The organism is Streptomyces sp. NPDC046939 (genome assembly GCF_040644575.1).
Lineage (GTDB): Bacteria > Actinomycetota > Actinomycetes > Streptomycetales > Streptomycetaceae > Streptomyces.
This window is the reverse complement of the sequence record NZ_JBEYWV010000034.1, coordinates 1-57,671: the sequence shown is the minus strand read 5'-3', so window position 1 is coordinate 57,671 and position 57,671 is coordinate 1. Positions and strand designations below refer to the sequence as shown.

Below are 57,671 nucleotides of genomic sequence, written 5' to 3'. Positions count from 1 at the left end.
CGGGACCAGGTCGCGGACCAGGTCGGGCACCGTGCCGTCGGAGGCGCGCAGGGCGGCCGGGTCGAGGTCGACGGGCGCGTACCAGGGTTCCGGGGCGCGCAGCGCGGCGTCGAGCAGGGCGAGCGCGTGGCCGGTCTCCATGGGGCGCAGTCCGCTGCGGGCGATGCGGCGCAGGTCGGCGTCGTCGAGCTTGCCGGTCATGCCGCTGCGTTCGGCCCACAGGCCCCAGGCGAGCGACCGGATCCTGCGCCGCGGGGTGTCGTGGCGGGCGGCGAAGGCGTCGAGGAAGGCGTTGGCGGCCGAGTAGTTGGCCTGGCCGACACCGCCGAAGGTGCCTGCCACCGAGGAGAACAGGACGAGTTCGGCGCCGGTGGCGCGGGTGAGTTCTTCGAGGAGGACGGTGGCGTCGGCCTTGGCGCGCAGCACGGTGTCGACGCGTTCGGGCGTCAGGGACTGCACGATGCCGTCGTCGAGGACGCCCGCGGTGTGCACGACGGTGGTCAGCGGACGGTCGGCGGGCACCGTGTCGAGCAGCGCCGTCAGGGCGTCGCGGTCGGCGACGTCGCAGGCGGCGACGGTGACGTGGGCGCCGAGCCCGGTGAGTTCCTCGCGGAGTTCGGGCATCCCGTCGGCTGCCTCGCCGCGCCGCCCGGCGAGGACGAGCGACCGGACGCCGTGGGCGGTGACGAGGTGGCGGGCGATCCGTCGGCCCAGGACGCCACCGGCTCCGGTGACCAGGACGGTGCCGGGGGCGCTCTCCGCCGGGCCGGTGGGTGTGTCCACGGCTTCGGCGCGGGTGAGACGCGGGGTCAGGGCGGCACCGTCGCGCAGGGCGAACTCGCTCTCCTCCAGGACCGGCAGGGCGGCGAGGAGAGCCAGGGAGGCGGCGCTGCCGTCGTGGTCGACGAGGACGAAGCGCCCCGGGTTCTCGGCGCGTGCCGCGCGGACCAGGCCCCATACGGCGGCCTGGGCGGGGTCGGTGCGCGGCGCGTCGTCGGCGCCGGTGGCGACGGCGTTCCGGGTGAGCACCACGAGCCGGGAGCCGGCCAGGGCGTCCTCGGCGAGCCATTCGGTGACGAGGCGCAGGGCGTGCCCGGTGGCGCGGCGGGTGGCGGCGCCGAGGTCGTCGTCCTCGTACGTCTCCGGGACGGCGGCGAACACGGCGTCGGGTACGCCGGTCGCGGCGGTGGCGGTGGCCAGTGCGGCGGGGCCGGTGTGCCGGACGGCGCCGGTGAGCGAGGGTGCCGCGTCGCCGAGGAGGTGCGGGGCGCCCGCCGGGGCCGTGCCGGGCGCGGCGGGTGTCCAGCGGATGCGGTGCAGCGCTCCCCGGCCGGGAACGGCCGGGAGGCTGCTGGTGTCGACGGGGCGCAGTGTCAGGGCGCCGATGGCGGCGACCGGCTGCCCGGCGCCGTCGAGGAGCGTCACCCGGTAGGTGTGCTCCGGCTCCCCCACCGGGGTGAGGCGGACGCGCAGGGCGCTCGGCCCGGCGCGGTCCACGGTGACGTCGGAGAACGTGAACGGGACGACCGTGCCGCCCTCCTGCTCGTCGGCGGTGAGGGCCACCGTGTGCAGGGCCGCGTCGAGCAGGGCGGGGTGGACGCGGAACCGGTCGGTGCCCTGGAGGTGTGCGCCGTCCTCGGGGGCGATCTCCGCGTACACGGTGTCGCCGTCGCGCCAGGCGGCGCGCAGTCCGCGGAAGGCGGGGCCGTAGGCGAAGCCTCCGGCGGCGATGCGCTCGTACAGCCCGCTCACCGGCACCTCGGTCGCGCCCGGCGGCGGCCACGCGGCGGGAAGGGACTCGGACGCCGTGTCGGCGGGGTTGTCGCTGAGGGTGCCCTCGGCGTGCCGGGTCCAGGCGCCGGAGGCGTCGGCGGGCCGGGAGTGCACGGTGAGGGTGCGGTCGCCGTTGTCGTCGGCGGCGCCGACGGCGACCTGGAGCCGGACGGCGCCGTTCTCGGGCAGGACGAGCGGTGTCCGCAGGGTCAGGTCCGCGACGCGGGCGGCTCCGGTGTGGGCGCACGCCTCCATGGCGAGGTCGAGGAAGGCGGTGCCGGGGAAGAGGATGCGCCCGTCGAGTGCGTGGTCGGCGAGCCAGGGCCTGCCGTCGACGGAGACGGTGCCGGTCAGGACGGTCCCGGAGCTGTCGGCGAGCGGGACGGCCGCCGTCAGCAGGGGGTGGTGCACGGCGTCGAGGTCGTCGCGGCCGGTGTCGGGCCCTGTCGCCTCCAGCCAGTAGCCGCGCCGCTGGAAGGGGTAGGTCGGCAGGTCGGTGCGGCGGGCGCCGGTGGGGGCGAACCAGGCGTCCCAGTCGACGCGGTGACCGTGGCTGTGCAGCCGCGCGAGGGCGGAGGTCAGGGAGGTCTCCTCCTCGGTGTCGCGGCGCAGGGTCGGCACGAGGGTGGCGTCGCCGTCGACGCAGTCACCGGCCAGGGCCGTCAGGACGCCGCCGGGCCCGATCTCGACGTACGTGGTGACGCCCTGCTCCTCCAGGGCGCGGATGCCGTCGTGGAAGCGGACGCCGTCACGGACCTGGCGCACCCAGTAGCCGCCGTCGAACGGTTCGCCGGCGGTGACGGGGCGGCCGGTGACGGTGGAGACGACCGGCAGCGCGGCCTCGCCGTGCTGGAGTCGGCCCGTGTGGGCGGCGAACGCGTCGAGCATGGCGTCCATGTGGTGCGAGTGGAAGGCGTGGCTGACGTTGAGGCGGTGCGTCTTGCGTCCCTGGGCGGCCAGTTCGGCGGCGACGGCGGCGACCGCGTCCTCGTCGCCGGACAGGACGGTGGCCTGCGGACTGTTCAACGCGGCCACGGCCACCCGGCCCTCGTGCGCGGCGAGCAGCGGGGTCACCTCGTCCTCACCGGCCTGTACGGAGATCATGGCGCCGCCCGCCGGAAGCTCACCCATGAGGCGGCCGCGTACGGCGACGAGCGCGCAGGCGTCCTCCAGGGTGAGCACACCCGCGACATGCGCGGCGGCGATCTCACCGACGGAGTGCCCGAGCAGCGCGTCGGGCCGCACGCCCAGGCTCTCCAGAAGCCGGAAGAGGGCGACCTGGATGGCGAAGAGCCCGGCCTGCGTGTAGGCGGTGCGGTCGAGGAGGGCGGCCTCCTCGGTGTCCGGATCGGCGAACAGGACGTCGCGCAACGGCACTTCGAGGTGGGCGTCCAGGTGGGCGCAGACCTCGTCGAGGGCGTCGGCGAAGACCTCGTAGCGCTCGTACAGGACGCGCCCCGTACCGGCCTGCTGGGCGCCCTGTCCGGAGAACAGGAACGCCACCTTGCCGCCGCGCGCCCGGTCCGTGGTGAGCAGCGGGTGCTCGCGGCCGTCGGCGAGGGCGGTGAGCGCGTCGGTCAGGCCGTCCGTCCCGTCGGTGACGACGGCCGCCCGGTCCTCGTGGTGGGCGCGGGTGGTGGCCAGCGACAGGGCGATGTCGGCGGGGGCGGTGTCGGGGTGGCCGGCGAGGTGGTCGAGGAGGCGCCGGGCCTGGGCGCGCAGCGCGGCGGTGCCTCGGGCGGAGAGCAGCCAGGGCAGGACGCGCGGGGTGCGGGCGACCGGCCGGGCCGGCTCCACGGCGGCGGGGGCGTCCGGCTCCTGGAGGATGACGTGCGCGTTGGTGCCGGACACGCCGAACGAGGAGACGCCCGCGCGGCGCGGGGTGTCGCCCGGCTCCCAGCGCTGCTCCTCCCGCAGCAGCCGGACGGCCCCGGAGGACCAGTCGATGTGCGGGGACGGCCGGTCGGCGTGGAGGGTGCGCGGCAGGACGCCCTGACGCATCGCCATCACCATCTTGATGACGCCCGCGACGCCCGAAGCGGCCTGGGTGTGACCGATGTTGGACTTCAGCGCGCCGAGCCACAGGGGCCGGTCGGCGGGCCGGTCCTGGCCGTACGTGGCGAGGAGCGCCTGAGCCTCGATGGGGTCACCGAGGCTCGTGCCGGTGCCGTGCGCCTCGACGGCGTCGACGTCCTGCGGCGAGAGCCCGGCAGAGGCGAGGGCCTGCCGGATGACGCGCTGCTGTGCGGGGCCGCTGGGCGCGGTGAGCCCGTTGGAGGCGCCGTCCTGGTTGACGGCGGAACCGGCGACCATGGCCAGGACGGGGTGGCCGTTGCGGCGGGCGTCGGACAGCCGCTCAAGGAGAAGCAGGCCCACGCCTTCGGCCCAGCCCGCCCCGTCGGCGTCCGCGCCGAACGCCTTGCAGCGGCCGTCGGGCGACAGGGCCCGCTGCCGGCTGAACTCGACGAAGGTGTCCGGCGTCGAGATGACGGTGACACCACCGGCCAGGGCGAGTTCGCACTCCCCCGACCGCAGGGCCTGCACGGCGAGGTGCATGGCTACGAGGGAGGAGGAGCAGGCCGTGTCGACGGTGACCGCGGGCCCTTCCAGGCCGAAGGTGTAGGCGATCCGGCCGGAGGCGACGCTACTCGCGCTGCCGGTGGCGAGGTAACCCTCCAACTCCTCGGGAGCGCGGCGGGCCCGGCTGCCGTAGTCGTTGTAGTTCGAGCCGACGAACACGCCCGCGCGGGCGCCGCGCAGCCGGTCCGGGTCGATCCCGGTGCGCTCGAACGCCTCCCAGGACGTCTCGAGCAGGAGCCGGTGCTGCGGGTCGATGGCGACGGCCTCACGCGGGGCGATGCCGAAGAAGCCCGGGTCGAACTGGTCGGCGTCGTGCAGGAACCCGCCGTGCCGCGCGTACGAGTGCCCGACGCGCTCGGGGTCCGGGTCGTACAGGTTCTCCACGTCCCAGCCCCGGTCGGCGGGGAAGGGGGTGATGGCGTCGGTGCCGTCGGCGACGAGCCGCCACAGCTCCTCCGGCGAGGTCACCCCGCCGGGGAAGCGGCACCCCATGCCGACGATGACGACCGGATCGTCGTCCACGGCGGCCGTGGGCAACTGCGGCAGGGCGTCACCGGCCGTGTCCGCACCGAACAGCTCAGTGTCCAGATGGGCGGCGAGCGCACTCGCGGAAGGGTGGTCGAAGGCGAGCGTGACGGGCAGCCGCAACCCGGTGGCCTCGGCGAACCGGTTGCGCAGCTCGACGGCGGTCAGCGAGTCGAACCCGAGGTCGCGGAAGGCCCGCCCGTCGGGGACGGCGTCGGCGTCGGCATGGCCGAGCACCGCGGCGGCCTGGGCCCTGACCTCGGCGAGCAGCGCGGCACGGCGCTCGGCGGCGGACAGTCCGGCGAGGCGTCGTACGAGCGGCGGCCCGTCGACGACGTCGCTCTCCTTCTTCGCACCACTGTCGGCCTCGACGGCGCGGCGCGCCTCGGGCAGCTCCCGCAGCGCGGCGAACGCGCGGGCGGTGATGAGCTTCCAGTCGACGTCGGCGACGATCAGGAACTCCTCGTCCTCGTCGAGCGCCCGCTGCAGCGAGGCGATGGCCAGCTCGGGGTCCATCGGCGGCACGCCGTCGCGGCGCAGCCGCTCCGCGACCTCCTCCCCGACCATGCCGCCCCCGGCCCAGGTGCCCCAGCCGACGGAGGTGGCGGGCAAGCCCTCGGCCCGGCGGCGCGCGGCCAGGGCGTCGAGGAAGGCGTTGGCGGCGGCGTAGCTGCCCTGGCCCGGCCCGCCGAGCGTGCCGGCCATGGACGAGAACAGCACGAACGCGTCGAGGTCGAGGTGGCGGGTGGCGGCGTCGAGGGCGAGCGCGGCGTCGGCCTTGGGCCGGATGACGCCGTGCGCGCGCTGCGGGGTCAGCGTGTCGATGACACCGTCGTCGATGACGCCCGCCGTGTGCACGACGGCGGTCAGCGTCCCACCGCCGGGCAGCTCGTCGACGAGCCGCCGCACGGCCTCGGCGTCGGCGACGTCACAGGCGACGACGGTCGCGGGAACCCCCAACTCGGCAAGCTCCGCCACGAGTTCATCGGCGCCGGGAGCGTCGGGACCGCGCCGGGAGGCGAGCACCAGGTGTTCGGCGCCGCCGCGGGCGAGCCAGCGGGCGACGTGCCGGCCGAGTCCGCCGGTGCCTCCGGTGACGAGGACCGTGCCCGAAGGCCGCCATGCGCCGTCGGGCCGGGGGCCCTGACCGGCCCTGACAAGCCGACGGGAGAACAGCCCCGAGGGACGCACCGCGAGGTGGTCCTCCTCCAGCACCCCCGACAGCGCGGTGACCAGCCGCCGCGCGGCGCGAGCGTCGAGCGTCTCGGGCAGGTCGATCAGACCGCCCCAGCGCTGCGGGTACTCCAGGGCCGCGATCCGGCCCAGGCCCCAGCTCATCGCCTGCAGCGGGGTACGCAGCGCGTCGCCGCGGTGCACGGACACGGCACCACGGGTCGCACACCAGACGGGCCCGTCGACCCGTACGTCACCGAGCGCCTGGAGCAGCGCGGTGGTCAGGACGAGCCCGGTGGGCATCGCCCCTTCGGCGGACCAGGGCGACTCGTCCAGGGCGAGCAGCGAGAGCACGCCACCGATCTCGACGCCGTCGACGCCCTGGCTCACCAGCTCTGCCATGCGTTCGCGTTCGGCGGCGTCGCGGTCGACGGCCAGGAGCACGGCCCCGGCCGACCTCGCGTCAACCACCTCGTGGACCTGCCGCACCAACGGGTCGTCCTCGTACCCGGCGGGTACGACGACGAGCCAGGTGGCGGAGAGGTCGTCGACGCGGGCGGACCGGTCCGTGCGGGGCTGCCAGGCGACGCGGTAGCGCCAGCCGTCGAGCGTGGAGCGGTTGATCCGCTCACGCCGCCAGGAGGACAGCGCGGGCACGAGCTGGGCGAGGGGGCGCACGTCCTCGATGCCCAGGCTCTCGGCGAGCGAGTCCACGTCCTGGTTGTCCACGCTGGCCCAGAACCCGTCGTCGACCGGGTCGAAGCCGCCGGGAACCACGTCGTCGGCGCCGCCCTGCCGAACGACCGGCTCCAGCCAGTAGTGGCTGCGCTGGAAGGCGTACGTGGGCAACTCGACCCGGCGCGGCGACCGGCCCTCGAAGACGGACGACCAGTCGACGGTGAGCCCCTTCGCCCAGGCCTCACCGAGGGAGAGGTAGAAGCGGTCGAGGCCACCCTCGCCGCGTCGCAGGGAGCCGACGACCGGGGCGTCCGACCCGGCCGCCTCGACGGTCTCCGCGACCGGGACGGTCAGCACCGGATGCGGACTCATCTCCAGGAACGCGCCGTGGCCTTCGGCGAGCAGCTTCGTGACGGCGGGCGCGAGTTGGACGGTCTGGCGCAGGTTGCGGTACCAGTACCGGCCGTCCGTCTGCCCCGGCTCGACCCACTCCCCCGTCACTGTCGACAGGAACGGGACCGACGACTCCAAGGCCGTGACGGGGCTCAGCAGTTCAGCCAGCTCGGTTTCGATGGCCTCCACATGAGCCGAGTGCGAGGCGTAGTCCACTTCGATCCGACGTACGCGGATGCCCTGGCCGTCCGCGTACGCGACCAGCTCGTCCAACGCGTCGGCATCACCCGAGACGACAGTCGACGTCGGCCCATTGACGGCGGCCACGGACACCCGGCCCGGCCAACGCCCGGCCAGCTCCTCAGCCCCTTCCGCAGGCAACGCAACCGACACCATGCCCCCACGCCCGGCCAGAGAGGTGATCGCCCGCGACCGCAATGCCACCACCCGCGCACCGTCACGCACACTCAACGCACCCGCCACCACAGCAGCCGCAATCTCACCTTGCGAGTGACCGACGACAGCGGCGGGCTTCACACCGAACGACTCCCACAGCGCGGCCAGCGACACCATCACCGCCCACAACACCGGCTGTACGACATCCACCCGGTCGAAGCCGGGCGCGCCCTCCACCCCCCGCACCACATCGACAAGTGACCAGTCCACGAACTCGTCCAGCGCGGCGGCGCACTCCGCGAACCGTTCCGCGAACACCGGCGACGAGTCGAGCAGCTCCACCGCCATCCCGATCCACTGCGCGCCCTGTCCCGGGAACACGAAGACGGGTCGTACGGTCTCGCCGTTGTGCGGGGCGGTGCCTCGGGCGAAGGGCGTGTCGGTGGTGCGGGTGGCCAGGGCGCGGAGGCCGTCGAGGAGGGTGGTGCGGTCGGTGCCGACGACGACGGCTCGCTCCTCCAGTGCGGCGCGGCCGGTCAGGAGGGTGTGCGCGACGTCGAGCGGGTCGGTGTCCGCGTCCTCCAACCGGGCCAGCAGTCGCACGGCCTGGTCGCGCAGGGCGGCCTGGGAGCGGGCGGAGACCAGCCAGGGCACGGTCACGGGGTTCTGGTCGGCGGGTGCCGGTGCCGTTTCCTCGGTGGGCTCGGGCTCTTCGAGGATGACGTGGGCGTTGGTGCCGCTGACGCCGAAGGAGGAGACGCCGGCGCGGCGCGGCCGGTCGCCGTCGCGCTCCCAGGGGCGTGGATCGGTGAGGACCCGGACCTGGCCGGCGGACCAGTCGACGAACGGGGTGATCTCGTCCGCGTGGAGGGACTTGGGCAGCGTGCCATGGCGCATGGCCTGCACCATCTTGATGATCCCGGCCATGCCGGAGGCGGCCTGCGTGTGCCCGATGTTGGACTTCACCGAACCCAGCCACAACGGTCGTTCGGCGTCGCGCTCCTGGCCGTAGGTGGCCAGCAGTGCCTGGGCCTCGATCGGGTCGCCGAGCTTCGTGCCCGTGCCGTGGGCCTCGACCGCGTCCACGTCCGTGGCCGACAGGCCCGCGTCCGCCAGCGCGGCGCGGATGACGCGCTGCTGGGAGAGACCGTTGGGGGCGGTGAGGCCGTTCGACGCGCCGTCCTGGTTGATGGCGGAGCCGCGGACGACGGCGAGGATCTGGTGGCCGTTGGCCCGGGCGTCCGACAGGCGCTCCAGGAGCAGGACGCCGACGCCCTCGGCCATGCCCATGCCGTCGGCGCCCGCGCCGAACGCCTTGCAGCGGCCGTCCACGGCGAGGCCGCGCTGGCGGCTGAAGCCGACCAGGCCGATGGGCTCGCCCATGACGGCGGCGCCGCCGGTCAGCGCGAGGGAGCATTCGCCGGAGCGCAGGGAGCGCATGGCCACGTGCATGGCGACGAGTGCGGAGGAGCACCCGGTGTCCATGGTCACGGCCGGGCCTTCGAGACCGAGGGTGTAGGAGATCCGGCCGGACGCGATGCTGGTGACGGTGCCGGTGATCAGGTGGCCTTCAAGGCCCTCGGGGGCTTCGCCCGATGCTCCGTAGCCCTGGTGGGAGACGCCGACGAAGACGCCGGTGTCGCTGCCGCGCAGGCTGTCAGGCGCGATGCCCGCCCGTTCCAGGGTCTCCCAGGCGGTTTCGAGGAGGAGGCGCTGCTGCGGGTCCATCGCGGTGGCCTCGCGCGGCGAGATGCCGAAGAAGGCGGCGTCGAACTCGCCCGCGTCGTGCAGGAACCCGCCGTCGCGTGCGTACGTGGTGCCCGCCCGGTCGGGATCGGGGTCGTACAGGTCCTCCACGTTCCAGCCCCGGTCGGCCGGGAGCGGGGATATCGCGTCCGTCCCGTCGAGGACGAGCCGCCAGAAGTCCTCGGGCGTGTTGGCTCCGCCGGGGAAGCGGCAGCCCATGGAGACGATCGCGATCGGCTCGTCCTCGTGGGCGGGCCGGGCCGCCGGTACGGCGGGGAGCGCGGCGGGCTGCTCGTCGGCGCTGTCGTCGATGAGCAGCCCGCGCAGGTGGCGTACGAGGTCGCGGACGTTGGGGTGGTCGAAGACGACGGTGGCGGGCAGCGCGAGGCCGGTCGCCTCGTTGAGGCGGTTGCGCAGTTCGACGGCGGTGAGGGAGTCGAAGCCGAGTTCGCGGAAGGCGCGGGTGGCGGCGACCTCGTTGCCGTCGGTGTAGCCGAGGACGGCGGCGACCTGGGCGCGGACCACGTCGGTGAGGGCCCGTTCGCGTTCGGCGGCGGGCAGGGCGGCGAGCTGTGCGCGCAGTCCGCCGCGCCGGTCGGCGGCGCGGTCGTCCACGGCGTCGTCGGCCTTCATCGCCGCGGCGACCTCGGGCACCTCGTGGAGCAGCGGCCGGGGGTGCGCCGCCGTGAAGACGGGGACGAACCGCTCCCAGTCGATGTCGGCGACGGCGAGGAACGTCTCGTCGTGGTCGAGCGCCTGCTGAAGCCCCGCGACGGCGAGGTCGGCGTCCATGAACGGGATGCCGCGCCAGCGCAGTTGCTCGCGTACGACGTTGACGGCCATGCCGCCGCCCTCGGGGCTCCAGATGCCCCACGCCAGGGAGGTGCCGGTCAGGCCGCGGGCCCTGCGGTTCTCGGCGAGGGCGTCGACGTAGGCGTTGGAGGCGGAGTAGGCGCCGTGGTCACCGCTGCCCCACGTGCCGGCCACGGACGAGTAGAGCACGAAGGCGTCGAGCCGGTCGTGGTCGAAGAGGGCGTCGAGGTTCGCGGCGCCGAGGAGCTTCGCGCGGGCGCCCTCGGCGAAGAAGTCGAGGTCGGTGTCGGCGAGCGGGGCGAGCATGCCGACGCCCGCGGTGTGGACGACGGTACGGATGGCGGGCCCGTCGGCCTCGACCTGCTCGACGAGGCGGCACAGCGCATCCCGGTCCGCGACGTCGCAGGCGGCGATCGTGACCCGGCAGCCGAGTTCGGTCAGCTCCCGCTCCAGCTCGGCCGCGCCGGGCGCGTCGGGACCGTGCCTGCTGGTCAGTACCAGATGCTCGGCGCCGTTGCGGGCGAGCAGCCGGGCAGTGTGGGCGCCGAGACCCCCGGTGCCGCCCGTGACGAGCGCGGCTCCGCTGGTGCGCCAGGTGCGCGGGGCGCCCCGGCCGGCGAGCGGCGCGCGGACGAGGCGGCGCATGTACGCGTCCCGCCCGCGCAGGGCGACCTGGTCCTCGTCTCCCCGGGCGGCGAGGAGGGCGACCAGTCCGTGCGCGCTGTCGTCGTCCACATCGGCGGGGAGGTCGATCAATCCGCCCCAGCGGCGCGGCTGTTCGAGGGCGACGACGCGGCCCAGGCCCCACAGGGCGCCCTGGACCGGGTGGTCGACGGTGTCGCCCCCGGCGCCGGTGGCGACGGCCCCGCTGGTCAGGAACCACATCTTGGCGTCGATGCCGGCGTCGAGCAGGCCCTGCACGAGCAGCAGCGAGGACACCATGGCCGCCGTCGCGCCAGGATGCTCGGGCGCGGGGCGCTCGTCGAGGGCGAGCAGCGAGACGACGCCCCGTACGGAGTCGGCCCCGGTCTGGGCGACGGCGGCGGTGAGTCGGGCGGCGATCTGCGCGCGGTCGAGGTCGTCGGCGGCGACGACAAGGGTGACGACGGTCGCCCCGGCCCGGCCCATCGCCCCGGCGACACCGCTGACCAGCGACGATCCCAGCTCGTCCGCGGGCACGACGAGCAGCCAGGTGCCGTCGAGCCTGTCGCTCTCGGGCAGTCGGTACGGCCGCCACACCACCTTGTAGCGCCAGGTGTCCAGCCGGGTGCGGTCCCGCCGCCCCCGGTGCCATGCGGAGAGCGCGGGAACGAGATCGCCGAGCCCGTCGGTCGCTTCGAGCCCGAGCGTGCCGGCGAGCGCCTCCAGGTCGTTCTCCTCGACACTGCGCCAGAACTGCTCCTCGGCGGGGTCCGCACTGACCTGCGTCTTGGGCAGGTCGAGCCAGTACCGGCTGCGCTGGAACGCGTACGTCGGCAGATCGACCCGGCGCGGCGACAGCTCCTTGAAGACGGACGACCAGTCGACGGCGAGCCCCTTCGCCCAGGCTTCACCGAGGGAAAGGTAGAAGCGGTCGAGTCCGCCCTCGCCGCGCCGCAGGGACCCGACGACCGGGGCGTCCGAACCGGCCGCCTCCACGGTCTCGGCGACCGGGACGGTCAGCACCGGATGCGGGCTCATCTCCAGGAAGGCGCCGTGGCCTTCGGCGACCAGGGTGGAGATGGCGGGGGCGAGCTGCACGGTCTGGCGCAGGTTGCGGTACCAGTACCGGCCGTCCGTAACAGCGGAGTCGATCCACTCCCCCGTCACCGTGGACAGGAACGGGACCGACGGCTCCAAGGCCGTGACGGGGTTCAGCAGCTCAGCCAGCTCGGCCTCGATGGCCTCCACATGAGCCGAGTGCGAGGCGTAGTCCACTTCGATCCGACGTACGCGGATGCCCTGGCCGTCCGCGTACGCGACCAGCTCATCGAGCGCGTCGGCATCACCCGAGACGACAGTCGACGTCGGCCCATTGACGGCGGCCACGGACACCCGGCCCGGCCAACGCCCGGCCAGCTCCTCAGCCCCTTCCGCAGGCAACGCAACCGACACCATGCCCCCGCGACCGGCAAGCGAGGTGATCGCCCGCGACCGCAACGCCACCACCCGCGCACCGTCACGCACACTCAACGCACCCGCCACCACAGCAGCCGCGATCTCGCCTTGGGAATGGCCGACGACCGCAGCGGGCCGCACACCGAACGACTCCCACAGCGCGGCCAGCGACACCATCACGGCCCACAACACCGGCTGCACCACATCCACCCGGTCCAACCCAGGCGCACCCTCCACCCCCCGCACCACATCAACCAACGACCACTCCACGAACTCGCCCAGCGCGGTGGCACACTCCGCGAACCGTTCCGCGAACACCGGCGACGAGTCGAGCAGCTCCACCGCCATCCCGACCCACTGCGCCCCCTGCCCGGGGAACACGAAGACGGGGTCCAGACGCTCGCTCTCCGCGAGGCCGCGTGCGGCGGTCGCGGGGTGTTCGCCTCGGGACAGGGCGTGGAGGGAGGTGAGGAGGGCGGAGCGGTCGGTGCCGACGAGGACGGCTCGCTCCTCCAGTGCGGCGCGGCCGGTGGCGAGGGTGTGGGCGACGTCCACGGCGGACAGGTCGGCGGACTCGACGCGCTCGGCCAGCCGTCGGGCCTGCTCCCGCAGGGCGGCTTCCGAGCGGGCCGACAGGAGCCAGGGCAGTACGACGTCGGCTGTCCCGGTCTCCTCGACGGGCGTTGCCTCGTCCTCGGCGGGTTCGGGGGCGGGCGCCTCCTCCAGGACGACGTGGGCGTTGGTGCCGCTGCCGCCGAACGAGGAGACGCCCGCGCGGCGCGGCCGTCCGGTCTCGGGCCAGTCGACGGCCTCGGTGAGCAGGCGCAGGGTGCCGGAGGACCAGTCGACGTGCGGTGTGGCCTCGTCGGCGTGGAGCGACTTGGGGGCCACGCCGTGCCGGAGCGACTCGACCATCTTGATGACGCCGGCGACGCCGGAAGCGGCCTGGGTGTGGCCGATGTTGGACTTGAGGGAGCCGATCCACAGCGGGGTGTCGGCGTCGCGTTCCTGCCCGTACGTGGCGAGCAGCGCCTGGGCCTCGATGGGGTCGCCGAGCTTCGTGCCCGTGCCGTGGGCCTCGACGACGTCGACGTCCGCGGCCGTAAGGCCCGCGTCGGACAGGGCCGCGCGGATGACGCGCTGCTGGGAGGGTCCGTTCGGCGCGGTGAGGCCGTTCGACGCGCCGTCCTGGTTGATCGCCGAGCCCCGGATGACCGCGAGGACCTGGTGACCGTTGGCCCGCGCGTCCGACAGGCGCTCCAGGAGCAGGACGCCCACGCCCTCGCCCCAGCCGGTGCCGTCGGCGTCGGCGGCGAAGGGCTTGCAGCGGCCGTCGGCGGCGAGTCCGCGCTGGCGGCTGAACTCGATGAAGTTGCGCATGCTGGCCATGACGGTGACACCGCCCGCGACGGCCATGGAGCACTCGCCGGACCGCAGGGCCCGTACCGCGAGGTGGAGGGCGACCAGCGACGAGGAGCACATGGTGTCGAGGCTGACGGCGGGGCCCTCGAAGCCGAAGGTGTAGGCGATGCGGCCGGAGAGGACGGCGGCGGACCCGCCGGTCAGCAGGTGTCCTTCGATGCCCTCGGGGGCGCGGGTGCCGTCGGGAGCGTAGCCCTGGTTGCTGGCGCCGACGAAGACGCCGGTGGAGCTGCCCCGCAGGGCGGTCGGGTCGATGCCGGCGCGTTCGAACGCCTCCCAGGTGGTCTCCAGGAGGAGCCGCTGCTGCGGGTCCATCGCGGTCGCCTCGCGCGGCGAGATCTCGAAGAAGCCCGCGTCGAACTCGGCCGCGTCGTGGAGGAAGGCGCCCTGGCGGACGTAGCTGGTGCCGACGCGCTCGGGGTCGGGGTCGTACAGCGCGTCGATGTCCCAGCCACGGTCGGACGGCAGGTCCGAGACGGTGTCGACGCCGTCGGCGACGAGCTGCCACAGGTCCTCGGGGGTGCGCACTCCGCCGGGCATGTGGCAGGCGGTGGCCACGATGGCGACGGGCTCGTGCGCCCGCGTCTCCAGGTCGCTCAGCTTGCGGCGGGTCTGCCGCAGGTCCGTGGTGACGCGCTTGAGGTAGTCCCGCAGCTTGTCCTCGGTGTTGTCCGTGTTGGCCATGCCAGTCAGCCCTTCGAGAATCGGGATGTCGTGTCGGGGGACCGCTCAGGAGATCCCGAGTTCCTTGTCGATCAGGTCGAACATGTCCTGGTCGGAGGCGCCGACCAGTTCCTCGTCGACGTCCGCGGGGGGCGTCTCGTCGGTGGACGCGGTCTCGGACGCGGATGCGGATACGGATGCGGATGGGGACGCGGGCGCGGCCCAGGAGTCGAGCAGGTTCCGCAGCGCGTCGGCGAGTCCCTGCCTGCCGGCCGGGTCGGGGTCGGCGCGGTAGGCCGCCTCAATCTCCCTGAGCCGGGGGTCGAGGGCGGGATCGCCTGCTTCGGCCGGGAACAGTTCGGCGCCCAGGTGGTCGGCGAGCGCGTTCGGCGTGGGGTGGTCGAAGACGAGCGTCGCGGAGAGCTTCGTGCCGAGGGCGGCGCCGAGCCTGTTACGCAGTTCCACGGCGGTCAGGGAGTCGAAGCCCATGTCGCGGAACGCCTTGCCGGGCTTGACCGCCTCAGCCGGACCGGTGCCGAGCACCGCTCCGACGTGCGTGCGGATCAGTTCGGCCAGCCGACGCCTGCGCTTGGCCGCGGGCAGCGCGGTCAGCTCGGCGAGCAGTCCGCCCGGCGCCTGGTCCCCGTCCGCCGACTGTGCGGCGTCGTCCTCCGCCCGCTGAGCGGCCAACAACGCCTGAACGTCGGGGATCTCGTCGATGAGCGGACGGTGCCCGTGGGCGCAGTAGGCCGGGACGAAGCGGTCCCAGCGGATGTCCGCCACGACGACGGTCGCGTCGTTCGCCGCCACCGCCTCGCGCAGGGCGCGGACGGCCAGCCGGGGCTCCATCGCGGGCACCCCGCGCCGGAGCAGTCGCTCCCCCACCTCGGCGTCGACCATGCCGCCGCCCGCCCAGGCACCCCACGCCACGGAGGTCGCGGGCAGCCCCGCCGCACGGCGCCGCTCGGCGAGGGCGTCGAGGTGGGCGTTGGCCGCCGCGTACGGGGCCTGGCCGCCGTTGCCCCAGACGCCGGCGCCGGAGGAGAACAGTACGAACGCGTCCAACGGGCGCCCGGCGAACAGCTCGTGCAGGTTCTGCGCGCCGACGACCTTCGCGTGCATCAGCTCGACCGCCTCGCCCGCGTCGACCTCCGTGAGGGGCCGCGCCTGGTCGACGGCGCCCGCGGTGTGCACGACCGCCGTCAGCGCGGGTCCGTCGGAGTCGACCCGCTCGACGAGCCGACGCAGCGCGTCCCGGTCGGCGACGTCGCAGGCGGCGATCGTGACCCGGCAGCCGAGTTCGGTCAGCTCCCGCTCCAGCTCGGCCGCCCCGGGCGCGTCGGGGCCGCGCCGACTGGTCAGTACGAGGTGCTCGGCGCCCTCACGGGCGAGATCCCTGGCGACGTGGGCACCGAGCGCGCCGGTACCGCCGGTGACCAGGACCGTCCCGCGCGGCTTCCACACGGGCGCCCCGGCGGGGTCCGCGCCCCCGAGCGGCGAACGCACCATGCGCCGGACCCGGACGCCCACGGCACCGGCCCGCAGCGCGAACTCGCTCTCCTGCGTCGCGTTCTCGCCGCCTGCGAGGAGCGCGGGCAGATGGGACAGCACGTCAGTGGAACCGTCGTCGCCAGGGAGATCGACCAGGCCGCCCGCTCGCTCCGGGTCGTCAAGCGCGGCGACCCGAAGCAGGCCCCATACGGCGGCCTGACCCGCGTTCGGTGCCTGCCCTTCATCGCCGTCGACGGTCACGGCTCCGCGCGTCAGCGTCCACAACCCGGCCCGGACCCCGACATCGGTGAGGGCCTGACTCAACGCCATGGAGGCCAGCAGCCCCTTGGAGACACCGGGGCTGCGCCCGTCGGGTTCATCATCGAGAGCGAGCAGCGACAGCACTCCCGCCGGTGCGCCTGCCGCGTCCAGCACGGCCTTGTCGAGCAGCTCGGCAAGGACCTCGCGGTCCACCCGTTCGGGTACGAGGACCGGCACGACGCCCGCTCCCGACTCCTCCAGCACACGCCGCGCCCGCACCGTGAGGTCGTCACCGCGTCGGGCCTCCGGCACGACGAGCAGCCAGTCGCCGTCGAGGGCACCGCTGGCGGGAGCGGCGAACGGCCGCCACACCACGCGGTAACGCCAGTCATCGAGCACGTTCCGCTCGCGACGGGCGGTACGCCAGGCGGCCAGGGCCGGGACGACCGCCTCCAGCCCCTCCTCGACACCAAGCGTGCGGGTGAGCTTGTCCAGGTCGCCCGCCTCGACGGCCTGCCAGAACTGCTCGTCCACGGGATCGACGCTGGCCTGCGTCTCCTTCGGCACGTCGAGCCAGTAGCGGGTGCGCTGGAAGGGATAAGTCGGCAAGTCGACCAGGCGCGGGGACAGCCCTTCGAAGGCCGGCGCCCAGTCCACGGGCACGCCACGCGCCCACGCTTCACCGAGGGAGAGGTAGAAACGGTCGAGGCCGCCCTCGCCGCGTCGCAGGGAGCCGACGACCGGGGCGTCCGAACCGGCCGCTTCGACGGTCTCGGCGACCGGGACGGTCAGCACCGGATGCGGACTCATCTCCAGGAACGCGCCGTGGCCTTCGGCGAGCAGTTTCGTGACGGCGGGCGCGAGCTGCACGGTTTGACGCAGGTTGCGGTACCAGTACTGGCCGTCTGTGACAGGGGAGTCGATCCACTCTCCTGTCACTGTCGACAGGAACGGGACCGACGGCTCCAGCGCTGTGACGGAGTTCAGCAGTTCAGCCAGCTCCGCCTCGATAGCCTCCACATGAGCCGAGTGCGAGGCGTAATCGACCTCGATCCGACGCACCCGCACACCTTCACCCTCGGCATACGCCACCAGCTCATCGAGCGCGTCGGCATCACCCGAGACGACAGTCGACGTCGGCCCGTTCACCGCCGCCACGGCCACCCGGCCCGGCCAACGCCCGGCCAGCTCCTCAGCCCCTTCCGCAGGCAACGCAACCGACACCATGCCCCCACGCCCGGCAAGCGAGGTGATCGCACGCGACCGCAACGCCACCACCCGCGCCCCATCCCGCACACTCAACGCACCCGCCACCACAGCAGCCGCGATCTCACCCTGCGAATGACCGACGACCGCAGCAGGCCGCACACCGAACGACTCCCACAACGCGGCCAGCGACACCATCACCGCCCACAACACAGGCTGAACGACATCCACCCGGTCGAACCCGGGCGCACCCTCCACCCCCCGCACCACATCAACCAACGACCACTCCACGAACTCGCCCAGCGCGGTGGCACACTCCGCGAACCGTTCCGCGAACACCGGCGACGAGTCGAGCAGCTCCACCGCCATCCCGACCCACTGCGCCCCCTGCCCCGGGAACACGAACACCGGAGACGACGCCGCACCCACCACCGACCCCGACACCACCGACTCCCCCGCAACAACCACCGACCGGCACTCGAACGCCGACCGCGACCGCCACAACGACCACGCCACATCCACCGACTCCACAGCGGCGGACTCCAGATGGGCGTTCAACTGGCGGATCTGGACGGCCAGTGCTTCTTCGGTCCGGGCGGAGACCAGGAACGGCAGAGCGGGCGCGGACTCACGAACGGGGACGGGCTCCTCGTCCACGTGCTGCGGCGCTTCGAGGATGACGTGCGCGTTGGTCCCGCTGATGCCGAACGACGACACCCCGGCCCGACGCGGACGGTCGTCCGGCTCCGTCCACTCCCGGTTCCGCGCCAGCAGCTCGACCGTGCCCGTGGACCAGTCGACGATCCGGGACGGTTCATCCGCCTTCAGGGACTTGGGCAGGGTTCCGTGCCGCATGGCCTGCACCATCTTGATGACTCCGGCCATGCCGGAAGCCGCCTGCGCGTGCCCGATGTTGGACTTCACCGATCCCAGCCACAGCGGCCGTTCGGCGTCGCGCTCCTGTCCGTAGGTGGCCAGCAGCGCTTGCGCCTCGATCGGATCGCCCAGCTTCGTGCCCGTGCCGTGCGCCTCGACCACGTCGACGTCCGTGGCCGAGAGCCCCGCGTCCGCGAGCGCCGCGCGGATGACGCGCTGTTGGGAAGGGCCGTTGGGCGCGGTGAGGCCGTTCGACGCGCCGTCCTGGTTGATCGCCGAGCCCCGTACGACACCGAGCACCTGGTGCCCGTTGGCCCGCGCGTCGGACAGGCGCTCCAGGAGCAGGACGCCGACGCCCTCGGACAGTGCGAAGCCGTCGGCGTCGGCGGCGAAGGGCTTGCAGCGGCCGTCGGCGGCCAGCGCGCGTTGCCGGCTGAAGGCGACGAACGCGCCGGGTCCGGACATCACCGTGGCGGCGCCCGCCAGCGCGAGGCGGCACTCACCGGCGCGCAGGGCGCGGACGGCGAGGTGCAGGGCGACCAGCGACGACGAGCAGGCCGTGTCGACCGTGACGGCGGGGCCTTCGAGACCCAGGGCGTAGGCGATGCGGCCGGAGGCGACGCTGGCCGCCGCGCCGGTGGCGAGGTACCCCTCGTTGTCGCCGGACGCGGCACGCAACTGGGTGGCGTACTCCTGGTCGGTGAGGCCGACATAGACGCCGGTGGAGCTGCCCCGCAGGCTCTTGGGGTCGATGCCGGCCCGCTCCAGGGTCTCCCAGGAGGTCTCCAGGAGGAGGCGCTGCTGCGGGTCCATCGCGGTCGCCTCACGTGGCGAGATGCCGAAGAAGGCCGCGTCGAACTCGCCCGCGCCGTCGAGGAATCCGCTCTCCCGCACGTAGCTGGTGCCGAGGCGGTCGGGGTCGGGGTCGTAGAGGGCGTCGAGGTCCCAGCCCCGGTCGGTGGGGAGCGGGGTGATGGCGTCGACGCCGTCGAGGACCAGCCGCCACAGGTCCTCCGGGGTGCGTACGCCACCCGGGAAGCGGCAGCCCATCGACACGATGGCGATCGGGTCGTCGTCGCCCGCCCCGCGCGTCGGCTCCTCCGCCGGCCGTGTGTCCTCCTGCCCCTGCCCGCCGAACGCGAGGTCGTCCAGGAAGGCGGCGAGCGCGGAGATGCTGGGGTGGTCGAAGACGACGGTGGTGGGCAGCTTCAGACCGGTGGCGCGGTGCAGCCGGTCGCGCAGGGCGACGGCGGTGAGGGAGTCGAAGCCGAGGTCCTTGAAGGCGGCCTCCGCGCTGACGGCCTCGGCGTCGGCGTGCCCGAGCGCGGCCGCCACATGGGTGCCGACGAGCGTTCGCAGGGCGGCGAGTCGGCGGTCGGGCGTGAGGTCGGCGAGTGCGCGGAGCGCGGCGGCGGTGTCGTCGGCGCCGTCGTCCGTCGTGTCAGCGGGTTCGCGCCGGGCGGTGGGCAGTTCGGTCAGCAGGGCGCTCCCGCGCACCGAGGTGAAGACCTCGGCGAACCGGCGCCAGTCGACATCGGCGACCGCCACGACCGTGTCGTCGTGGTCGAGGGCCTGCTGGAGCCCGGCGACGGCGGCGCTCGGCCGGATGACGGGGACGCCCCTGCGGCGCAGGTCGTCCTGGACGGACTCGGCGATCATGCCGCCGCCCGCCCAGGGCCCCCAGGCCACGGAGAGCACCGGGGCGCCGTCGGCGCGGCGGCGTTCGGCGCGGGCGTCGAGGATCGCGTTGGCCGCGCCGTACGCGGCGTGGTCGGCGACGCCCCACGTGCCGGAGATGGACGAGAAGTACACGACGGCGTCCAGGTCGGCGGTGTCGAGGACCTCGTCGAGGTGGGCGGCGCCGAGGACCTTGCCGGACAGGGTGGCGGCGAGGTCGTCGACACCGGCTTCGTCCATCGGGCCGAGGACGCTCACCCCGGCCGCGTGCACGACGGAACGTACGGGGTCGCCGTCGTCGGCGAGGCCGCCGACCAGGGCGGCCAGGGCGTCGCGGTCGGCCATGTCGCAGGCGGCGACGGTCAGCCGGGTGCCGTGAGCGGCGAGTTCTTCCCGCAGTGCGTCGAGGTGGGCGCCGTCGCCCCGGCGGCCGGTGAGCACGAGGTGTTCCGCTCCCCGCGCGGCCAGCCAACGGGCGACATGCGCACCGAGCGCACCTGTCCCGCCGGTGACGAGCACCGTCCCACGCGGCGTCCAGTCACGGGGTGCCGCCCTGCCACCGGTGACCGCGGGCACGAGCCGACGACCGTACGCCGTGCCACCGCGCAAGGCGACCTGATCCTCCTCCGTGCCCGCCGTGACGGTGTCCAGGAGGAGGTCGACGGCGGGGCCGGCCCCGGACGCCGGAAGGTCCACGAGGCCGCCCCACCGCTTGGGGTGTTCCAGCGCGGCGACCCGGCCGAGCCCCCACACACCGGCCTGCGAAGGCGCGGTCGGCGCATCCTGCGGCCCCGTCCCCACGGCACCCCGCGTCACGCACCACAGTGGCGCGTCGATCCCGGCGTCACCGAGGGCCTGTACGAGGGTGAGCGTCCCGGCCAGACCGAGCGGCACGGCGGGCTGACGCGGGTGCGGGCGTTCATCGAGGGCCAGGAACGACAGCACCCCGGCATAGTCGGCCCCCTCGGCGGAGGGTGCGAGTAGGGCGCCGAGAGCACCGCGCTCCAAGTCCCCGGAGGCGGTCACGACGACTGCCCGGCCGCCGCGTGTCTCCAGCGCGGACACCACCTCGGTGGCGAGTCGCTCGTCCGCCATCTGCTCAGCCACGACGAGCAGCCAGGTTCCGCCGATCGCGGCGGGGGCGGCGACGGGAAGGGGCTTCCACTCCGTCCGGTACCGCCAGCCGTCGACCACACTCTGCTCGCGACGGGCGGTACGCCAGGCGGCCAGAGCCGGGACGACCGCCTCCAGCCCCTCCTGGACACCGAGGGTGCGCGTGAGCGCGTCCAGGTCGCCCTCCTCGACGGCCTGCCAGAACTGCTCGTCCACGGGATCGACGCTGACCTGCGTCTCCTTCGGCACATCCAGCCAGTAGCGGGTGCGCTGGAAGGGATAAGTCGGCAAGTCAACAACGCGCGGCGACAGACCGTCGAAGGCGGGCGTCCAGTCCACGGGCACGCCACGCGCCCAGGCTTCACCGAGGGAAAGGTAGAAGCGATCGAGACCGCCCTCACCACGCCGCAAAGACCCGACGACCGGGGCGTCCGAACCGGCCGCCTCCACGGTCTCGGCGACCGGGACGGTGAGCACGGGGTGCGGACTCATCTCCAGGAAGGCGCCATGGCCTTCGGCGAGCAGCCTCGTAACAGCAGGCGCGAGCTGCACGGTCTGCCGCAGGTTGCGGTACCAGTATCGGCCGTCCGTCTGCCCCGGCTCGACCCACTCCCCCGTCACCGTCGACAAGAACGGCACCGACGGCTCCAACGCCGTGACGGAGTTCAGCAGCTCAGCCAACTCGGTCTCAATGGCCTCCACATGAGCCGAATGCGAGGCGTAATCGACCTCGATCCGACGCACCCGCACACCTTCACCCTCGGCATACGCCACCAGCTCATCGAGCGCGTCGGCATCACCCGAGACCACGGTCGACGTCGGCCCGTTCACCGCCGCCACCGACACCCGACCCGGCCAACGCCCCGCCAACTCCCGGGCCCCGTCAGCCGCCAACGCCACCGACACCATGCCCCCACGCCCGGCCAACGCCGTAATCGCACGCGACCGCAACGCCACCACCCGCGCCCCATCACGCACACTCAACGCACCCGCCACCACAGCAGCCGCAATCTCACCCTGCGAATGACCCACCACCGCCGCAGGCCGCACACCAAACGACTCCCACAACGCAGCCAGCGACACCATCACCGCCCACAACACAGGCTGCACCACATCCACCCGGTCCAACCCAGGCGCACCCTCCACCCCCCGCACCACATCAACCAACGACCACTCCACGAACTCATCCAACGCAGCCGCACACTCCGCAAACCGCCCCGCAAACACCGGCGACGCGTCAAGCAGCCCCACCGCCATCCCCACCCACTGCGCCCCCTGCCCCGGGAACACAAACACCGGAGACGACGCCGCACCCACCACCGACCCCGACACCACCGACTCCCCCGCAACAACCACCGACCGGCACTCGAACGCCGACCGCGACCGCCACAACGACCACGCCACATCCACCGGGTCATGGGTCTCACCGTCAGCGGTGAACGCCACGAGCCGCTTCTCCTGCTCGGCGAGCGCCGCCGGGGTCCGGGCCGAGACGAGCCACGGCAGGGTGATGTCGGCCGTCGTGGGCCTGCCGGTGGGAACGGCGGGCTCGGGTGCGGCTTCGAGGATGACGTGCGCGTTGGTGCCGCTGATGCCGAACGACGACACCCCGGCCCGGCGCGGACGGTCGTCCGGCTCCGTCCACTCCCGGGCCCGGGTCAGCAGCTCCACCGCGCCGGAGCGCCAGTCGACGAGCGGCGAGGGCGCTTCGGCGTGCAGGGACCTCGGCAGGAGCCCCGCTCGCATGGCCTGCACCATCTTGATGACGCCGCCGATCCCGGCCGCGGCCTGGGCGTGCCCGATGTTGGACTTCAACGAGCCGAGCCAGAGGGGCCGTTCGGCATCGCGGCCCTGACCGTAGGTGGCGAGCAGGGCCTGTGCCTCGATCGGGTCGCCCAGCTTCGTGCCCGTGCCGTGCGCCTCGACCGCGTCCACCTCTGCGGCCGGCACGCCCGCATCCGCGAGGGCCGCACGGATCACCCGTTGCTGGGAAAGGCCGTTGGGGGCGGTGAGGCCGTTCGACGCGCCGTCCTGGTTGATCGCCGAGCCCCGTACGACACCGAGCACTTGATGCCCGTTGGCCCGCGCGTCCGACAGGCGCTCCAGGAGCAGCACGCCGACGCCCTCGGCCCAGTTGGTGCCGTCCGCGTCGGCGGCGAAGGGCTTGCAGCGGCCGTCGGCGGCGAGGCCGCGCTGGCGGCCGAACTCGACGAACATGCCCGGCCCCGACATGACGGTGGCGCCCGCGGCGACGGCGAGGGAGCAGTCCCCGGCGCGCAGGGCGCGGACGGCGAGGTGCAGGGCGACCAGCGACGAGGAGCAGGCCGTGTCGACCGTGACGGCGGGGCCTTCGAGACCCAGGGCGTAGGCGATGCGGCCGGAGATGACGCTGGCGGTCGTGCCGGTGAGGACGTGGCCCTCGACGGACTCCCCGGCTTCGTGCAGGCGCGGGCCGTACTCGGGCGCGGTGGCGCCGACGAAGACGCCGGTGGCGCTGGCGTGCAGGGTGCGGGGGTCGATGCCGGCCCGTTCGACGGTCTCCCAGGTGGTCTCCAGGAGCAGTCGCTGCTGCGGGTCCATCGCGGTCGCCTCACGCGGCGAGATGCCGAAGAAGGCCGCGTCGAACTCGCCCGCGCGGTCCAGGAACCCGCCCTCACGGACGTACGTGGTGCCGGTGCGGTCGGGGTCGGGGTCGTAGAGGGCGTCGAGGTCCCAGCCTCGGTCGGTCGGGAAGGCGGAGACGGCGTCGGTCTCGTCGCGGACCAGGCGCCACAGGTCCTCCGGGCTGCTGACGCCGCCGGGGTAGCGGCAGCCCATCGACACGATGGCGATCGGCTCGTCCGGGGCGGTGCGGTCACGCTCCAAGCGGTCCGTGTCGGCGGTCGTGGGGGCGGTCAGGTGCGCGGCGAGGCGTGCGGGGGTCGGGTGTTCGTAGACGGCGGTCGCGGGGAGGTCGGCGCCGGTCAGGGTGTTGATCCGGTCGCGGAGTTCCACGGCGGTGACGGAGTCGACGCCGAGTTCCTTGAAGGTCCGCCGCGGGTCGACCTCGGCGCGGTCGCTGTGGCCGAGGACGACGGCGGCGCAGTCGCGGACGAGGTCGAGTGCGTCGTCGGGGGTGAGGGTGGGGCCGGATGCCATGGCGTCGGTCGGGGCCGGGGCGTTGTCGGTGGGCGCTGAGGCCGTGGCCGTTCGGTGCGGTGCGGCGGGGCCCTGGTCGCCGTCGATCCAGTGGCGGCGGCGCTGGAAGGCGTAGGTGGGCAGCGGGACGCGGCGCGGTGCCAGGTCCGTGAAGGCGGGTGTCCAGTCGGCGTCGGCGCCCCGGGCCCACAGGGTCGCGAGGGAGGTCTGGAAGCGGGCGGGGCCGCCCTGGCCGCGGCGCAGGGTTCCGGTGACGACGGCGTGCCGGGGGCCCGCGGTGTTCTCGACGGTGTCCTGGACCGGGGCGGTCAGTACGGGGTGCGGGCTGACCTCGACGAAGGCGCCGTGGCCCGCGAGGGTGAGGGCGCGGACGGCCGGTTCGAGGAGGACGGGGTCGCGGAGGTTGTCGTACCAGTAGCGGGCGTCGGTGGCCGGGTGGTCGAGCCAGTCGCCGGTGACGGTGGAGAGGAAGGGCACGTCGGGGCGGCGGGGTGCGATGGGGGCGAGAAGGCGGAGCATCTCCTCGCGTACGGGCTCGACGTGCGGGGAGTGGGAGGCGTAGTCGATGCCGACGCGGCGGGCGCGGACGTCCTCGCGTGCGGCGGTGGCGAGGATGTCGGTGACGGTGTCGATGTCGGCGGAGACGACGGTGGAGCGGGGTCCGTTGAGGGCGGCGACGGTGACGCGGTCGCCCCAGCGGGCGACGAAGCTGCGGGCGTCGTCGTGGGTGAGGGCCAGGGAGACCATGCCGCTGCGGCCTTCGAGCGGGACGAGGATCTTGCTGCGCAGGGCGACGACGCGCGCGGCGTCCTCCAGGCTGAGGGCGCCCGCGACGACGGCGGCGGCGATCTCGCCCTGGGAGTGTCCGACGACGGCGGCGGGCTGGATCCCGTAGGACTGCCACAGGGTGGCGAGGGAGACCATGACGGCCCACAGGACGGGCTGGACGACGTCGGAGCGGTCGAGCGGCGGGGCGTCGGGTTCGCCGCGCAGGACGGCGGCGAGGTCCCAGTCGACGTGCGGGGCGAGGGCGTCCGCGCACTCGGCGAGGCGGGCGGCGAACACGGGTGAGGCGGTGAGGAGTTCGGCGGCCATGCCCGGCCACTGGCTGCCCTGGCCGGGGAAGACGAACACCGGACGGTGGATGTCTCCCTCGACCGGTCCGGCCGGGGCGGCGGTGGTGACGCCGTCGAGCAGGGCGGGGGTGTCGGCGCCCACGGCGAAGGCCCGGTGCGGGAGGTGGGCGCGGGTGGTGAGCAGGGACCAGGCGGTGTCGACCGGGTCGGCTCCGCTGTCGCGGACGTGCGCGGTGAGGCGGTCGGTCTGTGCGCGGAGCGCTTCGGGCGTGGCGGCGGACAGCAGCCAGGGCACGGTGGCGGCAGCGGGCCGGGGCTGCCGCTGCGGTGCGGTCGTCGGGGCCTCTTCGAGGACGAGGTGGACGTTGGTGCCGCCCATGCCGAAGGAGGAGACTCCGGCGCGCAGCGGGGTGCCGGGGGCGGCCGGGGTCCAGTCGGTGGTGTCGCGCTGGACGCGCAGGCCGAGGCCGTCCAGGTCGATGGCGGGGTTGGGGTTCTCGTGGTGGAGGCTGGGGACCAGTTTGCGGTGTGCGAGGCACAGCACGGTCTTGATCAGGCCCGCGATGCCGGCGGCGCCTTCGAGGTGTCCGATGTTGGTCTTGACCGAGCCGACGGCGAGCGGTGCGGACCGGCCGTTCGCGGTGCCGAGGACCGCGCCGAGTGCGGCGGCCTCGACGGGGTCGCCGACGCGGGTGCCCGTGCCGTGCAGTTCGACGTAGCCGATGTCCGCCGGGTCGACGCCCGCGCGGTGGCAGGCGGTGCGCAGGACGGCGGCCTGGGCGTCGGCGTCCGGGGTGGTGATGCTGGTGCCGGTGCCGTCGTTGTTGAGGGCGCCGCCGCGGATGACGGCGTGGACGTGGTCGCCGTCGGCGAGGGCGCGGGAGAGCAGTTTGAGTACGACGATGCCGCCGCCCTCGCCTCGTACGTAGCCGTTGGCGCGGGCGTCGAAGGTGTGGCAGGCGCCGTCCGGGGAGAGCGCCCCGAACTGGGCGGCGGCCAGTGTGCTCGCCGGGCTGAGGTTGAGGTGGACGCCGCCCGCGAGGGCGAGTTCGCTGTCGCCGTGGCGCAGGCTGTCGCAGGCGAGCTGGACGGCGGTCAGCGACGAGGACTGCGCGCTGTCGACGGTCATGCTGGGGCCGCCGACACCGAGGACGTAGGACAGCCGGTTGGCGATGAGGGAGCGGTTGAGGCCGGTGAGGGTGTGGTGTCCCGCCCCCTGTCCGGCGTCGCGGACGACGTCGGCGTAGTCGCAGGTGTCCGCGCCGAGGAAGACGGCGGTGGCGTGCGGGGCGGCGGTGGCGGGGATCCCGGCGTGTTCCAGTGCTTCCCAGCCCAGTTCGAGGGCGAGGCGGGCCTGCGGGTCCATGGCGTCGGCCTCGCGGGGCGAGATGCCGAAGAACGCCGCGTCGAAGTCGGCGGGGGCGGACACGTATCCGCCGCGCAGGGGTGCGATGCCGCCGTGCGGGGTGGGCCAGCCGTCGGCGGGCACGCCCGCGCGCCGGTCCTCGGGGGTGTCGGTGACGGCGCCGCGGCCCTCGGTGAGCAGGTGCCAGTACGCGTCCGGGCCGTCGGCGCCCGGGAACCGGCACGCGAGGCCGACCACGGCCACGGGCTCGGGGCCCGGGGTGGTGGTCCGGGGGTCGGTGGGCACCGGCTCGTTCATCGATGGCACTCCAATAACCGGGGGCGTCAGGGCGGGGACGGCTCACACATTCGCACGCGAGTGAGGGCTGTCCGGCGAGGGAGGGAAACGCTCTAGGGGAATCTCTAGGCACGTCGCGGGCTGTGGCGGCGGCGCCGGTCCGGACGTTTCCGGCAGGGGGAGGCCGGGGATGCGGCGGCGGATCGTAGCCAGCGGGAGAAGCCGCCGCAAGGGCGATGTTCTAGGCGAATGCTGGAATTCGAGCGGGCACGCTGGGAGGGCGGAAATCGGCTGTGCGTCCCCGTCCCGAACCGCATTCCCGAATCGCAAGAAGGGCAGACCCATGGCACCGACAACCGCGCCCGCGCCGTCGCGCGGCGAGGAGGCCGGCACCCGGGCGGCGCTGGCCGCTTCGGCGGCGACCGTCGACGGCGGTGTGCTGAGCGATGTGGAGCTCGCCGCATGGCTGGAGGAGCGGCGCCGCGCCCAGCCGCAGCAGGTGGAGCGGGTGCCGTTCGCGGAGCTCGACGGCTGGCGGTTCCAGCCGGAGACCGGCGACCTGCGCCACGCGAGCGGCCGCTTCTTCGCGGTGCACGGGCTGCGGGTCCGCTCCGACTTCGGGCCGGTGACCGCGTGGGAGCAGCCCATCATCGACCAGCCCGAGATCGGGATCCTGGGCATCGCCGTACGGGACTTCGACGGCATCCCGCACCTGCTGATGCAGGCGAAGTCCGAGCCGGGCAACGTGAACGGGATGCAGGTGTCGCCGACCGTCCAGGCGACCAAAAGCAACTACCTGCGGGTGCACGGCGGTTCACCGGTGCGGTACCTGGACTGCTTCCGCCGCCCCGAGCCGGGTTCGGTCGTCGCCGACGTGTTGCAGTCGGAGCAGGGGTCCTGGTTCCTGGGCAAGCGGAACCGCAACATGATCGTCCGGGTCGGTCCCGAGGTGGAGGCCGGCGAGGACTTCGCCTGGCTGACGCTCCGCCAGGTCAACATGTTGCTGCGGCAGGACAACGTCGTGAACATGGACGCCCGTACCGTCCTGTCGTGCCTGCCGGACTGGCGGCCCGACGCCACGGAACCGGCCGCCTCACTGCACACGGACACGGAGGTCCGGAGCTGGATTACCCGGCGGCGCGCCGAGCACGACGTGTGCGCCACTCCGATCGGGCTCGCTGAGACGAGGGACTGGCGGCGTGACCCGTACACCGTGTCGCATGTGAGCGGGCGTCACTTCAGCGTCGTCGCGGTGGACGTCATCTCCGGTCGGCGCGAGGTGGCGGCGTGGTCGCAGCCGCTCATCGAACCGCACGGCATGGGCACGGCGGCGCTGTTCGTGCGGCGGGTGGACGGCGTACCCCACGTGCTGCTGCGCGCCCGCGCCGAGGCCGGGTTCCTGTCCGTGGTCGAGCTGGGTCCGACGGTGCAGTGCACCGAGGAGAACTACACGGGTCTGCCGCCGGACGCCTGGCCGCCCTATCTGGACGAGGTCCGCGAGCGGCGTGGATCGGCCCTGTACGACGTGGTGCTGTCGGAGGAGGGCGGGCGCTTCCTCAACGCCCAGAGCCACTACATGATCATCGAGGTCGAGGACGACCTCCCCCTGGTCTCCGACGAGTTCCGCTGGGTGTCGACGCGCCAGGTCGACGAGCTGCTGCGCTACAGCCACCACCTGAACGTGCAGGCCCGCACCCTGATCGCCGCGCTGAGGTCGCTGTGACGGCGCCCGCGGCGGAGCCGCTGCGCCTGGGCGCGATCGGTACCTCGTCCATCGCCTGGCGACGCGTGCTGCCCACGGTGGCGCGGATGCCGCAGTGGGACCTCGTGGCCGTCGCGGGACGCACGGCCGAGAAGGCGGCCCGGTTCGCGGCACATTTCGGGTGCGCGGCCGAGGAGGACGCGGAGACGCTCCTCGCGCGCTCCGACATCGACGCCGTGTACGTGTCGACGCCGACCGCCCTGCACCGCACGTGGGCGGAGCGCGCGTTGCTCGCGGGCAAGCACGTGCTGGTGGAGAAGCCCATCGGGACCGACGCGGCCGAGGCGCGTGCGCTGTGCGCGCTGGCGGCGGAGCGGGGCCTGACGCTGCGGGAGAACTTCATGTTCCTCCACCATCCGCAGCACGACAGGGTGGGCAAACTGGTGGCGGACGGCCGGCTCGGGCGGCCGGCCTCCTTCCGCGCCGCGTTCTGCATCCCTCCGCTGCCGGACGACGACATCCGCTACGACCCCCGCCTCGGCGGTGGCGCGCTCCTCGACGTCGGCGTGTACCCGCTGCGGGCCGCCGCACTGCTGCTCGGGCCGGGTCTGGAGGTGGCGGGCGCGACGCTGCGCACCCGGGCCTCAGACGGGCTCGACCTGTCGGGTCAGGTGCTCCTCACGTCCCCGTCCGGGGTGCTTGCCGAGCTCGCGTTCGGCTTCGAGCACACCTACGCGTCGACCTACACACTGTGGGGCGACCGGGCGCGGCTGACCGTGACGCGCGCGTTCACCCCGCCGCCCTCCCATCAGCCGACGCTGGTCATCGAGGAACAGGACCGCGAGGAGCGGCTCACGCTGCCCGCCGCCGACCAACTGGCGCTCCTGCTCGCCGAGTTCGCCGACGCGATACGTACGGGCGCGAGCGCCGGACCGCACACGGACGCCGTCGCCGTGATGGAGCTGGTGGACACCGTCCGCACGACGGCGCGACGGGTGCGACTTTAGGAAAAAACCCGATCATGATCCCGCTAATCTGAGGCCATGATGGTCAAGACAGCCAAGACGAACACCCGGACCTTCACGCAGAATGCGCGGCGAGCCCAGATAGTTCAGGCGGCTATCGAAACACTCGCCGAATCCGGTTATGCGAAGACATCATTCACGAGAATCTCCCAGCGGGCCCAGCTCAGCAGCACCGGGATGATCTCGTACCACTTCTCCGGCAAACCCGAGCTGTTCGCGGAAGTCGTCCACACCATCATGGAGAAGGCCGACAGCATAGCGGGCGCGCGGATGAGCGAGGCGAACACGTATCGCGGGAAACTCTCCGCGTACATCACCGCGCAATTCGACTTCGTCGCCCGTTATCCGCTTCACACCCAGGCCCTCACCGAGATCGTTTGGATGATCCGGGACCGGCAGATCACCGGTCTGGAGCACACCGAACGCAGCATCCTGTCGGTGGACCGACTCGTCTCGCTCCTCGAACAGGGGCGTGCCGCCGGGGAGTTCGCCGACTTCGACTGCCTCGCCATGGCCTTGGCCGTGCGCGGCGCCATCACCAGCGTCCTGGGCCACCATCTGTGCGACGTGGCGATGGACCTCGACCGGTGCGCCCGCGAACTGGCAGACATGTTCGACCGCTGTACCCGAGCCGTACCGCGCACGCCATAAGGCCATTCCCCTGGAGCACACGTCATGACCACCCCCACACCCAGCCCCGAACCCACGGCGACTCCCCCCACCGCGCCTGAAACCCGCTCCTCACGCTGGGGTTTCGTGGTCACTGTCGTCTGCGACATCGTGTTGCCCGTCGGGCTCTACTACGTGCTCCGCGAGGCCGGCGCGAGCGAGATCACCGCCCTGCTGCTCAGCGGTTCCGCACCCGCGCTGCACACGCTCCACTCCGCGATACGCCACCGCAAGCTGGACGCCATCGGTGCCTTCACCCTCGCGCTGCTGCTGGTGAGCGCGCTGGCCTCGCTCCTCACCTCGGACCCGCGCATCGCCCTGGCGCGCAACGGCCTGTTCACCGCGCTGGCCGGCGTCTGGCTGCTGGTCACGCTGCTCATGGCGCGCCCCTTCACGTACCAGGCGCTCCGCACCCTCCTGCCCGGACGGGCGGCGCGACTGGAGCACTTGTGGGAGTCGGACGCCGCCTTCCGCCGCGTGTGGCGGGCCCTCACCGTGCTGTGGGGCATCGGCCTGCTGTGCGACGCGCTGCTGCGGCTGATCATGGCGTACACCCTGCCCGTCGACTCCGTGCCCGCCCTCGACGGTGCCCTGTACGCGGCGTCCTGGATCCTCCTCCAAGTGATCACGCAGATCGTCCTGTTCCGGTCGAACACCCTGACCAAGATCTTCGGCGAGCGCAGGCCGCGCCGCGGCGCCTTCGCGGGCGCGACCCAACAGCAGGAGGCCAACGACTGAGAGGCGGCCGTCGCCTCTCACCCGTCGGCCCCGTCCTCAGCGCGTCGGGACGTGGGAGCGACCGGCCGGGGTCTCCGCGATGAGACGGCGATGGCTGTCCAGCAGCCCGTCGGGCAACTCGTCGACGGCGAACCACCTGGCCTCAAGGATCTCGAAGGGGTCGATGCGCAGGGTCCCACCGGTCACGTGCGCCTCGTAGGCCACCTCGACGCGGAGTTTGAAGCCGCTGTTCAGCCGCACCAGGCGGCCGACGGCCACGTCGAGGCCGGTCTCCTCCCGCACCTCCCGCACGACGGTGTCGCCGAACTCCTCGCCCTTGACCGCGAAGCCCGTGGGAAGCCCCCACGGGCGCTTCCTCGACCACATGCGGTGCCGGAGCAGCAGCACGCGCTGCCGCTCGTCCCGCACGACGCCGGTGACACCGACCATGAACTTGGCATGGCTCATCCACAGCACGCGCCACTGGACGCCGCCGCGCAGTCCGTGCCAGATCCATGCGGCGAACCGCGACAACACGCTCCGACTCCCTCCGGGCCATGACCACCGACGCCCCCGCTCACCGCGGCCACCGGGTCACGCCATCTCCCGATTGTGCCGCAGCGGCCGGAGAGCGTGTGTCGTGGGCGGGACCGAGCGGAGTCGGACGCGTCCTGCGGCCCGTCGCCCGGGACGGACGGCGGCGCACGTGTCCCTGCCGTACGACGGGTGCCCCGCTGACGTGCGGGCGGCCACACTGGCCGCATGGACTACGTCAGCCAGGTGCCCGCTCCCCCGCTCGACCGGTTCATCGACGACATCTACTGCCTGACAGGGGTGCCGCACCACCGCCTGATGAACGTCCCGCCCATGCCGTCCGCGCACCTCTTCCTTCACCTGGGTGAACCCGTCCGCCTCTGGGACTCCGACCGTTCGGTGCCGTCGGCGGTGCTGACCGACGGCTGGTTCATGGGCATGTGGACCCGGCGCTTCCTCTTCGAGTACCCCGCCCGGGTGCGGCTCCTCGGGGTGCACTTCAAACCCTGGGGAATGTCGCCCTTCACCCGTGTCCCGGCGACCGAGCTGCGCAACCGGTGGGTGCCGGTCGACGCCGTGTGGCAGCGCTCCGTGGACCGCATCCGGGACGCGGCCGGTGTCGCCGGGTCGGCCGCCGGGGCGTTGCGGATGCTGGAGGAGGAGCTGCGCTCGCGGCTCGCCGAGGCCCCGGCGCGCGGTCTCGACCTCGTACGGCACACGGGCGGGCGCATGGAGACCGCGCACGGGCTCGTCCCGGTGGCCGAACTGGCCGATGCCGCCGGGGTGAGCGGCAATCACCTCGCCCACGTCTTCAAGGACCATGTGGGCGTCACCCCGAAACGGGTGGCCCGCATCTACCGTTTCGCGCGGCTGATCGTGTCCGTGGACGCCCTGCGCCCGGTCGACTGGTCCCGGCTCGCCCAGAGCGCGGGCTACTTCGACCACGCCCACTTCAGCAGGGAGTTCAAGGACTTCACCGGCCACACCCCGACCGCGTACCTGGCCCTGCGACGCCGATATCCGGCCGAGCCGAACGGTCCGCACGACTTCGGCCCCATGCCCGCCGATTGATTTCTTACATGCCCCGGCCCTGCCCCGCACGAGACCATCGCGGTGGACCGGCCGAGCGACTCCAGGAGGCTCCGTGGGCACGGTGATCATGCACAGCGTGGCGTCGGTGGACGGCTTCATCGCCGACGAGAAGGGCGACGTCGGACCGCTCCACGCGTGGTACTTCAACGGCGACGTCCCGATCCCGACCGGCGGCGGCGACGGTTACGCCCCTTCCGGAACCGCGGGCGGCATCAGGGTCGCGCGCGCGTCCGCCGACTACGTCCGGTCCATGTGGGAGTCGATCGGCGTCATCATCATGGGACGGAACCTGTTCGACCAGGTGAACGGCTGGGAGGGCAGGCCGCCCGCCGGTGATCACGTGGTCGTGGTGTCCCACCGGCCCAAACCGGAGGGCTGGCACCCGGAGGCGTCCTACCACTTCGTCGACGACGTGACCGCGGCGATCAGCGTGGCGCAGGAACTCGCCGGAGACCGGATCGTCGCCGTGAACGCCGGGGACGCGGGCGCCCAGATCCTCGCCGCCGGACTCGTGGACGAGGTGGCGATGGACGTCGTCCCGGTGGTGTTCGGCTCGGGCAGGCGCTACTTCGGCGCCATCGCCGGGCAGCATCTGCTGGAGGACCCGCATGTGGTCCTGCGGGGTGAGGGGGTGCTGCACTTGCGGTTCAGGGTGCGGCGTTGAGTCCGACGCCCCGTCGGGGCCCGCTGCTCACTCCCCGATCCGGTACCGCCCCATCGCGATCTTGATCAGCTCGTCGGTGATCTCGTCCACGCTCGCGTCGACCCAGCCGACGACCCAGTCGTGCATCAGGCCATTGACGGCGCCGACGAAAGCGGGCCCGGCGATGCGGTAGTCGTCGGGCGGGAGTTCGCCGCGTGCGAGGGCCTCGTCGACCTGGCGGCCCAGCAGGTCGATCCAGACCGCCCGGCGGTCCAGGCGCTGGCGGTCGAGGCGAGGGCTGACGCCGACGATCTCGACATAGGCGATCCGGGCATGGCGCGGATCCGAGACGGCACCCCTGACGTACGCCCGGAGCATCGACTCGAGCCGCTCGCGCGCCGGTTCGTCCTGGACCCTGGGCAGGATGTCGAGCACGGCCTGCTCGGCCACGTCATTGACGTAGAGGTGCAGCTCGGCCAGCAGGTCCTCCAACGTACGGAACTCTTCGTAGAACTGACGGCTCGACAGCCCCGCGGCCCTGCACAGATCAGCGATCTTGGTGCCCCGGTACCCGTGGACGACCCCGAACATCTCCAGGCCCGCCTCCAGGAAGCGCCGGCGGCGTTCGGCCCGCCGCTCGGACGCGTCCTTGCCTCCGTACCGGCCGCCCGCCGGGGTGATCCTGCCCGCCACTCCGCCTCCAACAGTGCTCAGGAGAATCTTCGCGCACTGGCCTTGCACTGTGCGCCACCCCTCCCTACCATCCAGTAGCCAAAGTCCGAACATGGCGATGTTCAGATTTGCGGAGGATCCCGCGCCTCACGTTTCGTGCGCGCGCGGCCGGACGGCGTGCGCGCCGACGCGGGCCGGGACCGCTTCGCGTTCCTGCCCTTCTGCGGGCCTTCACCGTGGGGAGAAGCAAGCATGCATGCTGCGCGAATCTTTGCCCGAACGGACGCCGCACGGACCAGACCCCGTCACCGGACCAGACCCTGGCAACGGACCGGCCCCCGTCACGGGCACGACCGTCTGCGGAAAATCGCCGGAGCCGCCGTTCTGGCCGCCGGTGTCGTCGTGCCGCTGTCGATGGACTCGGCCGGTGCCGCGCCCGCCCTGCGCGAGGTGATGTTCGTCGGCAACAACTGGGACGGCACCGCCGACGTCATCGAATCCAGCGGCGACTACACCAGGATCGGCCGGATCGACGTCGTCCCCGACAAGGCCCAGCGCCTCGCCGCCATCTACACCAACCCCGTGAACCTGGCCGTCTACCTCGGCATCCGGGCCACCGCGGGCGAGGGCCACGACCAGCTCGTCGACGACCTGTACTCCACCCCCGACGGCAGCTCCCTGGTCGCCTCCCGTCCCAGCTTCGGCGACGTCGTCTCCATCGACCTGCGGACCGGCAAGGTGAACTGGCGGTTCGCGGTCTCGGGGTACCGCTCCGACCACATGGCCGTCTCGCCGGACGGCACCAAGGTCGCGGTCTCGGCGTCGCTCAGCAAGACGGTGCACGTCCTGGACATCAACACGGGCGCGCAACTCGGCAAGTTCAGCACCGGGGACAAGCCGCACGAGAACGTCTGGACCGACGGCGGCAAGTACGTGTGGAACATGTCCATCGGCAACGTGGAGACCGATCTCGACGCCCCGGCCCTCGACTGGACCAAGGGTGACCGGCACATCACCGTCGCCGACACCAGTACGTACAAGGTCGTGAAGACGATCGACATGCGGGCACGCCTGGACGCCGCCGGCCGCAAGGACCTGTCCAACGCGGTCCGGCCCGCCGTCTTCAGCCCCGACTTCTCCAAGCTGTACTTCCAGGTCTCCTACTTCAACGGCTTCCTGGAGTACGACGTCACCGCCGACAAGATCACCCGGATCAAGACGCTGCCCAAGAACCCGGCGACCAGCGACGACCGCACCACCTTCGTCAACGACTCGCGCCATCACGGCATGTCCATGAATCCGGACGGCAGCAAGATGTGCGTAGCGGGCACCATGGACGACTACGCCACCGTCGTGAACCGGTCCACCCTCCAGGAGGGCCCGCTCGTCACCGCGTCCAAGCCGTACTGGGCGACCGTCAGCGGGGACGGCCGTGACTGCGTGATCTCCGAGAGCGGCGCCGACCGGGTCACCGCCATCGACTTCGCCACGGGCCGGAAGGTCACCTCCGTTCCGGTCGGCGACCATCCGCAACGGGTCCGGATCGCCCACATCCCGGCGGACTGGACCGGCCCAGCGACAGGTGCGGTTCGTCACCCCGCCGTGGGGTGACGTCCTCCGGCGTCGTCCGGGGAGGGCGCGTCCACGGGGTGCCAGACGGGGCCGTCGCCGTCCTCGCGGACCCGCCCGAAGACCACGTCGGCGAAGTGGCCGCCGAAGCCGATCGTGCCGGGCTCCCGCAGTTCGGCGACGAGACGCCGGCGGTGGGCCGCGGCTCCGGTGGGGTCGTGGTCGAAGGCGGAGGACCATGCGGGGTGGGCGACCTGGATCGGTGAGTGCAGGGAATCACCGAACGCGATGAGGCGTTCTCCGCCCCCGGCGATGACGTACTCGGCGTGCCCGGCCGTGTGCCCCGCGGATATCCGGACGTGCACGCCCGGGAAGATCTCCTGCCCGTCCGTCACAGGGCGCACCAGCGGAGCCAGCGCCGCGACCTCTGCGCCCATCCCCTCCTCCTCCAAGAGATCGCGCCGGGCCCATTCGGGCGCGGAGACCAGGTGGTCGGCGTGGGCGAACGCGCGCCGGTCGCCACCGGGCACGGGACGCCAGGCCCAGCCCAGGTGATCGGGGTGGAGGTGGGTGAAGGCGACGGCCTCGATCGTCTCCGGCGCACGACCGAGCCTGGCCAGGTTCTCCAGGAGCGCGCCTCCGTGGATGACGCCGCGCGGGCCGTCAGGGGCGGCGGGGAGTCTGTGCGGCCCGAAGCCCGCGTCGATGAGCAGCGCGCGTTCGCCGTGCTCCACCAGCAGCGCGCCGATGCTGGCCACCAGGTGGCCCGAGGCGTCCAGGAGCTCCGGGTGGGCGGCCCACACCTCGTCGGTGGTGTCCGGGAAGAGGGGGCGCGGCCGGAGTCGTACGTCGCCGTCGGGGACGTAGCTGATCTTTGTGTCGCCCAGGCGCAGCGAGCGGATCCTTGCCGGTGTGCGCAGCCGGTCGGCGCGGTCGAGCGCGGAAGTCGTCATGGTGCTCTCCCTCTTGATGCGGCGTCAGGTCATCGCCGTACGGCTCGGCGACCGCCTTCACCTTATGCATCAAGCTAGAATCATTCAAGCTCTAATAATGATGACTTGATGAACTTGGTAGGGTGGGGCCATGACGACGTCTCAGGAACCGCACGCCATCGCCGAGCGGGAGATCTGCGGCCTGGTGGACGCCCTGGCCCGGCAGATCTCCGACCACGTACGGGTGCGTGCCGTCACGCTCGATCTCACCGCCGCCCAGGCCACGGCATTGCGGGAGATGACCGGGCCCATGACCATGCGAGAGCTCGCCGAGCGCATGAGCTGTGAGCCGTCCAACGCCACGTTCGTCATCGACAAGCTGGAGAAGCTCGGCCTGGTGGAGCGCCGCCCCCACCCCACCGACCGTCGCGCCAAGCACCTCGTCCTCACCGACGAGGGGACGGCGCTCCGAGGGCGGCTCCTCGAACTCCTCGCTCAGGAATCACCGCTGGCCGCACTGACCGGTGAACAACAGCGCGCGTTGCAGAAGCTGTTGGAGCAGGCCGTCGTCCGCCCGTGAGACCGGACCGGCTCAGGCCGGCCGACGGCGAGGTGCGCGGGTGACCTCGACTCCCTCGCGGGTGCCCCAGCGGCTCACGCGGTGGCAGGTGGCCATCGCGTAGAAGTACAGCGGGCGCAGGACGAGGGCCCGCCAGAGAGACGTCAGCGGGGCGAGGGTGAACAGGAGCAGGGCCTGGCGCAGGCGCATGTCGGTGCGGTGGACGGTGAACAGGCGCAGAGCCATCAGATAGCTCATGGCGGTGGCGATGACGACGCCGGCCAGGACGAGGGTGCCGGTGTGGGGGCGCAGGTTCGGGTCGGCGAGGATGACGGCGGGGATGGCGATGCCGAGCGCGATGTGGACGTACTCCGCGACCGTGGTCCAGAAGACGATGCCGGTCAGCGGCATGTAGCGCAGCCACCACAGGTGGCGGACGGTGGTGCCGCGCATCCAGCGCATCTGCTGCCGCAGGTAGTGCGACCAGCGTTCGGGCGCGAGGGTGAAGACGAGCGACGAGGGCTGGTGGACGGTGTCCCCGGCCAGGAGCCCGTAGAAGGTGAGCATGGAGTCGTCGTTCATCTGCATCGGGCGGCCGCGGAACGTCTCGTGCTCGTAGGCGCCGGCCGCCTCGCGGACGATGTGGGCCCGGTAGAAGGCGAGCGTCCCGGAGTTGATGGTGACGCGCCCGAGCACGGACTGGGCGGAGCGCAGCCCTCGGGTGAAGGGCAGGTAGAGCAGGTTGATCATGCGGGTCAGGGCGTTGGCGTCATGGTTGAGGACGACGACCTGACCGGCGACCGAGGTGACCTCGGCGTCCGCGAACGGCTTCAGCCCCTCGGCGATCGCCTCCGGGTCGAGAACGGAGTCGCTGTCGAGGGTGACGAAGACGTCCGCGTCGTCCGTCGCCAGGACGTGCATCTGGGCGTGGCGCTTGCCCCGGTTGGGGGTGCGGTCCCAGGTGACCTCGACACCGCGGGCGCCGGCGCGTTCGAACAGTTCGGCGCGGACGTCGTCGTAGGTCATCGGGGTGCCGTCCGCGTGGACGGAGCCGTCATCGACCACCCGGATCCTGTCCACGGGCCGGGTCTGCACGAGCAGGGAGTGCAGGCAACTGCGCAGGGCCGCGGGGTCCTCGTTGTAGACGGGGATCTGCACCGTCACCCTCAGCCGGTCCAGCTCGGCCTGTGCGTCGGGTGAGGCGGTGCGGGGCCGCTCCAGCCAGGACAGCGGCACCCACCACAGCAGCAGGAAGGAGACCAGCCACGGCACTACGGCGTCGTGGCCGCCGCCCGCGAGCGCCGCGATCGTGCTGTAGACGTGGGCCACGCCCCAGGCCAGGAACACCGTCAGCGGCACCGCCCCCAGCAGGACCAGGCCGAAGGAGGAGGCGTGCCAGGCGCGGGGCAGCGGCGCCACCCCCGGCCACCGCTTCGGTACGGTTCTCACGGCTACGGGTTCGGGGGCGGCGCCCGATCGCCCGCGTACACGGGCGAAGGTGCACGGGGTCACTGTTCGACCGGACCCTTGCCCCGCCGGAACGACGTCCTGACCAGGGCCGCCCCCGCGACCACGGCGACGAAGCTGGTGACCACCAGCCACACCTGCCCGGTCGCCAGCCCGGTGGCGGCCAGCGTGCTTCCGGGACCCACGATCGAGCCGTACGACATAGCGTCTCCTCAGGAAGAAGCTCAGAAGCGAGCGAAGATCAGCCCCCTATATGCCTTATATATGCCTTTTCGCGAGCACTGGCTCGCCGAGCCGCCTTCCTGGCGGACGCTCCGCCGCGGAAGCACCACAGGGCTATGACCGGGTCGCAGATGGCGCAGCCCAGGGATGCGTCGTGGAAGGACGGCAGGATCGGGCTGCCTTTGAGGTGATGGGCCACGTCCCAGGCGGTGTGGAGCAGCCAGCCGAATCCGATGAAGTGCCAGGAGTCCAGGCCGCGGAAGGCGATGTACGCCATGAGGGCGACGAACGGCAGCTCCCACAGGCCGAATCCTCCCCCGCTCAGATAGGCGGCGCCCGCGCCGCCCACCATGACGGCGTTGAAACGGCGTCGGTGCGGTTCGTCGATCAGGGACATCAGCAGGCAGTAGACGATGCCGATGATCACCGGTGCTACGAGGTTCATGGACGAAGTCAATCGACCGGCGCCGTGCCCGCCCAGTGGCACCGGTGCCAGCTTGCGACGGGAAAACGCCACGCCTCTCTCAGCCCGCCAGTTCCTCCTCCAGCCAGGTGCGGCCGCGTGTGCGGGCGGTCAGTCTGACGTCGCCGAGAGGGACGGCAAGGCGCTCCGCCTCCGCGCGGACCGCCGCCTCGGCGTCGGAGCCGACGTCCTCCAGGAAGCGGCACACGATCTCGCCGCTGCGGTCCTGGGCCCAGCCGCCGACGACGCGGCCGTCCCACCACAGGGACGGGCCGATGTTCCCGGCGCGGTCGAAGAGGCGCGGGCCGTGGTCGCCGAGGAACCAGTCGCGTTCGTGCCAGCCCATGGGGGTGGAGTCGAGCGCGGGGAGCAGCGCGGCCCACGGCTCCGGCTTCTCGGTCTCCTCCAGGTCGTCGGGCAGGAGCAGGCCCGTGCTGCCGCCGAGGTCGACCTCGACCGGTTCGAGTGCCGTCAGTACGCGCTTGACCTGTGTCTTGGTCCACCCCGCCCACCAGCGCAGATCGTCCGCCGTGGCCGGGCCGTAGGCGCGCAGCCAGCGCCGGGCGAGTTCTTCCTCGGCCTGGTGGGTGTCCCACTCGGCGAGGCCGCCGGGCAACCAGTCGGTCAGGGGTGCCCAGCGGTACTGGTGCGAGGTCCAGGAGCCGCGCGGCCGGCCGCGTACGATCCGGCCCTCGGCGGCGAGCAGGAGCAGCAGCCTGCTGGCGACCTTCTGCGTGCCCTCGTAGCTCTTGCCCGCCGAGAGGGTGACCGTCGTGCTGAGGCGCGGGTCGTCACCGGCGAGTTCGGCGGCGGTCGCCTCACCGCGTGCGGCGAGCGCGCGTACGGCGATGTCCTCGGTCTCGGCCAGCCAGGCGCGCACCCCCGCCTCGTCGTCCGCGACCCCGGACGCGGCCAGGAAGCCGAGGAGCTTGCGGCGTTCGCGCGCGGCCACCGCCTGGGAGCAGGCGGCCTGCATGACCGGGGCCACGTCGAGGGTGGTGACGAAGACGGTGCGGCGCATGCCGAGCAGGCGGATGAGGGTGCGGTCCTCGTAGAGCGCGCGTTCCACGTCCCGGACCGAGCCGTCGTTCGTGCGGGCCCAGGTGGCGACATAAACGGAGGACGGGTCGGTGCTGTGCAGGGCGAAGAGGTCGCCGGCCACCTCGACCGGACTCTTCGCGCGGGCGGCGACCGCCAGCCGGTGCCGTACGCCGAGCCGCGCCCGTCGTTCCGCCACGTCGATACGCCGCATGTCCGTCACTCCTTCGCGCCCCGGGCCCGCAATCCGCGTCCGTACGAGTCCGTACGAGCCCGTACGAGAGGGAAGCGTACGGGCGGGCCGGGCCGTCGGCGCACGGCCTGGAGCCGGCCGGAGTCCGACGGAATCCGTTGAGCGGCTCAGCGGCCTTGCCCCTCACCCGCACGTCAAGGGTTAGCGTCCGGGCACCGCACACGCCCTGCAACCTTGCGGAGGTCTCCCATGTCCGTACCGTCCACCGGTCTAGAGGTGCACCTGGCCGCCGTCCCCTCGGCGCTGCCCGGACCCGAGCACTTCCGGCTCGCCGAGGTACCGGTGCCACGCCCGTCAGCCGGTCAACTCCTCGTCCGGAACCGGCAGTTCCTGGTCTTCGCCGGGCTGCGCACCTTGCTGTCGCGCGAGGCGAAGGGGTTCCCGTTCCCGCCGTTGAAGCCCGGTGAGCCACTGTTCGGGCCCGCGTTCGGCGAGGTGGTGGCGACGGGTCCGGGCGGCGCGGACATCCCGGTCGGGACCCTCGTCACGCACATGCTCGGCTGGCGCGAGTACGCGGTCGTGGACGCGGGCGCCGTACAGGCCGTGCCCGACGGGCACCCCGATCCGGTGGCGCTGTTGTCCACGGCGTCCGCGGCCTACGGGGCGCTGACCCGGCTCACCCGGTTGCGGCAGGGCGAGACCGTCCTGGTCACGGGCGCGGCGGGCGGCGTCGGCACGCTGGCCGGTCAGGTGGCCCGGCTGCTCGGCGCGGGACGGGTGGTCGGCACGACACGCAGCCCCGGCAAGGTGGAGCGGTTGCGGCAGGAGCTCGGGTACGACGCCGTGGTGGTCCCCGGTCCGCGCCCCCTCGGCGACCAGCTCACCGAGGCCGCGCCGGACGGCTACGACGTGATCATCGACAATGTCGGCGGTGAACAGTTGAGCGCGGCGCTGGAGTTGACGCGGTCCGGCGCACGGGTGGGCGTCGTCGGCGCGCTGTCGGGTCAGTTCGATCCCGCGCGGCCCGGCAGCACCTCACCGGCCGTGATCGACACGTTTCTCCTGATCAAGCGCTCCGTGTCGCTGCTCGGCTACCAGACCGTCGATCACCCGGGGGTGGAGGAGGAGTGGCGCCAGCGGTTCACGGACTGGCTCCGCTCCGGGGACATCGTCTACCCGTACGTGGCCCTGTCGGGCATCGAACGGGCTCCTGGGGCGTTGCAAGAACTGCACCAGGGGCGGCACTTCGGAACCCTGGTCGTCAACATCTGACCGTCCGCACCATGAGGAGAAGGAGGCCCGGATGCGCATCGGGGACGCGGCGGCAGCCACCGGAACCACTCCGCGCGCTTTGCGCTTCTACGAGGAACGGGGCCTCCTGCCGCCCCCGCGCCGCACGGCGACCGGCCAACGCGACTACGCCGAACAGGACTTGGCCCGTATCCGCGTGGTGCGGCAACTGCTGTCGCTCGGCCTGACCGTGGCGGACGTACGGGCCTGCGCCGACCGCATCGACCTGCTCATCGCTCAGCCCGACCGCACCTGCACCGCCCCCGTGCCCGGTTCCGCGCCGGGCATCGTCCAGCTGCGGATCGACGCCCTGGACGCGGAGATCGAACGTCTCACGACGCTGCGGGCCAGGCTGGCACAGCAACTCGCGCCACCAGTGCGCCCCGGGCAGGGTGACGGCGCCGTACGCCGGTCCGGGCCGGTACGGAGACGATCGGCGGCGGGGTTCACGGGGCGCCGTAAGCCGGTCGAGGTCACTTCACCCTGATCCGCGACGAGTGACTTCAAGCGCTCAGGAGACGGACGGCGTTCCCTTGCGTCCGACCCCGCCGAACATCGCCACCTCCGCCGGTTCCTCGCCGTCGACGTTCTCCACGCGCCAGCGCGAGCACGAGACCACGCCGGGCTCCAGCAGCTCCAGGCCGTCGAAGAACCGCTCCACCTGTTGCGGCGTGCGCTGGTTCAGTCTCGGGGTGCCGTTCTCGTTCCAGAACGCGACAGCCGCGTCGACGTCCGGCATGGCGGGGCTGGTGATGGTGTGGGACAGCACGAGATGACTGCCGGGAGCCAACGCGTCGAGCAGGCGCCGGACGATCCCGTACGGATCCTCGTCATCGCCCACGAAGATGACCACGCCGAGCAAGATCAGGGCCACGGGCTGGCTGAGGTCGAGCGTCTTGGCTGCGTGCTCCAGAATTTCCTCGACATTGCGCAGATCGGCGTCGATGTAATCGGTCCTGCCCTCCGGCGAGCTGGTGAGCAGGGCCTGGGCGTGCCGCAGGACCAGGGGATCATTGTCGACGTAGACGATCCTCGACTCGGGGGCGATCCGCTGGGCCACTTCGTGCGTGTTGTCGACCGTGGGCAGGCCCGTGCCGATGTCGAGGAACTGCCGTATCCCGACCTCCTCGGTCAGGTACCGCACCGCGCGCCCCAGGAACGCGCGGTCGGCCTGGGCGTAGTCGGCTATACCCGGGTGCAGGCGCCGGATCTGCTCCCCCGCCGCCTCGTCCACGGGGTAGTTGTCCTTGCCGCCCAGCCAGTAGTTCCAGATACGCGCCGTGTGCGGCCTGCTCGTGTCGATCCTGTCACGCAGGTCGTCGGGGCGTGCGTCGCTTGTCACCGGGTCCACTCCTCGCACATGACGATCACGATGGGGCCCTCACTGTAAACGCCGGGTCGTCTTACGTGGCCGGTGGACGCCATCAACTCACGTAACCCGCCGGGCGATTGAGCGGACTCCCCACATCCCGGCGCTCATGTCACCGATGACAGCCGGCCAGACGCTGCCCCTGGTGACGCAAGGGGGGAGCCCCACTTCTCACACCCGGGCGGCGCCTCGTATCCGCCGAGATCGAGCCTCTCCCCCGCCGTCGGGAAACGCCCGCCGCTCGTCAGAGCCTGGCAGCGAAGGACGCCGGTCGGGATACCGATGGAGCACAGGACATGTGCCGCGGTCGAGGCGGCTCGGGGGTCACGCGCCCGCGCGGAGTGCCAGCCATTCCTGGAGTTCGATCAGGTTGCCCTCCGGGTCCTCCAGGTAAGCGACGCGCATACGGTCGCCCATCGGTCCCGGTTCCCGGAGGAATTCCGCACCTCGCGCGACGAGCGCCGTGTGCGTCGCGTCCAGGTCGTCCACGCGCAGCACCACCAGCGCGCGATGCCCTTCCCCCTCCTCCTGGAGCCGTTCCAGCACGTCGGCCATCTGCGCCCGGTCCTGCAGCGCGATCGCGGCGTGTCCGGTGTCGGGGCTGAGCTTGGCGTACGGGCCGTTCTCCGCCTCGTACTGGGGCTTCAGCCCGAGCACGTCCCGGTAGAAGCGGTAGACGGCGGTGAAGTCGGACACGAGCAGGCGGATCTGGGTGAGTTCCATGCCCCTATTTTTCACGCCGGACCACGGCTGGACAGCGACAACATGCCCCCGGCGCCGAAGAAGACAACCGGGCCCGTACGACACCGAGTTGATCCGGCCAGTGATCGCCCTCCGCGTCCGCGCATCCCGATCCGTAAGTCGCCCCGAACCCCATCAGTCCACATGTCGAGACGTCCGTCTCACCCCCGCGTTGACATCCCCCGGACCAGTGATTCATATTCCTGGCATGTCACGCAGCCCCTTCACCCTCGCGAACGCCGCCATCCGGCTGGCGCTCATCGGTGTGACCGGGCTCTGCGTCTCCGACGTCCACTGTTGCTGACGCCTGCCGGCGTGCGCGTCGCCCTTGTTCTCGACCGCGCACCCGCACCGCATCCCCCTTCACCCGCAGGCGCGGCAGACATGTCGGTCCCCGGCGATCCGGTCGCTTCCAGCTCTCCGATCCCTCGGTGCCGCCTGCGCGGTTTCATCCCGTTATGGCAGTTTTTCGAGAGGTCATGTCCTGATGCGTCAACCGCCCTTCATATCGCGCCGCCTCACCGCGGCGGCAGCCGTACTCGTCGTCGGCGCGGGCGCCGCGGCCTGCGGCCCCGAGGACAGCAAGGCCGGTTCCGCCGGAGCCTCGGGCACGCCGCACAAGGGCGGCACGCTGACCGTCCTGAACAGCAGCCCGCAGACCGACTTCGACCCCGCCCGGCTCTACACCTCCGGCGGCGGCAACATCCCCTCGCTCGTCTTCCGTACGCTCACCACGCGCAACCGCGAGGACGGCGCGGCCGGTGCCAAGGTCGTCCCGGACCTGGCGACCGATCTGGGCACGCCGAGCAAGAACGCCACCGTGTGGACGTACACGCTCAAGGACGGCCTGAAGTACGAGGACGGCTCCAAGATCACGAGCGCCGACATCAAGTACGGCATCGAGCGGTCCTTCGCCGCCGAGCTGTCCGGCGGCGCGCCCTATCTGCGGGACTGGCTGGTCGGCGGGGCCGACTATCAGGGCCCGTACAAGGACAAGAAGGGCCTCGACTCGATCGAGACGCCCGACGAGAAGACCATCGTCTTCCATTTGAACAAGCCCGAGGGCGAGTTCCCCTACCTCGCCACCCAGACGCAGACGACCCCGGTGCCGCGGGCCGAGGACAAGGGCACCAAGTACGAGCAGCACCCGCTCTCCTCCGGCCCGTACAAGGTCGTGAAGAATGAGGGCGACGGCGAGCATCTCGTCCTTGAGCGCAACACCCACTGGTCGGCCGCGACCGACGAGGAGCGCAAGGCCTACCCCGACCGGATCGACGTCCGCTCCGGTCTCGACTCCGCCGTCATCAACCAGCGGCTCTCCGCGTCGCGCGGCGCGGACGCCGCCGCCGTCACCACCGACACCAACCTCGGCCCGGCCGAACTCGCCAAGGTCAGCGGCGACAAGGACCTCGCCGCCCGCGTCGGGACCGGTCACTTCGGCTACACGAACTACATCGCCTTCAACCCGAAGGTGAAGCCGTTCGACGACCCGAAGGTGCGCCAGGCGATCGCCTACGCCGTCGACCGCTCCTCGGTGGTCAACGCGGCGGGCGGCTCCTCGCTCGCGGAGGCCGCGACCACCTTCCTGCCCGACCAGAAGTCCTTCGGCTACACGCCCTACGACCACTTCCCGGCCGGGAAGTCCGGCAACGCGGCCAAGGCCAGGGAGCTGCTGAAGGAGGCCGGTTTCGCGAAGAGCCTGACCGTCACCCTCACGCACTCCAACGAGAAGGACTTCGCCACCAGCCCGGAGATCGCCACCGCGATCCAGGAGGCGCTGAAGAAGGCGGGGATCACCGTCAAGCTCCAGGGCCTGGAGGACAACGACTACCAGGACACCATCCACGACGTGAAGACCGAGCCGGGCTTCTTCCTCGCCGGCTGGGGCGCCGACTGGCCCTCCGGCGGCCCGTTCTTCGCGCCGATCTTCGACGGCCGCCAGATCGTCAAGGCCGGATACAACTTCAACGCGGCCCAGCTCGACGACGCCTCGGTCAACAAGGAGATCGACGAGATCAACAAGCTGACCGACCTGAGCGCCGCCGCGAAGCGCTGGGGCGCGCTCGACAAGAAGGTCGGCGAGCAGGCCCTGACGGTGCCGCTGTTCCACCCGGTCTACAAGCGGCTCTACGGCAAGTCCGTCAAGAACGTCGTGATCAGTGACTGGACCGGTGTCCTCGACGTCTCGCAGGTCGCGGTCAAGTAGCCATGGCACAGACACTCCTCACCGAGGAGACGGAACGGGCGGGGGCCGTGGTCGCGGCCCCCGCCGCCGGGGGCCGTACGTTCTGGCGGCGCCTGCGGGCCCGCCGCGCGGCCCTCGTCGCGGGCGCGGTCGTCGCCCTCCTCGTCCTCGTCGCCCTCGCCGCACCCCTGCTCACCGCGATCGAGGGGCAGGACCCCACGACGTACCATCCGACGCTCGTCGACTCGGCGACCGGCGGCGTGCCGGTCGGCTCGTTCGGCGGGATCAGCGCCGATCACTGGCTCGGTGTCGAACCGCTCACCGGCCGCGACCTGTTCGCGCGTGTCGTCTACGGGGCACGTGTCTCGCTCGGCGTCGCCCTCACCGCGACCGTTGTCCAGGTGGCGATCGGTGTCGCCGTCGGGCTCGCGGCCGGGCTCGGCAACCGCTTCGTCGACCAGGCGCTGAGCCGCGTCACCGACGTGATGGTCGCCCTGCCGGTCATGGTCATCGCGCTCGGCGCCCTGGCCGTCGTCCCCGCGTCCTTCCCGCGCCCGGTCCTGATCGCGGTCGTCATCGGCCTCGTCGGCTGGGCGGGCACCTCGAAGATCGTGCGGGCGCAGACCCTCGCGCTCAAGTCGCTCGACCACGTGGCCGCCGCCCGGCTGAGCGGCTGGTGCGGCCGGCAGGTCGCCCGGCGCGAGCTGCTCCCGGCGCTGGCCGCGCCCGTCATCACGTACGCCGTGCTGCTCTTCCCCACCAACATCGTCGTGGAGGCGTCCCTGTCCTTCCTCGGTGTCGGCATCAAGCCGCCCACCCCGTCCTGGGGGCAGATGCTCAGCGACGCCGACACCTGGTACCAGGCTGCTCCGAGCTATCTGCTGATCCCGGCCCTGCTGCTGTTCGTCACCGTGCTCGCGCTGACCGTCCTCGGCGACGGCGTGCGCACCGCGCTCGACCCGCGCGCCGAGTCCCGGCTGCGGATCGGCACCGGCCGACGCGCGAAGGGAGCCGACGCATGAGGGGCTTCCTGCTCCGGCGCGCGGGCGGGGCGGTCTTCGTCCTCGTCGCGCTCAGCATCGTCGTCTACGCGGCCTTCTACGTCGCCCCCGGCGATGTCGCGCAGATCGCGTGCGGACCGCGTTGCTCCCCCGCGCAGGTCGCGCAGGTCAGCGACCAACTCCACCTCGGGGACCCGCTGTACGTGCAGTACGCCCACTTCGTCGAGGCCCTTTTCGCCGGGCGCGACTACTCGACCGGGACCGGGGTCATGCACTGCCAGGCGCCCTGCCTCGGCCTCTCCTACCAGAGCGACCAGCAGGTCACCGGCCTCATCCTGGCCAAGCTCCCGGCGACCGCCTCGCTCGTCGTCGGCGCCTTCGTGCTGTGGATCGTCCTCGGCGTCGGCACCGGGGTGCTCTCGGTGTGGCGGCGCGGCCGTGTCACCGAGCGCGTCCTGACCTGGGTCACGCTCGCGGGCATGGCCACCCCGGTCTTCGTCATCGGCCTGCTGCTCATCATCCTGCTGGTGACCTGGCTCCAGATCCTGCCGTTCCCGGACTACGTGCCGTTCACCGACGACCCCGAGCAGTGGGCGTGGAACCTGCTGCTGCCGTGGATCTCCCTCGCGTTGTTCTCCGCCGCCCCGTACGCCCGGATGACCCGCGCCTCGATGCTGGACACGCTCGCCGAGGACCACATCCGCACCTTCCGCGCGTACGGGGTCGGGGAGCGGACGCTGGTCGGGCGGCACGCCCTGCGCGGCGCGCTGGCCCCGGTCATCGCCCTCGCCGCGCTCGACGTCGGCTCGATGTTCGGCGGCGCCGTCCTGACCGAGTCCCTGTTCGGCATCCCCGGAGTGGGCCGGGAACTCGTCGACGCCGTCAAGACCGTGGACCTTCCGGTCGTCGTCGGCCTGGTGCTCACCACCGGGTTCTTCGTCGTCCTCGCCAACACCGTCGCGGACGTCCTGCACGCGATGGCCGACCGACGGGTGGTGCTCGCGTGAGCCTGGTCGAAGTCTCCGGTCTCTCCGTCTCGTTCGGCGACGTGCGGGCCGTACGGGACCTGTCGTTCTCCCTCGAACCGGGCCGCGCGCTCGGCGTCGTCGGCGAGTCGGGGTCCGGCAAGAGCGCGTCGGCGTACGCGCTGCTCGGCCTGCATCGCGGTACGGGCGCCCAGGTCACCGGTTCGGTGAAGGTGGCCGGGGTGGACGTGAACGCGGCGGACGACGCCGAGCTGCGTTCCCTGCGCGGCGGCCGGGCCGCGATGGTCTTCCAGGACCCGCTGTCCTCGCTCGACCCGTACTACGCCGTCGGCGACCAGATCGCCCAGGTCTACCGGGTGCACCACCGGGTGTCCCGGCGCGCGGCGCGGGCGCGGGCCGTCGAGGTCCTCGAACGGGTCCGCATCCCGGACGCCGCGCGGCGCGCGCGGTCCAGGCCGCACGAGTTCTCCGGCGGCATGCGGCAGCGGGCGCTCATCGCGATGGCACTCGCCTGCGAGCCACAGCTCCTCATCGCCGACGAGCCGACCACCGCCCTGGACGTCACGGTGCAGGCCCAGATCCTCGACCTGCTGCACCAATTGCGTACCGAGACGGGAATGGGCCTGCTCCTCGTCACGCACGACGTGGCGGTCGCGGCGGAGTCGGTCGACGACGTGCTCGTCATGCGGTCGGGCGAGGCCGTGGAACGGGGGCCGGTCGGTGACGTACTGCTGGCGCCGCGCGAGCCGTACACGCGGGCGCTGCTCGCGGCGGTCCCCCGCATCGCGGCGGCTCCCGCGCCCAGGACGCCGCTCCCGGTGGCTGACGACGCGCCGGAACCGCCGCTGATCGAAGCCGTCGACGTCGTGCGGGTCTTCGGCAAGGGCGCGTCGGCCCACACCGCCGTCGACGGTGTCTCCGTCGCCGTCCGCCGGGGTGAGACCCTCGGCATCGTCGGCGAGAGCGGCAGCGGCAAGACCACGCTCGGGCGGATGCTCGTCGGGCTGCTCGACCCCACGTCCGGCAGCCTCTCCCGGCGGGGGCGCGTGCAGATGGTGTTCCAGGACCCGCAGTCCTCCCTCAACCCGCGCCGCTCCATCGGCGAATCGGTCGCCGACCCGCTGCGGGCGTCCGGCGAGCGCGACGAGGGTGCCATCCGCTCCCGCGTCGGGGATCTCCTCGAACGGGTCGGCCTCGACGCCGGGCTCTACGACCGCTACCCGCACGAGTTCAGCGGGGGCCAGCGCCAGCGGGTCGGGATCGCGCGCGCCCTGGCCGGGGACCCGGACCTGATCGTCTGCGACGAGGCGGTCTCCGCGCTCGACGTGACGACGCAGGCCCAAGTGGTCGCGCTGCTCGGCCGGTTGCAGCGCGAGCTGGGCCTGGCCCTGGTCTTCATCGCGCACGACCTCGCCGTCGTACGGCAGGTCAGCGACCGGGTCGCGGTCATGCGCGGCGGCCGGATCGTCGAGGAGGGCGACGCGGAGACGGTGTACGCGGACCCGCAAGACCCCTACACGCGGCAGCTCCTCGCGGCCGTCCCGGCGCTCGACCCGGCACTGGCGGCGCAACGCCGTTCGGAGCGGGCGGAGTTGGCGCCTTCAGTCTGATGGGCGGGGCGCCCCGGCCGTGCCGACCGCCTCAGCGGTACGGGGCACGGCCGGGGCCGCTCGCCGGGCGGCGGGACGCGGACCGGCTGCGGTGAGGAAGTCGGTCAGCGCGGCAGCGACGGCGCCGGGCTGTTCGTCGGGGATGAAGTGCCCCGCGTCCGGCACGACGACGCCTGTGGTGCGGTCGGCCCACGGTTCGAGCGAGGCCGCCATGTCGGGGATGGAGCCGTGGCTGCCGGAGATCCCGAGGAGCGGAACCGTCAGGCGCTGCCGGGCCAGCGCCTCGTGGTTCTTCCGCGCCGACTCGGCGGCGTCCCGGTAGTAGGCCAGGGACGCGCGCAGACCACCGTCGGCGGCCACGGACGCGGCGTACCGCTCGATGTCGGCGTCGTCGAAGGTGGCGGAGGAGCGGGTCTTGGCCTTCAGGAACCAGCCGACGTACTCCCGTTCACGGCCCGTGAGCAGCGTCTCGGGGAGGTCGGGCACGAGGTGGAAGGCGAAGTGCCACGTCTTGTACGCCTGTCCCGGGTCGGTCGGGACGGCGTCGGGCAGGGTGATGCCGGGTATGCCGGCGTCGAGCAGGGCCAGACCGTGCAGCGCGCTCCGGTACCGCAGGGCGAGGGAGAACGCGACCCAGGCGCCGATGTCGTGGGCGGCCAGCCAGTACGTCGAGACCCCGAGCGCCCTGACCGCGGCGTGGACGTGCGCGGCGACCGTGTGCGTGTCGTAGCTGATGTGCGGGCGTTTGGAGTGGCCCTGGCCCGGCAGGTCGAGCGCGACGACGCGGAAGCGGTCGGCGAGCTGCGGCATCACCTCGCGCCAGGCCCACCAGGTCTGCGGGAACCCGGCGAGCAGGACGACGGCCGGCCCGTCCGGCCTGCCGCCCTGGACCGCGTGGAGCCGGACGCCGTCCGCGTCGACCCAGCGGTGGGAGAAGCCGGCCAGGCCGGGCAGCGGCAGGCCGGGGACGGGGTTGCTCGGCTCGTGCGGGGCGCCTGCTGAGTCGTTCATGTCTCTCCTCCAGCCAACAGGTCCCGGTCGAGGACCCTGACGCGACCCTAGCCCATCTTGAACCGATCAGTTCAAGATGGGATGATGGTCCGCGGGACGACAGACCAGGAAGAGGCGCCCGCATGGCAGGCAAGAAGCAGTTCGACATCGACACGGCGCTCGACGCCGCGATGATCCAGTTCTGGCGGTCCGGCTACGCGGACACCTCGGTCGACGACCTGTCCCGGGCGACCGGACTCAACCGCAGCTCCATCTACTCCTCCCTCGGCGACAAGGACACGCTGTTCCTGCGCTGCCTCGAGCGCTACACCACGCGCTACGGCGGCAAGTACGACGCCGCGTTGTCCCGCGCCGCCGACGCGCCCCTGGCCGCCGCGCGGGCGTTCTTCGACATCACCCTGGACCGCATCGCGGACCCCGACCTGCCCGACGGATGCCTGGTCGCCCAGACCGTCATGGCGACCCCGGTCCTGAGCGCGAGCATCGCCGCACGGGCACGGGAGGCGATCGGCTTCCAGCACACCCGGTTGCGCGCCGCGATGAGCGCGGCCCGCCTGCCCGACGAGACCGCCGAGTCCTACGCGACCCACCTCGCCGCCGTCAACCAGTCCCTCGCCGTCATGAGCAGAGCCGGAACGAGCACCGAGCACCTGCGCGCCATCGTCGACGTGACACTGGACGCACTCGCCCGGAGCCTCGGTCCGGCCGACTGAAAGGCGGGCCCGGCCTCCTGCGCTCGTTGATGTCAGCGCTGGGTGGAGGGCGGCAACGGCAGTTCGGCGCGGATGTCGTCGGTGTTCCCGTCGGCGACAAGCAGCGCGCCATTTCGGCGCAGCGCGGCAAGTGCCGCCGTGTTGTGGGCCAGTGTGTCCGCGACGACCACCTGGGCGCCGGCTTCCGCGGCCTCTTCCAGGAGCAGGCCGAGCGCGGCGGTCCCCACCCCGTGGCCGCGCCATGAGCGGGCGAGCCACATGCCGGTCTCCAGGGCGTCGGGGCGGTCGCGGAGGGCCAGCCGGGCCGAGCCCACGATCCGTACGTCGTACGTGATCGCGAAGGTACGTTCCCGCAGGGGGCCCGTGAGTCCGGCGCGGCGGGCTCGATGCCACGCCCGGAAGGCCTCCCGACGCTCGGGGGTCCATCCCGGCGGACCCGCGACCGGCGGCATGACCTCCTCGGGCGTCGCGTCCTCCACGGCGACCGCGAGGAGTTCCTCCAGCGTCCCCTCGTCGACCTGTCGCAATGTCACCCGCCCGGTCATGCCGGTTCCTCCCACGCTGAGCGCCGCACACCGTGCGTCGATCCTCACGCGCTGTCCGGCGCGGCGCGAGCGGTTTTCCCGCGTCGCGGTCGGCGCCGGCCGGCGCCGAGAAATCGTACAAGTCAACCGTTCGCCCCAGGCTCGCGGTGTAGGAGGGTGAAACGCTGTTAGAGGCGGACGCTTCCGGTCATTGATCCCCGCATGAAGCAGACGACGCACGCGGCGCACGCCGTCCTCGTCCTGTCCTCCGCCACCCCGGCCACCCTCGCCCCCGCGGCTGTCCCCGCCGGGCGATCGGAGCCGCCGGGACCGGACGGCGAGCACGTATAGGCCGCGACGCCCGTCCCACCGCTTCCACCAGCCCGGTCGGCGCGCGGCGCGGGCCGCCCGTCGTGGCGGTGCCCGCACGCACCTCGTACCAACCGCCCGGTGGCAGGGCACGCCGCTGTGCCCGTGCGCCGGTCGCCCCACCACACGTCGACAAGCCGAGAGGTGGCCTCCATGGCCGACTTCGTCCCCCAGCCGCCCACCCGCAGGAACGCGCTCGGGCTCGCAGCCCTCCTCGCCCTGAACCTGGGGCTCCCGGCCTCGGCGGCGCGCGCCGCCACGACGGACGCCGGGGACGACGCGCTCGGGCGGTCCGCGCCGGGAACCGCCTGGCTGACCAAGGTCCGCCTGCGGCACGGCACCGTGATGCAGTCGTTCGCCTTCGACGAGGCACACCACTGCCTGTACGCGTTGCAGGTCATGCAGGGCGGTGTCCGGTTGCCGGGCGAGAAGCGCACGTACACGCACGACGAGCGCGCCCGCAACGGGGACCTGTGCCTCAACCGGCTGAACTACCGTGGCGTCCTCACCGGTTCCATGTTCCTCAAGGGCTTCGGTCACGGCGGGGCGATGGGCGTCGAGCGGCACGGCAAGGGCACCAGGCTGTGGACGGAGTGGGACGCGCATCCGGCCTCCGGCTACGGTCGTGGGGTCTGCGCGTTCCAGTTCGTCGACGGCCGCGTCCTCACCCGTCACAGCGGCCGTCTGGCCACCTACCACCCCGTGCCGGGCTCGACCAGCAACAGCGTCACCATCGACGGGGGCCGCCGCAGGCTCCTGCTGCGCTACAAGACGCAGGGCGGGCCGCGGTTCGCGGTGTACGACCTCGCCCGTTTCGTCGCCCGGGAGTTCCGCCCGCTCGCCGACTTCCCGCAGCCCGACGCCCATCTCGGCCTGCCGTTCCAGGGCATGGCGCTGACCGGCAACACGCTGTACCACCTCATGGGCAGCGGCTACGGCCCCCACAACCCCCCGGCGTCGGGCGGCAACACCTACCTGGGCCGCGTCAACTGGCAGACCGGCGTCTCGCAGGTGGACTTCCCGGACCGTACGGCACCGCACCTGAGCCCGCGCGAGCCGGAAGGGCTCGCCGTACGGCACAGCAACCGGCGCCTCTACCTGGGGTTCACGCAGGGAGCGCCGGGCCACAGGCGTTTCTCCCTCTACTCGAAGGGGTTGTAGTCCGCCGCGTCCGGCTCGGTCAGAGGATCCGGTCGACCAAGTCGTCGACGTAGTCCGGGGTGAGGCCCATGCCGAAGAGGACGCGGATGTACATGGGGGCCAGGACGTGGTCCAGGAAGTCGAGCGCGTCGGGGGGGTTCTCGCCGCGGTCGTGTGCGCGGTCGAGCATGGACTGCAGTTGCCGGGTGCGTTCGGCGCGGAGGGCGTCGCGCGCCCGCACGCCGTCCTCGCCGGTGCCGGAGAGGGCGAAGGCGAGGCGCAGGAGCGCGAGGCCGTCGGGTCCGGTGATCTCCCGGGCGACGTTCGCGGCGTAGGTGCGCAGGTCGCCGTCGAGGCTCCCGGTGTCGGGCATCGGCGACTGCGCGTTGAGGCGGCTCAGCGTGACGTCGCTGAGCAGCGCCTCCAGGCTGCCCCACCGGCGGTAGACGCTGCTGTCGGCCACGCCCGCGCGGGTCGCGATGTCGCGGACGGTGAAGTTGCCGTAGCCGCGCTCGTTGACGAGGTCGGTGACGGCTTGGTGCACCTGCGCGGCGACGCGGGCGCTGCGTCCGCCGGGCCGCCGGGATCGCTCTGACTCGCTCATGGTCACCACCTTAACGCAGTAGGGAGTTGCGTTTGCGCGACGTCGGCCTTACAGTCCTTAACGCAGCCGTCGGCTGCTTTAAGGACGCTCTGAGGCTGACCACATCGGCTTGGAGCGGCCGACCGACAAGCGAGAGGAACCCCATGACCGCATCACCCGCGGCGCCCGCGGCACCTGTAGGCAGTCGCCCGAACCGGGTCGTCCTGCTCACGGTGGCCTGCCTGGGTCAGTTCATGGTCCTGCTCGACAACACGATCGTCGGCGCCGCGCTGCCCGACATGCGGGACCGGCTGAACACCGGGCTGACCGGCCTGCAGTGGATCGTCGACGCGTACGTCCTGCTGGTCGCCATGCTGTTGCTGTCCGGCGGCGTCTTCGCCGACCGGTTCGGCCGCAAGCGGGTCTACCTGACCGGCGTCGCGGTCTTCACCGCCGCCTCGCTCGTGTGCAGCCTCGCGCCCTCGCTCGGCTGGCTGATCACCGGCCGGGTGCTTCAGGGCATCGGCGCCGCCGCGCTCAGCCCCGCCTCGCTCGCCCTGCTCGCCGCCGCCTACCCCGTACCCCGGGAACGCGTCAAGGCGATCGGGCTGTGGGCCGGGCTCAGCGGCATCGGCCTGGCCGCGGGCCCCGTGGCCGGCGGCGTACTGACGGAGGCCTTCGGCTGGCCCGCCATCTTCCTCGTCAACCTGCCCATCGGCGTGCTCCTTCTCCTGCTCGGTCTGCGCTGCCTCGAAGAGACCCGCAATCCGCACGCCCCCGCGCTCGACGTCCCGGGCACGGCACTGTCGGTCTTGGCGGTCGGCGTGCTGACGTACGCACTGATCGAGGGCGGCGCCCGGGGCTGGACGTCACCGCTGATCCTCGGCGCTTTCGCCATCGCGGCGGTCCTGCTCGCCGCCTCCGTCACCGTCGAGGCGCGTCATCCCGCTCCGATGCTGCCCCTGCGACTGTTCCGGCAGCGCCTGTTCACCGTCTCCAACACCGCCATGGTCGTGACGGGGTTCGCGTTGATGGGTTCCTCGTTCTTCTTCTCCCAGTTCTTCGTGTACGTACAGGGCAGCTCGATCCTGCGCGCCGGACTGCAGACGCTGCCCGTCTCCCTCGCCATGGTGGTCGTCAGCCCCTACGCGGGCCGGCTCGCCGCGCGGTACGGGTTCCGCGTCGTGGTCACCGTCGGCCTGGCCCTGGCAGGACTGGGGCTCCTGGCGCTCGGCACGGTGCACGCCGACACCGGTTACGGAAACGTGTGGTGGCGCCTCGCCGTCGTCGGCACCGGCTTCGCCCTGACCATGTCGCCGCTGACGGGAGCCGCCATCCAAGCGGTCAGCCCGCACGAAGGCGGCCTCGCCTCGGGCATCAGCAGCACGACCCGGCAGATCGGCGCGGTGCTCGGCGTGGCGTTGCTCGGCGCCGTCGTCCGCACCCGGCAGTCGGGCGGCGCCTCCTTCGAAGCGGGCCTGAACAGCGCCTTCCTCGCCGCCGGAGCCGTCACGCTGGCCACCGCCGTGTTCACCGGCCTGTGGCTGGCGCGATCCAGGCCCGAGGAAAGCCCCACCGGCCCGCTTACGGTCACCGCCCCGAACGAGGCGGCGGCGCACAGCCGTTGACACCGCCGGGCCGACACCTCTGCCGCCAGACATAGTGACCGGCGACGGGACGACCGGCGATCCCGACCACCCACGGGGCACGTAAGATCCACTTCCCGTGAGCAGCAACACGATCCGCTTAACCGACCCGCCCCGCAGGGCCGCCGCCGTCGCCGCCAGAGCCCGGTCCGTCACGGACGCCCGCTGGTTCGCCGTCACCGTCTTCGCGGTGATCCTCGCCAACGCGGCGGTCCTCGGCATCGAGACCTACAGCGGCGTCAGCGACCGCTTCGACGACGAGTTGAAGGTGGTGGAACACGCCTTCCTGACCGTCTTCACGGCGGAGATCCTCCTGCGGATCGCCGCACACGCCGACCGCCCGCGCGCCTTCTGGCGCGACCCGTGGAACCTGTTCGACGTGGCGGTCGTGGTGTGCGCGTTCCTGCCCGTCGTCCGCGAGAACGCCACCGTGCTGCGCCTGCTGCGGCTCGCCCGCGTGCTGCGCGCCGCCCGCTTCCTGCCCCAACTGCGCATCGTGCTCGTCGCGGTGGGCCGCAGCCTGCCCGGCACGGTCAGCTTCCTGCTCGTCGGCGGTCTGCTGCTGTACGTGTACGCGATGGTGGGCTGGGTCTTCTTCGCCGCCGCCGACCCCGAGCACTTCGGCTCCATCGGACGCGCGGTGCTCACCCTCTTCCTGCTCATGACGCTCGACGGCCTCGGCGACGCGGTCCGCGCCGGCCTCGAGATCTCCCGCTGGAGCATCGTCTACTACGCCTCCTACGTCCTCATCGCCTCCTTCGTCCTGGTCAACGTCCTCATCGGCGTCGTCATCAACTCCCTCGACGAGGCCCGCACCATGGAGGAACCCACCACCGAGGCGACTCCGCCGCCGCCCCCACCGGCCACGCCTCCCACCCTCTCGGAAGACGAACTCCGCCAGCGCATCACCACGGCGCGCAGAGCGCTGGACGAGCTTGAGGAAGGCTTGGCGAGCCTCTCCGCACCGCGCTGACGGCTAGGGCCGCGTAAGGCGTGCGGGATTTGAAGAAGGACCAGCCGAAAGCGGCGTTCAGGGCGAGGTTGGTCGTCAGGGCGCGGGTCCAGCCGCGGCGCTCGTCCCGGGTCGCGCGGTGCAGGACGCGGCCGCCGGCGGCCGCGATGGAGACGTACAGCGGTGTCCAGACCGCGCCGAAGGCGGCCGGGGGCGGTTGCCACGGCGGCTTGCTCAGGGAGCGGTACCAGGCGTTGTCCGGATCGATGCCGAGCGACCCCGTCAGCGCCGCGGCCGCCACGCCCGCGCTCACGGGGACGTAACTGCGCATGGCGTCCAGCGTCGGCCGTGCTGCCGACGGCTGGGACAAAGCAGTCAGTAGCCTCATGCCCCACGGGTTCCCCGCGCTCGGCCCGCCACTCAGTCCGTACGAGGGTCAGGGCCCGAGGCCGCTTTGCGGCGGCGACGGTAGGCCGTGGCGTTGGCCCGGCTGCCGCACGACAGCTTGTCGCACCAGCGGCGGCTCCCGGCGCGTGACCGGTCCAGGAAGAGCCGGGTGCAGGTCGAACCGGCGCAGGGACGTACGAGATGCCGGTCGTCGCCGCCGAACAGTTCACCCGCCCTGGTCGCAACGGTGGCCATGACCTGCTCGATGTCGCCCCGACGTTCGACCCGGCCCAGCGCTTGGAGGGCGACGGTGACCTGGGGGCCGGAGGCCCGTTCGCGGATGAGCCGGACGTCGGCCGCGTCGGCCTGTGCGCCGCGCTCCGCCGCGACGGCCGTGCGGTAGACGGCCTCGCGCAACAGCAGGGCGCGTTCGAGCGCCGCGCGGGTCACCTGCCCCGGGTCGTCGGTCAGCCCGGCCTGTACGGCCCAGGCGGCGAGATCGGCCGGCTCCGTGAGCAGCTCGATGGGATAGCTGGTGCGCCAGGTCAAGGTCGCGGCGAAGTCCAGGGCCACGTGATCGCTGACGAAGGTGAAGTGCACGGGTTCAGTGTGGCGTCCACCGGCATGCGATCGCAAGATCGTGGAATCAGACCCTTGACCGATGACGCCGGATCGCCCGAAGCCCCGAGTGACCCGGCGCCCCTCTCTCCCCGCCCGCATCCGCTCGCGCCACCCGTCCCCGGTGCCACGCACCGCCTGGTAGGAGGGCACATGAGTACGTCCCCACCATCCGCCTCCACCCCTTCCACGGCCCCCCGGCTCATCCACTACTTAGACGCCATTTCAGTTGGCTGGATCTTGCGGCAGTCTGGGGTGATGACTGCTGCGCTTGTCGAGCGGATGGCGCCGGAAGAGTTGTGGACGTTGT

General features: G+C 72.4%; 36 protein-coding genes (1 of these 36 running past the window's edge). 20 read left to right on the top strand and 16 right to left on the bottom strand.

Annotated elements, in window-relative coordinates; translation table 11 throughout:
• Together ABZ877_RS31010 and ABZ877_RS31005 are read right to left on the bottom strand one after the other, a co-directional pair.
• Window positions 1–14,280, bottom strand: the 5' portion of a protein-coding gene (locus ABZ877_RS31010) for a type I polyketide synthase (protein WP_361077838.1). The gene continues 582 nt to the left of window position 1, outside the view; the window shows 14,280 of its 14,862 coding nt (coding positions 1–14,280); the start codon lies at window positions 14,278–14,280; its stop codon lies off the left edge, out of view.
• 45 nt (window positions 14,281–14,325) lie between these two features.
• On the bottom strand, window positions 14,326–26,760 hold the full coding sequence (locus tag ABZ877_RS31005) for a type I polyketide synthase (RefSeq protein ID WP_361077836.1): 12,435 nt from the start codon (window positions 26,758–26,760) through the stop codon (window positions 14,326–14,328).
• A 322-nt stretch (window positions 26,761–27,082) separates the two neighbouring features.
• Between ABZ877_RS31005 and ABZ877_RS31000 the strand changes: the two genes are divergently transcribed.
• The 4 genes from ABZ877_RS31000 (at window position 27,083) to ABZ877_RS30985 (ending at window position 30,873) form a co-directional block, all read left to right on the top strand.
• The gene (locus ABZ877_RS31000; protein ID WP_361077833.1) at window positions 27,083–28,462 is read left to right on the top strand and encodes an NDP-hexose 2,3-dehydratase family protein; all 1,380 of its coding nucleotides are present in this window, start codon (window positions 27,083–27,085) and stop codon (window positions 28,460–28,462) included.
• On the top strand, window positions 28,459–29,448 hold the full coding sequence (locus tag ABZ877_RS30995) for a Gfo/Idh/MocA family oxidoreductase (RefSeq protein WP_361077830.1): 990 nt from the start codon (window positions 28,459–28,461) through the stop codon (window positions 29,446–29,448). Before ABZ877_RS31000 ends, ABZ877_RS30995 begins: the two co-directional genes overlap by 4 nt.
• 36 nt (window positions 29,449–29,484) lie before the next feature.
• A complete protein-coding gene (locus ABZ877_RS30990; protein ID WP_361077827.1) occupies window positions 29,485–30,117 on the top strand; it encodes a TetR/AcrR family transcriptional regulator in 633 nt (210 codons plus the stop codon).
• A gap of 105 nt (window positions 30,118–30,222) precedes the next feature.
• Window positions 30,223–30,873 (top strand): VC0807 family protein, encoded by a 651-nt coding sequence (locus ABZ877_RS30985; protein ID WP_361077824.1) that lies wholly within the window; start codon window positions 30,223–30,225, stop codon window positions 30,871–30,873.
• 36 nt (window positions 30,874–30,909) lie between these two features.
• Here the strand turns inward: ABZ877_RS30985 and ABZ877_RS30980 are convergent, their stop codons facing one another.
• On the bottom strand, window positions 30,910–31,389 hold the full coding sequence (locus ABZ877_RS30980; protein ID WP_361077821.1) for an NUDIX domain-containing protein: 480 nt from the start codon (window positions 31,387–31,389) through the stop codon (window positions 30,910–30,912).
• Window positions 31,390–31,614: 225 nt separating this feature from the next.
• On the opposite strand from ABZ877_RS30980, the gene ABZ877_RS30975 reads away from it, so the two are divergent.
• A complete protein-coding gene (locus tag ABZ877_RS30975; RefSeq protein WP_361077818.1) occupies window positions 31,615–32,457 on the top strand; it encodes a helix-turn-helix domain-containing protein in 843 nt (280 codons plus the stop codon).
• A 73-nt stretch (window positions 32,458–32,530) separates the two neighbouring features.
• Window positions 32,531–33,142, top strand: coding sequence for a dihydrofolate reductase family protein (locus ABZ877_RS30970; protein ID WP_361077815.1), 612 nt, complete (start codon window positions 32,531–32,533; stop codon window positions 33,140–33,142).
• 27 nt (window positions 33,143–33,169) lie between these two features.
• On the opposite strand, the gene ABZ877_RS30965 is transcribed toward ABZ877_RS30970, so the two are convergent.
• The gene (locus tag ABZ877_RS30965) at window positions 33,170–33,814 is read right to left on the bottom strand and encodes a TetR/AcrR family transcriptional regulator (protein WP_361077811.1); all 645 of its coding nucleotides are present in this window, start codon (window positions 33,812–33,814) and stop codon (window positions 33,170–33,172) included.
• 393 nt (window positions 33,815–34,207) lie between these two features.
• Between ABZ877_RS30965 and ABZ877_RS30960 the strand changes: the two genes are divergently transcribed.
• Window positions 34,208–35,404, top strand: a complete 1,197-nt coding sequence (locus ABZ877_RS30960; RefSeq protein WP_361077860.1) for a YncE family protein — start codon at window positions 34,208–34,210, stop codon at window positions 35,402–35,404.
• Here ABZ877_RS30960 and ABZ877_RS30955 read toward each other — a convergent pair.
• Window positions 35,386–36,315, bottom strand: a complete 930-nt coding sequence (locus ABZ877_RS30955; RefSeq protein ID WP_361077808.1) for an MBL fold metallo-hydrolase — start codon at window positions 36,313–36,315, stop codon at window positions 35,386–35,388. The genes ABZ877_RS30960 and ABZ877_RS30955 overlap by 19 nt on opposite strands.
• A 130-nt stretch (window positions 36,316–36,445) precedes the next feature.
• On the opposite strand from ABZ877_RS30955, the gene ABZ877_RS30950 reads away from it, so the two are divergent.
• Window positions 36,446–36,874 (top strand): MarR family transcriptional regulator, encoded by a 429-nt coding sequence (locus ABZ877_RS30950; protein ID WP_361077805.1) that lies wholly within the window; start codon window positions 36,446–36,448, stop codon window positions 36,872–36,874.
• A gap of 12 nt (window positions 36,875–36,886) precedes the next feature.
• Here ABZ877_RS30950 and ABZ877_RS30945 read toward each other — a convergent pair whose 3' ends face one another.
• From ABZ877_RS30945 to ABZ877_RS30930, 4 genes are all read right to left on the bottom strand, one after another.
• Window positions 36,887–38,302 carry a glycosyltransferase family 2 protein gene (locus ABZ877_RS30945; RefSeq protein WP_361077802.1) on the bottom strand — a complete coding sequence of 472 codons (1,416 nt, stop codon included), beginning with the start codon at window positions 38,300–38,302 and terminating at the stop codon, window positions 36,887–36,889.
• A gap of 59 nt (window positions 38,303–38,361) precedes the next feature.
• Window positions 38,362–38,523, bottom strand: a complete 162-nt coding sequence (locus tag ABZ877_RS30940) for a hypothetical protein (RefSeq protein ID WP_361077799.1) — start codon at window positions 38,521–38,523, stop codon at window positions 38,362–38,364.
• Window positions 38,524–38,561: 38 nt separating this feature from the next.
• Entirely contained in the window at window positions 38,562–38,987 is a 426-nt protein-coding gene (locus tag ABZ877_RS30935) for a DUF6010 family protein (protein WP_361077796.1), read from the bottom strand.
• A 79-nt stretch (window positions 38,988–39,066) separates the two neighbouring features.
• Window positions 39,067–40,257 (bottom strand): winged helix DNA-binding domain-containing protein, encoded by a 1,191-nt coding sequence (locus ABZ877_RS30930; RefSeq protein ID WP_361077792.1) that lies wholly within the window; start codon window positions 40,255–40,257, stop codon window positions 39,067–39,069.
• 228 nt (window positions 40,258–40,485) lie between these two features.
• On the opposite strand from ABZ877_RS30930, the gene ABZ877_RS30925 reads away from it, so the two are divergent.
• Window positions 40,486–41,508 (top strand): NADP-dependent oxidoreductase, encoded by a 1,023-nt coding sequence (locus ABZ877_RS30925; protein ID WP_361077789.1) that lies wholly within the window; start codon window positions 40,486–40,488, stop codon window positions 41,506–41,508.
• Between the two features lie 31 nt (window positions 41,509–41,539).
• Window positions 41,540–42,013 carry a MerR family transcriptional regulator gene (locus ABZ877_RS30920; protein WP_361077786.1) on the top strand — a complete coding sequence of 158 codons (474 nt, stop codon included), beginning with the start codon at window positions 41,540–41,542 and terminating at the stop codon, window positions 42,011–42,013.
• A gap of 24 nt (window positions 42,014–42,037) precedes the next feature.
• Here the strand turns inward: ABZ877_RS30920 and ABZ877_RS30915 are convergent, their stop codons facing one another.
• Window positions 42,038–42,868, bottom strand: a complete 831-nt coding sequence (locus ABZ877_RS30915) for an SAM-dependent methyltransferase (RefSeq protein ID WP_361077783.1) — start codon at window positions 42,866–42,868, stop codon at window positions 42,038–42,040.
• Between the two features lie 351 nt (window positions 42,869–43,219).
• On the bottom strand, window positions 43,220–43,618 hold the full coding sequence (locus ABZ877_RS30910; protein WP_361077780.1) for a VOC family protein: 399 nt from the start codon (window positions 43,616–43,618) through the stop codon (window positions 43,220–43,222).
• A gap of 226 nt (window positions 43,619–43,844) precedes the next feature.
• Here ABZ877_RS30910 and ABZ877_RS30905 point away from each other — a divergent pair, with 226 nt between their 5' ends.
• The 5 genes from ABZ877_RS30905 to ABZ877_RS30885 all read left to right on the top strand — a co-directional run bounded on the left by ABZ877_RS30905 (window position 43,845) and on the right by ABZ877_RS30885 (window position 49,418).
• Window positions 43,845–43,940 carry an Ms4533A family Cys-rich leader peptide gene (locus ABZ877_RS30905; RefSeq protein ID WP_361077777.1) on the top strand — a complete coding sequence of 32 codons (96 nt, stop codon included), beginning with the start codon at window positions 43,845–43,847 and terminating at the stop codon, window positions 43,938–43,940.
• Window positions 43,941–44,123: 183 nt separating this feature from the next.
• A complete protein-coding gene (locus tag ABZ877_RS30900; protein WP_361077774.1) occupies window positions 44,124–45,842 on the top strand; it encodes an ABC transporter substrate-binding protein in 1,719 nt (572 codons plus the stop codon).
• A gap of 2 nt (window positions 45,843–45,844) precedes the next feature.
• Window positions 45,845–46,843, top strand: a complete 999-nt coding sequence (locus ABZ877_RS30895; protein WP_361077771.1) for an ABC transporter permease — start codon at window positions 45,845–45,847, stop codon at window positions 46,841–46,843.
• Window positions 46,840–47,829, top strand: a complete 990-nt coding sequence (locus ABZ877_RS30890) for an ABC transporter permease (RefSeq protein ID WP_361077769.1) — start codon at window positions 46,840–46,842, stop codon at window positions 47,827–47,829. Before ABZ877_RS30895 ends, ABZ877_RS30890 begins: the two co-directional genes overlap by 4 nt.
• Window positions 47,826–49,418, top strand: coding sequence for an ABC transporter ATP-binding protein (locus tag ABZ877_RS30885; RefSeq protein WP_361077765.1), 1,593 nt, complete (start codon window positions 47,826–47,828; stop codon window positions 49,416–49,418). Before ABZ877_RS30890 ends, ABZ877_RS30885 begins: the two co-directional genes overlap by 4 nt.
• Here the strand turns inward: ABZ877_RS30885 and ABZ877_RS30880 are convergent.
• On the bottom strand, window positions 49,410–50,429 hold the full coding sequence (locus ABZ877_RS30880; RefSeq protein ID WP_361077761.1) for an alpha/beta hydrolase: 1,020 nt from the start codon (window positions 50,427–50,429) through the stop codon (window positions 49,410–49,412). The genes ABZ877_RS30885 and ABZ877_RS30880 overlap by 9 nt on opposite strands.
• A 122-nt stretch (window positions 50,430–50,551) precedes the next feature.
• Here ABZ877_RS30880 and ABZ877_RS30875 point away from each other — a divergent pair, with 122 nt between their 5' ends.
• Complete coding sequence (locus ABZ877_RS30875) at window positions 50,552–51,142, top strand: TetR/AcrR family transcriptional regulator (RefSeq protein WP_361077757.1); 591 nt, start codon at window positions 50,552–50,554, stop codon at window positions 51,140–51,142.
• Window positions 51,143–51,174: 32 nt separating this feature from the next.
• Here the strand turns inward: ABZ877_RS30875 and ABZ877_RS30870 are convergent, their stop codons facing one another.
• Window positions 51,175–51,687: a GNAT family protein gene (locus ABZ877_RS30870; RefSeq protein WP_361077754.1), complete on the bottom strand. Its 513-nt coding sequence runs from the start codon at window positions 51,685–51,687 to the stop codon at window positions 51,175–51,177.
• Between the two features lie 201 nt (window positions 51,688–51,888).
• Here ABZ877_RS30870 and ABZ877_RS30865 point away from each other — a divergent pair, with 201 nt between their 5' ends.
• Window positions 51,889–52,017: a hypothetical protein gene (locus tag ABZ877_RS30865; RefSeq protein ID WP_361077751.1), complete on the top strand. Its 129-nt coding sequence runs from the start codon at window positions 51,889–51,891 to the stop codon at window positions 52,015–52,017.
• Between the two features lie 171 nt (window positions 52,018–52,188).
• Window positions 52,189–53,196, top strand: a complete 1,008-nt coding sequence (locus ABZ877_RS30860) for a teichoic acid biosynthesis protein C (protein ID WP_361077748.1) — start codon at window positions 52,189–52,191, stop codon at window positions 53,194–53,196.
• Between the two features lie 19 nt (window positions 53,197–53,215).
• On the opposite strand, the gene ABZ877_RS30855 is transcribed toward ABZ877_RS30860, so the two are convergent.
• Complete coding sequence (locus ABZ877_RS30855) at window positions 53,216–53,779, bottom strand: TetR/AcrR family transcriptional regulator (protein WP_361077745.1); 564 nt, start codon at window positions 53,777–53,779, stop codon at window positions 53,216–53,218.
• 143 nt (window positions 53,780–53,922) lie between these two features.
• Here ABZ877_RS30855 and ABZ877_RS30850 point away from each other — a divergent pair, with 143 nt between their 5' ends.
• Together ABZ877_RS30850 and ABZ877_RS30845 are read left to right on the top strand one after the other, a co-directional pair.
• Window positions 53,923–55,386 (top strand): MFS transporter, encoded by a 1,464-nt coding sequence (locus ABZ877_RS30850; RefSeq protein ID WP_361077743.1) that lies wholly within the window; start codon window positions 53,923–53,925, stop codon window positions 55,384–55,386.
• Window positions 55,387–55,498: 112 nt separating this feature from the next.
• Window positions 55,499–56,377 carry an ion transporter gene (locus ABZ877_RS30845; RefSeq protein WP_361077856.1) on the top strand — a complete coding sequence of 293 codons (879 nt, stop codon included), beginning with the start codon at window positions 55,499–55,501 and terminating at the stop codon, window positions 56,375–56,377.
• Here ABZ877_RS30845 and ABZ877_RS30840 read toward each other — a convergent pair.
• Together ABZ877_RS30840 and ABZ877_RS30835 are read right to left on the bottom strand one after the other, a co-directional pair.
• Window positions 56,310–56,687, bottom strand: coding sequence for a TspO/MBR family protein (locus tag ABZ877_RS30840; RefSeq protein ID WP_361077741.1), 378 nt, complete (start codon window positions 56,685–56,687; stop codon window positions 56,310–56,312). The genes ABZ877_RS30845 and ABZ877_RS30840 overlap by 68 nt on opposite strands.
• A gap of 89 nt (window positions 56,688–56,776) precedes the next feature.
• Window positions 56,777–57,343 carry an ABATE domain-containing protein gene (locus ABZ877_RS30835; protein WP_361077739.1) on the bottom strand — a complete coding sequence of 189 codons (567 nt, stop codon included), beginning with the start codon at window positions 57,341–57,343 and terminating at the stop codon, window positions 56,777–56,779.
• Window positions 57,344–57,671: the final 328 nt, after the last annotated feature.

What these genes read in the sequence shown, in the direction of transcription:
- ABZ877_RS30840 (WP_361077741.1), bottom strand. Translation starts at nt 56,687, where the DNA reads ATGCGCAGTTACGTCCCCGTGAGCGCGGGCGTGGCGGCCGCGGCGCTG.
- ABZ877_RS30960 (WP_361077860.1), top strand. Translation starts at nt 34,208, where the DNA reads ATGGACTCGGCCGGTGCCGCGCCCGCCCTGCGCGAGGTGATGTTCGTC.
- ABZ877_RS30950 (WP_361077805.1), top strand. Translation starts at nt 36,446, where the DNA reads ATGACGACGTCTCAGGAACCGCACGCCATCGCCGAGCGGGAGATCTGC.
- ABZ877_RS30870 (WP_361077754.1), bottom strand. Translation starts at nt 51,687, where the DNA reads ATGACCGGGCGGGTGACATTGCGACAGGTCGACGAGGGGACGCTGGAG.
- ABZ877_RS30890 (WP_361077769.1), top strand. Translation starts at nt 46,840, where the DNA reads ATGAGGGGCTTCCTGCTCCGGCGCGCGGGCGGGGCGGTCTTCGTCCTC.
- ABZ877_RS30905 (WP_361077777.1), top strand. Translation starts at nt 43,845, where the DNA reads ATGTCACGCAGCCCCTTCACCCTCGCGAACGCCGCCATCCGGCTGGCG.
- ABZ877_RS30920 (WP_361077786.1), top strand. Translation starts at nt 41,540, where the DNA reads ATGCGCATCGGGGACGCGGCGGCAGCCACCGGAACCACTCCGCGCGCT.
- ABZ877_RS30865 (WP_361077751.1), top strand. Translation starts at nt 51,889, where the DNA reads ATGAAGCAGACGACGCACGCGGCGCACGCCGTCCTCGTCCTGTCCTCC.
- ABZ877_RS30925 (WP_361077789.1), top strand. Translation starts at nt 40,486, where the DNA reads ATGTCCGTACCGTCCACCGGTCTAGAGGTGCACCTGGCCGCCGTCCCC.
- ABZ877_RS30930 (WP_361077792.1), bottom strand. Translation starts at nt 40,257, where the DNA reads ATGCGGCGTATCGACGTGGCGGAACGACGGGCGCGGCTCGGCGTACGG.
- ABZ877_RS30895 (WP_361077771.1), top strand. Translation starts at nt 45,845, where the DNA reads ATGGCACAGACACTCCTCACCGAGGAGACGGAACGGGCGGGGGCCGTG.
- ABZ877_RS31000 (WP_361077833.1), top strand. Translation starts at nt 27,083, where the DNA reads ATGGCACCGACAACCGCGCCCGCGCCGTCGCGCGGCGAGGAGGCCGGC.
- ABZ877_RS30910 (WP_361077780.1), bottom strand. Translation starts at nt 43,618, where the DNA reads ATGGAACTCACCCAGATCCGCCTGCTCGTGTCCGACTTCACCGCCGTC.
- ABZ877_RS31005 (WP_361077836.1), bottom strand. Translation starts at nt 26,760, where the DNA reads ATGAACGAGCCGGTGCCCACCGACCCCCGGACCACCACCCCGGGCCCC.
- ABZ877_RS30940 (WP_361077799.1), bottom strand. Translation starts at nt 38,523, where the DNA reads ATGTCGTACGGCTCGATCGTGGGTCCCGGAAGCACGCTGGCCGCCACC.
- ABZ877_RS30955 (WP_361077808.1), bottom strand. Translation starts at nt 36,315, where the DNA reads ATGACGACTTCCGCGCTCGACCGCGCCGACCGGCTGCGCACACCGGCA.
- ABZ877_RS30900 (WP_361077774.1), top strand. Translation starts at nt 44,124, where the DNA reads ATGCGTCAACCGCCCTTCATATCGCGCCGCCTCACCGCGGCGGCAGCC.
- ABZ877_RS30880 (WP_361077761.1), bottom strand. Translation starts at nt 50,429, where the DNA reads ATGAACGACTCAGCAGGCGCCCCGCACGAGCCGAGCAACCCCGTCCCC.
- ABZ877_RS30935 (WP_361077796.1), bottom strand. Translation starts at nt 38,987, where the DNA reads ATGAACCTCGTAGCACCGGTGATCATCGGCATCGTCTACTGCCTGCTG.
- ABZ877_RS30850 (WP_361077743.1), top strand. Translation starts at nt 53,923, where the DNA reads ATGACCGCATCACCCGCGGCGCCCGCGGCACCTGTAGGCAGTCGCCCG.
- ABZ877_RS30855 (WP_361077745.1), bottom strand. Translation starts at nt 53,779, where the DNA reads ATGAGCGAGTCAGAGCGATCCCGGCGGCCCGGCGGACGCAGCGCCCGC.
- ABZ877_RS30990 (WP_361077827.1), top strand. Translation starts at nt 29,485, where the DNA reads ATGATGGTCAAGACAGCCAAGACGAACACCCGGACCTTCACGCAGAAT.
- ABZ877_RS30975 (WP_361077818.1), top strand. Translation starts at nt 31,615, where the DNA reads ATGGACTACGTCAGCCAGGTGCCCGCTCCCCCGCTCGACCGGTTCATC.
- ABZ877_RS30860 (WP_361077748.1), top strand. Translation starts at nt 52,189, where the DNA reads ATGGCCGACTTCGTCCCCCAGCCGCCCACCCGCAGGAACGCGCTCGGG.
- ABZ877_RS30875 (WP_361077757.1), top strand. Translation starts at nt 50,552, where the DNA reads ATGGCAGGCAAGAAGCAGTTCGACATCGACACGGCGCTCGACGCCGCG.